The 57671-nt window shown below is 68.1% G+C and carries 41 protein-coding genes (2 of these 41 running past the window's edge); 24 read left to right on the forward strand and 17 right to left on the reverse strand.

What is annotated here, in order from left to right:
• The 3 genes in view from QHF89_RS08580 to QHF89_RS08590 are tightly spaced (at most 18 nt apart) and all read right to left on the reverse strand, a layout consistent with a single transcriptional unit that may run on beyond the window.
• Positions 1–211, reverse strand: partial view of a PAAR domain-containing protein gene (locus QHF89_RS08580; RefSeq protein ID WP_284720244.1) — the beginning only. Its footprint begins 866 nt before the window's first position; 211 of the gene's 1077 nt are visible here — the first part of the coding sequence; the start codon lies at positions 209–211; its stop codon lies beyond the left edge, outside the window.
• Positions 212–221: 10 nt separating this feature from the next.
• Positions 222–668: a DcrB-related protein gene (locus QHF89_RS08585; protein ID WP_136967622.1), complete on the reverse strand. Its 447-nt coding sequence runs from the start codon at positions 666–668 to the stop codon at positions 222–224.
• A gap of 18 nt (positions 669–686) precedes the next feature.
• Complete coding sequence (locus QHF89_RS08590) at positions 687–4565, reverse strand: type VI secretion system Vgr family protein (protein ID WP_284720245.1); 3879 nt, start codon at positions 4563–4565, stop codon at positions 687–689.
• 146 nt (positions 4566–4711) lie between these two features.
• Between QHF89_RS08590 and QHF89_RS08595 the strand changes: the two genes are divergently transcribed.
• Genes QHF89_RS08595 through QHF89_RS08605 form a run of 3 tightly spaced genes read left to right on the forward strand, consistent with a single transcriptional unit; the run spans position 4712 to position 7328 of the window.
• Positions 4712–6268: a hypothetical protein gene (locus tag QHF89_RS08595; protein ID WP_284720246.1), complete on the forward strand. Its 1557-nt coding sequence runs from the start codon at positions 4712–4714 to the stop codon at positions 6266–6268.
• 11 nt (positions 6269–6279) lie between these two features.
• Complete coding sequence (locus tag QHF89_RS08600) at positions 6280–6912, forward strand: glutathione S-transferase family protein (RefSeq protein WP_284720247.1); 633 nt, start codon at positions 6280–6282, stop codon at positions 6910–6912.
• Positions 6909–7328, forward strand: a complete 420-nt coding sequence (locus QHF89_RS08605) for a DUF1801 domain-containing protein (protein WP_136967625.1) — start codon at positions 6909–6911, stop codon at positions 7326–7328. The genes QHF89_RS08600 and QHF89_RS08605 overlap by 4 nt, the downstream gene beginning before the upstream one ends.
• A gap of 598 nt (positions 7329–7926) precedes the next feature.
• On the opposite strand, the gene QHF89_RS08610 is transcribed toward QHF89_RS08605, so the two are convergent.
• Positions 7927–10047: an RICIN domain-containing protein gene (locus tag QHF89_RS08610; protein WP_136967626.1), complete on the reverse strand. Its 2121-nt coding sequence runs from the start codon at positions 10045–10047 to the stop codon at positions 7927–7929.
• A 423-nt stretch (positions 10048–10470) separates the two neighbouring features.
• Here QHF89_RS08610 and QHF89_RS08615 point away from each other — a divergent pair, with 423 nt between their 5' ends.
• Positions 10471–11871 carry a sigma 54-interacting transcriptional regulator gene (locus QHF89_RS08615; RefSeq protein ID WP_136967627.1) on the forward strand — a complete coding sequence of 467 codons (1401 nt, stop codon included), beginning with the start codon at positions 10471–10473 and terminating at the stop codon, positions 11869–11871.
• Complete coding sequence (locus QHF89_RS08620) at positions 11868–13178, forward strand: PEGA domain-containing protein (RefSeq protein ID WP_136967628.1); 1311 nt, start codon at positions 11868–11870, stop codon at positions 13176–13178. The genes QHF89_RS08615 and QHF89_RS08620 overlap by 4 nt, the downstream gene beginning before the upstream one ends.
• Before the next feature lie 25 nt (positions 13179–13203).
• Here QHF89_RS08620 and QHF89_RS08625 read toward each other — a convergent pair whose 3' ends face one another.
• The gene (locus QHF89_RS08625) at positions 13204–16011 is read right to left on the reverse strand and encodes an nSTAND1 domain-containing NTPase (RefSeq protein WP_136967629.1); all 2808 of its coding nucleotides are present in this window, start codon (positions 16009–16011) and stop codon (positions 13204–13206) included.
• A 983-nt stretch (positions 16012–16994) separates the two neighbouring features.
• Here QHF89_RS08625 and QHF89_RS08630 point away from each other — a divergent pair.
• The 4 genes from QHF89_RS08630 to QHF89_RS08645 all read left to right on the forward strand — a co-directional run bounded on the left by QHF89_RS08630 (position 16995) and on the right by QHF89_RS08645 (position 23224).
• Positions 16995–17999: a hypothetical protein gene (locus QHF89_RS08630; protein WP_136967630.1), complete on the forward strand. Its 1005-nt coding sequence runs from the start codon at positions 16995–16997 to the stop codon at positions 17997–17999.
• A gap of 151 nt (positions 18000–18150) precedes the next feature.
• Positions 18151–18531: a hypothetical protein gene (locus tag QHF89_RS08635; RefSeq protein WP_284720248.1), complete on the forward strand. Its 381-nt coding sequence runs from the start codon at positions 18151–18153 to the stop codon at positions 18529–18531.
• Positions 18532–18808: 277 nt separating this feature from the next.
• A complete protein-coding gene (locus QHF89_RS08640) occupies positions 18809–20572 on the forward strand; it encodes an NHL repeat-containing protein (protein ID WP_136967631.1) in 1764 nt (587 codons plus the stop codon).
• A 117-nt stretch (positions 20573–20689) separates the two neighbouring features.
• Positions 20690–23224, forward strand: a complete 2535-nt coding sequence (locus QHF89_RS08645) for a DUF2169 family type VI secretion system accessory protein (protein ID WP_136967632.1) — start codon at positions 20690–20692, stop codon at positions 23222–23224.
• A gap of 99 nt (positions 23225–23323) precedes the next feature.
• On the opposite strand, the gene QHF89_RS08650 is transcribed toward QHF89_RS08645, so the two are convergent.
• Entirely contained in the window at positions 23324–23806 is a 483-nt protein-coding gene (locus QHF89_RS08650; protein WP_284720249.1) for a hypothetical protein, read from the reverse strand.
• A 340-nt stretch (positions 23807–24146) separates the two neighbouring features.
• On the opposite strand from QHF89_RS08650, the gene QHF89_RS08655 reads away from it, so the two are divergent.
• The 4 genes from QHF89_RS08655 to metG all read left to right on the forward strand — a co-directional run bounded on the left by QHF89_RS08655 (position 24147) and on the right by metG (position 29053).
• A complete protein-coding gene (locus QHF89_RS08655; protein WP_136967633.1) occupies positions 24147–24719 on the forward strand; it encodes a hypothetical protein in 573 nt (190 codons plus the stop codon).
• Between the two features lie 61 nt (positions 24720–24780).
• Positions 24781–25995 (forward strand): acetyltransferase domain-containing protein, encoded by a 1215-nt coding sequence (locus QHF89_RS08660; RefSeq protein ID WP_284720250.1) that lies wholly within the window; start codon positions 24781–24783, stop codon positions 25993–25995.
• A 21-nt stretch (positions 25996–26016) separates the two neighbouring features.
• Positions 26017–26853, forward strand: coding sequence for a lysophospholipid acyltransferase family protein (locus tag QHF89_RS08665; protein WP_136967634.1), 837 nt, complete (start codon positions 26017–26019; stop codon positions 26851–26853).
• A gap of 79 nt (positions 26854–26932) precedes the next feature.
• Entirely contained in the window at positions 26933–29053 is a 2121-nt protein-coding gene (metG, locus tag QHF89_RS08670; protein ID WP_136967635.1) for a methionine--tRNA ligase, read from the forward strand.
• Positions 29054–29090: 37 nt separating this feature from the next.
• Here the strand turns inward: metG and QHF89_RS08675 are convergent, their stop codons facing one another.
• From QHF89_RS08675 to QHF89_RS08700, 6 genes are all read right to left on the reverse strand, one after another.
• Positions 29091–29609 carry an HIT family protein gene (locus QHF89_RS08675; RefSeq protein WP_136967636.1) on the reverse strand — a complete coding sequence of 173 codons (519 nt, stop codon included), beginning with the start codon at positions 29607–29609 and terminating at the stop codon, positions 29091–29093.
• Positions 29610–29616: 7 nt separating this feature from the next.
• Positions 29617–30783, reverse strand: a complete 1167-nt coding sequence (locus tag QHF89_RS08680; RefSeq protein WP_284720251.1) for a hypothetical protein — start codon at positions 30781–30783, stop codon at positions 29617–29619.
• A gap of 101 nt (positions 30784–30884) precedes the next feature.
• Positions 30885–31796, reverse strand: coding sequence for a PAS domain S-box protein (locus QHF89_RS08685; RefSeq protein ID WP_136967637.1), 912 nt, complete (start codon positions 31794–31796; stop codon positions 30885–30887).
• Between the two features lie 520 nt (positions 31797–32316).
• The gene (locus QHF89_RS08690) at positions 32317–34131 is read right to left on the reverse strand and encodes an IgGFc-binding protein (RefSeq protein ID WP_136967638.1); all 1815 of its coding nucleotides are present in this window, start codon (positions 34129–34131) and stop codon (positions 32317–32319) included.
• 101 nt (positions 34132–34232) lie between these two features.
• Positions 34233–34868, reverse strand: a complete 636-nt coding sequence (locus tag QHF89_RS08695; RefSeq protein WP_136967639.1) for a YkgJ family cysteine cluster protein — start codon at positions 34866–34868, stop codon at positions 34233–34235.
• A 51-nt stretch (positions 34869–34919) separates the two neighbouring features.
• Positions 34920–37103 (reverse strand): M4 family metallopeptidase, encoded by a 2184-nt coding sequence (locus QHF89_RS08700; protein ID WP_136967640.1) that lies wholly within the window; start codon positions 37101–37103, stop codon positions 34920–34922.
• Between the two features lie 301 nt (positions 37104–37404).
• Between QHF89_RS08700 and QHF89_RS08705 the strand changes: the two genes are divergently transcribed.
• The 5 genes from QHF89_RS08705 (at position 37405) to QHF89_RS08725 (ending at position 43333) form a co-directional block, all read left to right on the forward strand.
• On the forward strand, positions 37405–38520 hold the full coding sequence (locus tag QHF89_RS08705; protein WP_284720252.1) for a hypothetical protein: 1116 nt from the start codon (positions 37405–37407) through the stop codon (positions 38518–38520).
• 45 nt (positions 38521–38565) lie between these two features.
• On the forward strand, positions 38566–41004 hold the full coding sequence (locus QHF89_RS08710; protein ID WP_136967641.1) for an FG-GAP repeat domain-containing protein: 2439 nt from the start codon (positions 38566–38568) through the stop codon (positions 41002–41004).
• A gap of 49 nt (positions 41005–41053) precedes the next feature.
• Positions 41054–41818, forward strand: coding sequence for a DUF6065 family protein (locus QHF89_RS08715; RefSeq protein WP_136936018.1), 765 nt, complete (start codon positions 41054–41056; stop codon positions 41816–41818).
• Positions 41815–42090 (forward strand): hypothetical protein, encoded by a 276-nt coding sequence (locus QHF89_RS08720; RefSeq protein WP_136967642.1) that lies wholly within the window; start codon positions 41815–41817, stop codon positions 42088–42090. Before QHF89_RS08715 ends, QHF89_RS08720 begins: the two co-directional genes overlap by 4 nt.
• A gap of 505 nt (positions 42091–42595) precedes the next feature.
• A complete protein-coding gene (locus QHF89_RS08725; protein ID WP_136967643.1) occupies positions 42596–43333 on the forward strand; it encodes a hypothetical protein in 738 nt (245 codons plus the stop codon).
• A gap of 28 nt (positions 43334–43361) precedes the next feature.
• On the opposite strand, the gene QHF89_RS08730 is transcribed toward QHF89_RS08725, so the two are convergent.
• On the reverse strand, positions 43362–44432 hold the full coding sequence (locus tag QHF89_RS08730) for a hypothetical protein (protein WP_136967644.1): 1071 nt from the start codon (positions 44430–44432) through the stop codon (positions 43362–43364).
• A 226-nt stretch (positions 44433–44658) separates the two neighbouring features.
• Positions 44659–45546, reverse strand: a complete 888-nt coding sequence (locus QHF89_RS08735) for a hypothetical protein (RefSeq protein ID WP_136967645.1) — start codon at positions 45544–45546, stop codon at positions 44659–44661.
• 444 nt (positions 45547–45990) lie between these two features.
• Here QHF89_RS08735 and QHF89_RS08740 point away from each other — a divergent pair, with 444 nt between their 5' ends.
• From QHF89_RS08740 to QHF89_RS08750, 3 genes are all read left to right on the forward strand, one after another.
• Entirely contained in the window at positions 45991–47331 is a 1341-nt protein-coding gene (locus QHF89_RS08740; RefSeq protein WP_136967646.1) for a hypothetical protein, read from the forward strand.
• Between the two features lie 27 nt (positions 47332–47358).
• Positions 47359–48264, forward strand: coding sequence for a hypothetical protein (locus QHF89_RS08745; protein WP_136967647.1), 906 nt, complete (start codon positions 47359–47361; stop codon positions 48262–48264).
• A gap of 68 nt (positions 48265–48332) precedes the next feature.
• Positions 48333–49436 (forward strand): sterol desaturase family protein, encoded by a 1104-nt coding sequence (locus QHF89_RS08750; RefSeq protein ID WP_136967648.1) that lies wholly within the window; start codon positions 48333–48335, stop codon positions 49434–49436.
• A 105-nt stretch (positions 49437–49541) separates the two neighbouring features.
• On the opposite strand, the gene QHF89_RS08755 is transcribed toward QHF89_RS08750, so the two are convergent.
• Positions 49542–49883: a hypothetical protein gene (locus QHF89_RS08755; RefSeq protein WP_136967649.1), complete on the reverse strand. Its 342-nt coding sequence runs from the start codon at positions 49881–49883 to the stop codon at positions 49542–49544.
• Positions 49884–50134: 251 nt separating this feature from the next.
• On the opposite strand from QHF89_RS08755, the gene QHF89_RS08760 reads away from it, so the two are divergent.
• The 3 genes from QHF89_RS08760 (at position 50135) to QHF89_RS08770 (ending at position 54988) form a co-directional block, all read left to right on the forward strand.
• On the forward strand, positions 50135–51880 hold the full coding sequence (locus QHF89_RS08760; RefSeq protein WP_136931044.1) for a serine/threonine protein kinase: 1746 nt from the start codon (positions 50135–50137) through the stop codon (positions 51878–51880).
• Between the two features lie 313 nt (positions 51881–52193).
• Positions 52194–54662 carry a sodium-translocating pyrophosphatase gene (locus QHF89_RS08765; protein ID WP_136967650.1) on the forward strand — a complete coding sequence of 823 codons (2469 nt, stop codon included), beginning with the start codon at positions 52194–52196 and terminating at the stop codon, positions 54660–54662.
• A 119-nt stretch (positions 54663–54781) separates the two neighbouring features.
• Positions 54782–54988, forward strand: a complete 207-nt coding sequence (locus tag QHF89_RS08770; RefSeq protein ID WP_136967651.1) for a hypothetical protein — start codon at positions 54782–54784, stop codon at positions 54986–54988.
• 113 nt (positions 54989–55101) lie between these two features.
• Here the strand turns inward: QHF89_RS08770 and QHF89_RS08775 are convergent, their stop codons facing one another.
• The gene (locus tag QHF89_RS08775) at positions 55102–55869 is read right to left on the reverse strand and encodes an AgmX/PglI C-terminal domain-containing protein (protein ID WP_136967652.1); all 768 of its coding nucleotides are present in this window, start codon (positions 55867–55869) and stop codon (positions 55102–55104) included.
• Positions 55870–55926: 57 nt separating this feature from the next.
• On the reverse strand, positions 55927–57671 hold the 3' portion of the coding sequence (locus QHF89_RS08780; protein WP_136967653.1) for an AMP-dependent synthetase/ligase. It continues 76 nt past the right edge of the window; only the last 1745 of its 1821 coding nucleotides appear in the window; its start codon lies off the right edge, out of view; it ends in the stop codon at positions 55927–55929.

Here is a 57671-nt window from a genome sequence, read left to right on the forward strand (position 1 = left end):
GGACCATGTCCACGATCGAGATCCTCGTCCCCGCCGGCGCCGCGCCGATGCCTGCGCCGAGGCTCGCCGCGCCCGCGCCGCCGAGCCCCGAGGGCCCCACGACCTCGCTGCCGAGCGTCGCCGCGACCATCGCCTGGCTCGGCGTCACGAGCGGCATGGCCGCGTGCGCGAGCCTCGAACCGACCTTCGCCGCGAGATGACCCGTGGTCATGGTGTCCTCCTCACGCCTCCTCCCCCGGGCGGGGGAAACGCACCGTCGACAGAATCCGATCGAAGAGCGGGTTCATCTGATCCGCGTCGACCTTGGCCGCGGTCGCATTGAAGCAAAAGACCGTGCGCCGCCGCCCGAGCGCCATGGCGAGCCGCTGTTCCAGCTCGCCCGATTGCGCCCGCCACGTGAAATGCAGCTCGATCCCCGGCTGACCCCCGAGCGTGCGCTCCTTCCGATCCACGAGCTCGAACCCGTCGAGGCGCTTGCCCAGCTCGGCGAGCTGCTTGTCCGCGTAGGACACGAGCGTCTCCTCGGGGGCGAGCACGTCGCGGGTCATGACGACATTCGGCGCCGTGGATTGTCCGGGCCGCGGCGTGGCGGCGAACGCCACCATCGTCCGGTCTTCCCAGTGGCGGGGTACGTCGAAGGAGACGTCTCGGCTCTCGTATCGCGACATTCGCTCTCTCTTCTCTCCTCAAATGACCGCGGCGCGCTTCACGAAGGCCTCGGCCAGCTCGCCCCAGGGCCGCTCGTAGACCACGTAGCCCTTCTTCGTCAGCGTGTGGACGAACGCGTCGCTCGACGAAAACCCGTTCATCTGCGCCTCGACGAGGTTCGCTTCGAGCTCGGCGCCCGAGACCGGCATCGCGCCTTGCGTCTTCATCACGAAGAGCTGCCCTTCGCCGGGGCTCTGCAGGATCGTCGCGCCCTTCGAACCGCCGTTGATCGCCGACGCGACGTCGTCGCCTGTGAACCCGCCGGCGCGCGAGAGGAGCTGCCCGAGCGATCCGCCGTCCGGCGTCGCGCCCTGGCCGAGGTGGATCTGCGGGCCCGAAAGCGCATTCGAGCCGCTGCCGCCGAACGCGTTTTGCAGCGCGCTCTTCGCGTCGCCGAGCGCGCCCTGGCCTTGCTCCTGGGCCGCGCCGAGCGCGTCCTTCGTGCCCTCGGCCGCGTCTTTGCCCTGCCCCTTGAGGTCACCCCAGAAGTCCTCGGCCTCGTTCTTGATATCGCCCCAGGCGTCCTTCGCGTCGCCCTTGATGTCCTTCCAGGCGTCCTTCGCGTCCTGCCCCGCCTGCTTGAACTCGTCCTTCGTCTGGTTCCAGGTCTCTTTCGCCTCGGTCTTCGTCTGCTTCCAGGCTTCCTTCGCGTCTTCGACCGTCTGCTTGGCGTCAGCTTTCGTCTGGTTCCAGGTCTCTTTCGCCTCGGCCTTGGTCTGGTTCCAGGTCTCCTTGGCCTCTTCCCAGGTCTCTTTCGCCTCGGCCTTGGTCTGGTTCCAGGTCTCCTTCGCGTCGGTCTTGATCTCGTTCCACGCGGCCTTCGTCTCGGCGACGAACTCCTGCGGGATCGCCTTCACGTCCGCGATCATCTCCTTCGCGTCCGCGATCGTCTGCTTGACCGTCTCCTTCGCGCTCTCGATCTGGCCCTTCACCTCGTCGACGACGGCCTTCGCCTGGCCCTTGATCTCCTCGACCTTGGCCTTCGCCTGGGCCTTCCACTCCTCGACCTTGCCCTTCCACTCCTGGACCTTCTGCTTGACCTCTTCCTTGGCGCCCTCGATCCGCGCCTTGAGCTCCTGCACGCGGGCCTTCGCGGCTTCGACCTGCGTCTTGGCCATCTCGATGATCTCGCCCGCCTGCTTCTTCATCTCCTGGAAGCGCTCGACGGCCTGATCCTTGAGCGCGATCACGCGCTCCTTGATCTCCTGCACCTTGGCCTTGGCCTGCTCCTTGAGGTCGTTGATGCGGCCCTTGATCTCCTCGATCTTGGCCTTGGCCTGCTCTTTCACGGCCTCGATGCGGCCCTTGATCTCGTCGATCTTCGCCGTCACCCGCGCCTTGGCCTCGGCGAACTTCTCCTTCACCTCGGTCACCTTGCCGAGCACCGCCGCCTTCGCCGCTTCGAGCTTGCCCTTGAACTCCTCGACGATCGCCACCGCGCGCGCCTTGGCCTCTTCGAGCTTGCCGCGCAGCTCCTGGATCTTGGCCTGCACCTGCGCCTTCGCGGCTTCGAGCTTGCCCTTGACCTCCTGGAACTTCGCGATGGCCATCTGCTTCGCGGCTTCGGCCCGCGCGCGCAGATCCTCGACCGCGCCGCGGATCTTCTCCTGCACGTCGCCCGCGATCTCGCCGGCCCGCGCGCGGATCTGATCGATGCGCTCCTGGAGTTTTTTCTGCTCCAGCGCCACGCGATCGAGGATGTCGTCCACGATCACGCCCGGCACGCCGAGCACCTTGTCGATCGCCGCCTGGAGCTGCTCGTTGATGGCCTCGGGCACCATCAAATACCCCGGCGCGTCCGCGATCGAGGCCGGCGGCTCTTCGAGCAGACGCCGCAACGCGCCCTCGACGGCTTGTTCGTCGAAGCCGCCCGGGATCTCGTCGAAGATCTTCGCCTGGAGCGCCTTCGCCGCGTTGTTCACGGCCTCGGGGAACGAGAGATCGGCGAGGTTGATCTCGGCCGCGCCGAGGGACATCGGCATGGGCGAGCTCGCGCCCGCCGTGTTGAGCAGGACGTTCGGCGCGCCGTCGATGTGCACCTCGCGCCCCGCGAGCCCCGCGAGCCCGCCGGCGCTCACCTTGATGCTGCCGCTCGCGTCGAGGAAAATGTCGCCGCCCGCGAGCGTGAGTGATGCCTTGCCCGTCGAGAGCACGACCCTGTCGTTCGACAGCGAAGCGCCCGTCTCGCCGACCTGGATATGGCACTCGCCCCCGACGACGAGCACGTCACTCTGCTCGACGCGCGTCGTGCGGCTTCCGACGACGTGCAGCGTCTGATCCTTGCCGACCTTCCGCGTCTCGCGCTCCCCGACCTGCACGTCGAGGTCCGTGCCGACCTGGAGCGTGTGTTTCTCCCGGACGACCTCCTCGCGGTCCTTTTGCGCGTGCATGAACACCTTCTCGCGCCCCTTGGCGTCCTCGAAGGTGATCTCGTTGAAGCCGCCGGATCCGGGCGAGCTGTCGCTCTTCCACGACGTCTTCGTCTTGTGATCGGGCAGCTTGTACGGGTGCGGCGACGTCCCGTTGAAGACGCGGCCGACGATGATCGGCTGGTCGGGATCGCCTTCGAGGAAATCGACGAGGACCTCCTGCCCGACCCGCGGAATCGCGACGTTTCCATAGCCGCGCCCGGCCCATACCTGGCTCACGCGGATCCAGCACGAGCTCTCGTCGGTGTACTTGCCTTCGCGATCCCAGTGGAACTGCACGCGCACGCGGCCGTACTCGTCGACGTGGATCTCCTCGCCGGCAGGGCCCACGACGACCGCGCTCTGCAAGCCGCCCATGCGCGGCTTCGGCGTGACGGGCACGGGCCTGTACGGATCGTCGGCGAACACGGCCGTGCCGGTGCTCGACCAATCACCCTCGCTCGTCCCTTCGAGCGTGCGTTGCACGAGCAGCAGGCGGTTCTCCTTGGCGAGATCGTCGCGCGGATGCGCCTCCATGCAGAACACGTCGCCGGGCGAGAGGCCGAGCGCGGTCGTCTGGAACAGGACCTTGCGGCGCCCTTGCCGCGCGCCGTCGAGCCTGCGCGCCGCGAGCGCCTTGGCCTCGCGCTCGTCGACGCGCCCCGGATCCACGACGAACGCGCCGGGCACGTAGCTGTAACTCTCGTATCGATCCTCTTGATCGAACGTCGACTTCGCCTCGGCGATGAGCTGGAAGTCGGGCCGCCTGCGGAAATCGTGATCCCGCAGCGTCATCCGGCCCTGCCGCACCTGGTGCGAGACCTTTACGTGCGTGATCGCGTCGCGGGACTTCGCGTGCTCCAGGTTGTTCACGTAGAGCAGCGGCGCGCCGGCCTCGCGCACCGTGGGATCGGTGACGAGGACGAGCAAGCTCTCCGTCTCGCTGCCCGGATCCGGCGGGCGGAAGTGGTAGCTGATGCCTGCTTCTTCGAGCAGCCGCGAGAGGAACGCGAAGTCGGTCTCGCCGTACTGCACGCGGTACTCGAGCTTGGGGAACGTGCCCGCGTCGAGCTCGAGCACGGGCTCGATTTCCCAATCCGCGAGCAGCTTCTTGGCGATGTCGGGGATCGAGAGGTGCTGGAAGATGCGCTGATTCCTGCGTTGCGAGATCCGCCAGAGCGCCGGCACGATCCGCAGGAAGTACGTCGAGAGCCCGTCCGGCTCGACCTCGATCTGCTCGGCGAACTGCACGACGCCGGTCCAGGCGAGGCCCCCCGCGACCTTGAACCCCGCGCCGTTGCCGACGAGGGCGTCGAGGTCGATGTCCTCATCCACCGAGCGCGCGACGAGCGAGACGTCGAAGAGCGTCGACATCTCCTCGACGACCGAAAAGCTCCGCACGGAGAGGTTGATGTCCTTCGCGGCGAAACGAAGCTCTAGGTTTTCCATGGGACAGCGTGCAAAAGGATACGCGAGCCCAAGGCAGGCGGGAAGACGGAAGCTTCGTGTAGGATGGCCCCGTGCGAAGGCCAGGACCCCCGTGGCTCCTCCCCCTCCTTTTCGCCGTGTGCAGCACGCGTTGCGGCGAAATACGCGTGCGTGGCCTCGCACCGGCGGGCCGGCTCTCGCTCGCCCCTTCACCTGCGCAAACCGTGCAGGCCCCATTGCAGGCGCCCGCGGGCCGTGACGGGGATGTCGGCTCGCCGGACCCGCTGATCCTCGAGGCGCATGATCCTGCGGGCCGGTGGGTGATCCTTTGCCAGCCGCGCGAGGACACGAATGGGGACGGCCAGATCGAGGCGCACCGGGGTAACCACGGCGGGCCGTCCGGCGACGACGTCGACCCCTATCTGATCCTCGGATCGGGCGCGGGACAGCCGATCGACCAGTACGTGGCGCATGCGGGCTCCCACGTCGCCGTGATTCGCGACGGCAAGCTCGTGGTCGTCGACGTCGAGGGGCGGACCGAGACCGTAGTGCCGCGCGCCGACGTGACCGACGACAACGACCCCTTCAGCCCGCACCGAACCGCCGTCTTCGACGCCGCGGGCAGGACGCTCGCCTACCTCGCGACGAAGGGCGAGCGCACGATTGCGATCGTGCGGGACCTCGCGTCCGGCGTGGAGACGGAGGTCGATCCCGGGCCCGGACGGCTGTGGCGCATCGAGCTCCCGGGCGACGACAGCTCGATCGCGATGCAGGTCGTCGTCGCCGATACGAACGGCGACGGGATCCTCGGCTGGCCGATTCCCGCGACCTCGCTCAGCCATCGCCGCTGCCGCACGCGCGCGTCGCACTGCATTTATTCAGGGAATATCGATACCGTGGCGACGCGGATCGTCTCGCTCGCGACGGGGCAGATGACGGTCGTGCCTCCGATCGTGGCGCCGCTCGGGGATCGATGGATCGTCCGGGAGGAGGCGCCCGAGGAGAGCCCGGCCGCGCTGTTTCTGGTGTCGGCGGAGGGAATCGCGCGGCCGTTCGTCTCCGCGGCGTGCGACGGAGATCCGTTTTACCTGGATCACGGGCGCAAGCTCGCGCTCGTGGTTTGCCGGAACGGTGCCGTGAGCTTCAGCCATGAGCCGGAGCGGATGCGCGTCGAGCTCCACGGCGAGGATGTTCATTGGCCGCTCGGCGTGTACGTCCAGGATCCGCGCTTTTATACGAAAAAGGTGGGGACGGGGAGCGTCGTGTTGCTCTGGACCGTGAACCCCGAGGAGGGCAACGCGGACCCGCCGGACGTGCTCGTCGACATGGAGCACCACGGCGTGCTCCACCCCTTTCCCGAGGGAGCGCGCGCGCTTTCGGCCTACGACAGGTATGCGCTGTACGTGTCTGCAGAGAACAAACTCATGCTGCGTGATAGGAGGCTCGGCGAAGATTTCGTCCTTCGTCCTTCCGAGCGCAACGTGCTCATGGATCAGGTCGGACGGTTTGCCCATTGGGGCTCCGAGGTCTTCGACCTCGAGCGCGGCGTCGTCGGCGAGGTGTCCCTCTTTTATGCGATGGTCCTGACGACGGACGGATGGGCCCTCGGCGTTCCGCACACGCCCGAGGACAAAGTCCCGGAGCGAAACGAGCTGTGGAGGGGGCCTTTGCGCTGGGCGAAGCCGAAGCCGGAACCGTATTACGGCCGCTTCGGTTCATGGTAACTTCCGCCTCGATGCTCCGCCTCCACACCTTTCCTCCGTCCCCCAACGCCCTCAAAGTTCGGTTTGCGCTCGCCGAGCTCGGCCTCGTGTACGAGCCCGTCGAGGTGAATCTGCTCCGCGGCGATCAACGCGACGCCACCTTCCTCGGCAAGAACCCCCACGGCAAGGTCCCGGTCCTCGAAGACGGAGCGCTCGTGCTCCGTGAATCCGACGCGATCGTGGCCTACCTCGGCGATACGTACGGAGCCGCGTCCTGGCCGAAGAGCCCGGCCGCGCGGGCCGAGGCGCTTCAATGGCTCTTCTTCGACGCGGCGAATTTCGGATATGCGGGGCGCCTCTGGTGGGCCGACGTGCTCACCCCGAAGACCGGGCGCACGGGGCCCGCCGCCGGGCCGGAGCTCGTGGGGCAGGTCGCCACCGACGTCGGCCGGGCCCTCGGCGTGCTGGAGACACACCTCGCGTCCCGCGACTATCTGCTCGGCGACTTCACGCTCGCCGATTGCAGCGTCGGCGTGATGGTGAACCTCCTCCGCGGCACGCGCCTCGATACGCCGGAGGCATTCCCTGCCGTGACCGCGTATCGTGATCGAATCCGTTCCCGCGCCGCGTGGACGGCGGCGGGCGGGAAGGCGATCGAGGTATGACGAAGGCCACGAGCAAAAAAACAACGAAACGTCCCGCGCCTGCGCCCGAGGACGTCGAGGCGTTCCTCGTCTCGCTCGCGCATCCCTTCGAGAAGGAGATTCGCGAGCTCCGGACGATGATCCTCGGCGCGGACCCGCGTATTGGCGAGGGCATCAAGTGGAACGCGCCGAGCTTTCGCACGACGGAGTTTTTCGCGACGTTCCATTTGCGCGCGAAGGACGGCGTGCAGATCATCCTGCACCTCGGCGCGAAGAAACGAGCGACGTCCCCCGACCTCGCCATCGCCGACCCGGAAGCGCTGCTCGAATGGCTCGGCAAGGACCGGGCGTCGGTGAAGTTCCGCGACGCGAAGGACATCCAGGCGAAGCGGGCTGCCTTCGTGGATGTCGTTCGCCAGTGGATCGAGCACGTGTAGCGGCGCGCGGAGGGGGCGAGAAGATGCGTCGGCCCAACGGCGGGCAACGCGCCCGATTTCACCCTGGATGCTGACAAATCACGGCCTGAAAGCAGGTTCGAGCCTTCCGACCCGCGCAAACCCCGCGACGGTCTCCCGGCGCCTCGTTCGGACATGCTCGAACGATGTACAGGAAGTGGTGCAGGCCACGTTTAGAAATGTCCGAACGATGCACAGGCGCCCCGGTGGGGCGTTCGGACGTGCGCGAAGGCTCACGCGACGCCCGGCGCGACGTTTGGGCGTCCCAGAATGTCGGGCCGGGCGTCTCGTGTGTCGTTTGGGGATGGCAGAATGCGTGGCTTTAGGGCTCCTGTGCATCGTTCGAGCATGCTCGAAGACGGGATCCCGATCTCGGGGCAGAATTTGCCAGCAACAAAAGCGGCATTTCGGCGTTCAGCCCTCGTCGCCCGCGTCGCCGCTCCCGCTTCTGCCCCTCTTGGCGCCACGTTCGTGTCGCAAGAAGAACGACTCGACGAGCTTGTGTTGCCCTGGGAACGCCACGCGGAGCATCCTTCTCTGCCATCTCGGCGGCGTCGAGCGCGTCGCGGATCACCAAGCTTCAGAGAGGAGTGACGGTGAAGTTGGTGCTGATCCCCTTCACCTGCGTGAACTTCCCGCTCGTCGTGGTGCTGATGCTGCCCCGGTTGAAGCGCATCACATCGCGCATCGCGGCGCCGTAGGTGATCGCGGCCCAGTCCCAGTCCCACGAGGAGCTGCCCGGAATCTGGCGGTGGTCGTACTGGTCGACGATGTCCTCGAACCCTGATTTACCGGCAGCTTTGTTACCGAACGTCACCGTGACGGTCGGCCGCCCGGTCGGGTGGTCGATGCGCGCGTTGTTGCTGGTGCGCAGGAAGCCTGTGAACGAGACAGTGAACGTGACGCCTGCGTACGCGGTGTAGCGGATCTGCGACGTGGTCCTGTTCACCTTCAAGGAGATCAACATCGTGGTATGCGGCGGGATCGGCCCCGTGTACGAATCGGTTTGCGTCACCGTCTCGGTAGTGGACGTCGCCTCGTTGTACGACTGGCTCGACTCGAAGCCGAATTCGGTCGTCACGGTGCTTTCGCCGAAGAACGGGATCTTGGCCTCGTTCTCGATTGCGAGAGAGAAGCTTTCGGTGAAGCTGACGTCCGCTGCGTGCGAGGTCGTCGTCGCCAGCGAGTATTCGAGTGCCTTGCTGAGGGTTGCCGTTTCACTGGACGAATTGACAACGGTCATGGTGCCGCCGGTGATGACATCCGTGCCCGTGATTTCGGGCGTCCCGTAGACGAAGGTCGCAGGGTCGAGGGTGGTCCCGAAGTCCGACAGCGTGATCTTGAGTCGCTCGTTCGACCTGTAGCCGCTGGCGTAGGGGTCGGACGGGTTGTAGCGAGCCTGAAGCACGTAGCCGTCGCCGGAGGGGCTCACGTCGAAGCCCTGCCCGACAGCGGTGCCCTGCGTCCCGCCGGCCCAGGCGAAGCCGAGCATGTGCGCCAGCATGGCGAGGTTGTAGGTGACGGTCGGATCGTGGGCGACGGCATGCTTGAGGGTTGCGAGATTGGAATACGCGAGCTCGCCGCCGAAGTAAGGCTCCTTGACCGGATACGTGGAGGGGGTTCCCTCCGGTGGCGCGAACAGGTCCAGCGTGAACTGCTGGTTGGTGCCGTAGTGACAGGTCGACTGCTTGATGGGCGCCGCGTTGGCGGTGCTCGCCTGCCAGACGTCGAGACACAGACCGCTATGCTTGGCCTTGAGGGCGTAGCGGCCGTTGGGGAGAGCGACGGCCTCGAATTTCTGGTTGTCGCCGGTCTCGCAGTTCCATTGCTGCACGTCGGCTCCGTTGGCGGTGGTCGCATAGGGGATGTCGAGGCATAGGCCGCTGTTCTTGTTGACGATGCGGTAATACCCGTTCGCCTGCTGATCGAGCTCGAAGCGCTGGTTGTCCCCGCCGTGACAGTTCCCCTGCATGAGCTTTGCGCCCATCGCCGTGCTCGCCCCGGAGATGTCGAAGCAGAGGCCGCTGTTGACGGGCTTGATGTTGTAGAACGTGCGGCCTTGCAGCTTGAACTTCTGGTGGCCGCCGTTATGGCAGGAGTATTGCTGGATCTCAGCGCCGTTCCCCATGCTCGCGTAGGCGACGTCCACGCACTTGCCGCTGTGCTTGGCCACGAGCCAGTGGAACCCGTCGTAGTTGTCCACGATGTGGAACTTCTGGTTGTCCGTGCCGACGCAGGTCCATTGCCGGAGCTGGGCGCCGTCCGCGGTGCTGAGGTCGGGCACCTCCAGGCACTTGTTGCTGTGCTCGAAGATCAGGTTGTAAGAAGAGTCGCCCGCCGGAACGAGCTTGAGCTTCTGGTTGGTGCCGCCGTTGCAGTTCCCCTGCTTGACCAGCGCGCCTTCCGCCGTGCTCCCGTTCCAGACGTCCAGGCACATGCCGCTGTGCTTGGCGGAGAACACTGTGCTCGTGCCCGTGCGGGCGTTTAGCTCCTGTTCCGTGGACTCGATATCTTCGTTTTCGCCGAGGTCGTGGTCGGACTCGACCACGCATCCCGTCAGCACGAAGGCGCTGGCGAGGGCCACCAAGCTGCCCAGCATTCTTTGCCGCGCCCTGCGCGGGAGAGCCATTTCGAGCGCAAGAGGCGCGCAGGCCTTGGCGGGAGCCGAGGAGGCGAGGATTGTCGAGGGAGAGAGCTTCATGGTGGATGTCTCGTGTGCGGGTAAGCCGAGGGTTGAACCAAGCGCGCCACCGTCGCTCCGCGACGGTGGCTGGCGAAGGGCGCTCTTCGAGCCGCGTCGGGGGCGAAGCTTCGCGCTTCGCGACGTGGCGTCGTGTGCTGCGAAGGCCCATTGCACGGCGTGGGCCAACGGTGGATCCCCGCGCTCGCCGCAGCGGGCCGGCCGTATCCAGGCGCAGGTGGACCGGCGGCGGGAGGCGCGGCAGCTTGACAAGTCGTCGTCCCTTACAGTTTGTAAAGGGACCTCCCCGGCAGATTGTAAACCCGAGCGTCTGGCCTTGGGTTTTCGTGTGTTACTTCACGCCCGCGCGTCGTTCTCTTGCTTTTTGAATCGACCAGGGCGGCCGCGAGGTGGGACGCGGCGCGGTCGGTGTAGCATCGCGCTGTGCAAGCAGACCCGAGCGCAGGAAAGGCGCCGCGCGGAGAGGCGCTCGAGCTCGTCATCTTCGCCGGCGACGCCGTTCTGGCCCACCCATTGCCCCCGAGCGGCCGGGTCACCATCGGTCGGGCCGAGGACAACGACGTTCGCATCGAGCATCCCTCCGTCTCGCGCCGGCACGCGGTCCTCCACCTCGACCCCGGGCTTTCGCTCGAGGATCTCGGCAGCGCCAACGGCACCAGTCTGCGCGACTCACGAAGGACGCCGGAGGACGGCTCGACCCAGGGGCTGATCCAGATCGCCGCGTGGAAGGTGGACGTCACCCCCGGCGACACCCTCACCTTCGGCTCCGTGATGACGGTGATTCGCCGCGCGGCCCCGCCGGACGAGCTGCTCCCGGCGGGCGACGGGCTCGCTCCCGGGGTCGTGGTTCACCACCCCGCGATGCGCGCGCTCTACGCGCAAGCCACGCTCGCCGCCCGAAGCTACCTCAGCGTGCTCGTCCTCGGGGAGACGGGCGTGGGGAAGGAGGTGCTCACCCGGGCCGTCCACCAGCGCTCCCCGCGCGCGAAAAAGCCGTTCGTGGGGCTCAACTGCGCGGCGCTCTCGGAGTCGCTCCTCGAGAGCGAGCTCTTTGGTCACGAGAAGGGCGCGTTCACCGGCGCGCTCCAGGCGCAGCCAGGGCTGTTCGAGGCGGCCGACGGCGGTACCGTGTTCCTGGACGAAGTGGGCGAGCTGCCCATGACCATGCAGGTGAAGCTCCTCCGGGTCCTGGAGGAGCGGCAGGTGCTCCGCGTCGGCGGTCGCAACCCGCGCCCGGTCGACGTGCGCTTCATCGCGGCCACCAACCGCGATCTGGAGGCCGAGGCGGAGCGCGGGGCGTTTCGGCAGGATCTCTTCTTCCGGCTCAACGGGATCACGCTCACGATCCCGCCGCTCCGCGAGCGCGCCGAGGAGATCGCGGCGCTGGCGCGGACGTTCGTCGAGCGGGCGTGCGCGCAGCTCGATCGACCCCGGGTGCCGGCGCTGTCGGGCGAGGCGCTGGCGCAGCTCGAGCGCTACGCGTGGCCGGGGAACATCCGGGAGCTGCGCAACACGATCGAGCGCGCGGTGGTCCTTTGTGCGGGGGAGACGTTGCGGCCGGAGCACCTGCCCTCCCGGTTGCAAGCCAGTGGTGTCAAGGCGCCGCCGTCGAGCAGGAGCGATGCCGCGCCGCCGTCGAGCCTGCCCGCTCCTCCGTCGCGCCCCGCGGCGGCGCGAGCGGACGAGCGAGAGCGAATCATCGCGGCGCTGGAGGTCTGCGCGGGGAACCAGACGCAGGCGGCGGCGCGGCTCGGCATCTCGCGGCAGACGCTGATCGCGAAGATCGAGGCCTACGGGCTGCCGCGTCCACGGAAGCGGACATGAGGCGCTGTCGGAGATCGGCCGCGTTTTTCCTCGCCGCCTCGCTCACGACATTTGCTGCCCGCGCGTACGCCGCCGCGGATCCCCCGCGCGCCGGGGAGGAGGTGGAGGACGAGGCCCGCGCCCGGTTCGAGCAGGGCGTCGAGCTGCTCCAGAAGGGCGCGTGGTCGGATGCGCTCGTGGCCTTCTCGACCTCGGCGCGGCTCTACCCCACCCCGCAGGCGATCAACAACGCCGCCATCTGTCTGCGAAAGCTCGGGCGCTACGACGAGGCGCTGGATCAGGTCGGGGCGCTGCTCCTCGATTTTCCGGATCTGCCGGCCGAAAAAAGGCAGGCGGCGGAGCGCGAGGCGGCGGAGCTGGCAAAGTTGGTCGGGGCGATCTCCGTCGAGGGGGCCGAGCCAGGGGCGCAGATCACGATCGATGGGCGCGACCGGGGCATCTTCCCCGCTCCGCGTCCGTTCCGCGTGCTGACGGGCAGCCACCTGGTGCGCGTCCTCCAGGAGGGCTTTTTGCCGTTCGAGGCGCGCGTCGAAGTCGTCGCGGGGGAGACTTTGCGGATCACGGTTTCCAGGCAGCGTCGCGTGCCGGAGGCTCCCCCGCCGGCGCCCGGACCGGCCCCGCGCGCTGCCCCTCCGGCGCGACGCTTCGGCATCGAGCTCGCGGGGGCGATGATGATCTCGCCCTCGTTCGGCGGCGAGATCATGGAGACCTGCACAAAGCGCTGCGACGCCACCCCCGCGCTCGGCGGGTACGGCGTGCTACGCGGCAGCTACGCGATCGGGGCGTCGCTGGACCTTGGCATCTCCGCCGGGTTCCTCGCTGGGCGTAAAACGCTCACGGATCGACGCACCCCCCTCCATCCGCCCCCGAGCGTTCCCGTGGGGCCCGTGGACGACACCCTCACGCTCAGCGGCGGGCTCCTGGGGATCTGGGTGGGGACACGGCTCGGAAAGCAGCCTTTCCTCGATCTGCGCTTCGGCGCAGGGGCCATGCTCGGACGGATGAGCGACGTCCGGTCGTGGACCGACGCGGAGACCCACGCCGCGGGTCCGTTCGGCGCGACGAGCTTCGGCGGGTTCCTCTACCTCGATCCCGAGGTACGCGTGGGCGTGCGCGTGGGGGAGCACCTCTCGCTGGCGGTGGGCGTCGAGGCGATGATGCTGCTCGCCGTCGCTCCCCCGGCGTGGCCCGAAAATCGAGCGTTCTCCGATCCGAGGTACGGCATTTTCACCTTCAGGTCCGAGTCCCTGGCCGGCCCGGTGTTGTTCCTGGTGCTGCCGAGCGTTTCGGCTCGCTACACCTTCTGAGCGGAGAGCCTCGGCCCTCGATCGATCAGCGGCTCTTGCCCGCGCCCCACTCCGTCTCCACCGTGAGCCCCTGCCCCGCCCCGGTGGCCGCCGGCGCCGCGCTGGGCGGCGCGCTGCTCGCCGGCGCCGCGAAGGACGTCTCCGCGCTCGCGGCCGGCTTCGTTCTCCCCGCCGCGATCGGCTTCTCGCGTGGCTCCCCCAGCGCCTTGGCCTCCACCATCCGTTGCTCCAGCTCGCGCAGTTTGGCCAGGCTCGGCGCCTCCCGGAGCTCGCCCAAAAGCTTGTCGATCCGGTCCTGAGCCGCCCGCAGATCCCGCGTTTGCCGTTCGGCCAGCTCCCGGCTCCTCGTCTGCTCCGAAAGGGCCAGCTCCGTCGCCGCTTCCTTGGCGCGGACGGCGTGCACGTACGCCGCGCCCGCGCCCGCGCTCATCACCAGCGCCGCGAGGGCCGCGCCCGTGATCACGAGCCGTGATCGTCGTTCGGCCCGCCGCGCGGCAGCGAGGAAAGCCCGCGCGTCCGCCGAGGGACGCGCCGCCTCGCGCCGCACCACATCCTCCGCGAAGGCCAGGCGATGCCGGCTCCACAGCGGAACGAGCTCCGGGGTCTCCCGCCAGCGTGTCGCGTCCTGCTCGAGCTCCTCGGCGAGGAGCCGATCGTCCCGCGCCTCCTCGACCCAGCGCCGGAGTCGCCCCCACTGCACGAGAAGCGCCTCGTGCGCGAGCGTCAGCCCTTCGGCGCTGGCGACCACGAGCCGCGCCTGCTCGAAGGCGGCGATCACCTCCGTCGCCCCCGGGCCCACCGCCTGCTCGAGCTCGGGGCGACTCCGGTTCTCCCGTGTCCCCCGCGGCGTCGTCAGCGCGAGCAGAAGCGCCCGCGCGCCCGCCTCCGCCCCTCGAACCTCCGCGCCGAGATCCGCGAGCGTCGCCTCGGCGTGCCGCTCGAGCGCGCCTGCGACCCCGCCGATCGCCGCGACCCCCACCCGCGTGATTCGCATCGCCTCCCGATCCCGCCGATCCCAGAGCTCCGTGAGCGCGAACTGCACGAGCGGCATCGCGCTGCTCATCCGGCGGACGTCGGCGAGGATCTCCTCCCGGAGCGCCTCGTCCTCGAGCGCGTAGCCGTACGCTCCGAGCCCCTGATCGATCACCGCTCCCCAGGCGCTCTCCGTCATCGGCTCGAGCAGCACCGAGCCGCGGATCAGCGCCTTGCCGAGCCCCGCGAGCGCGAGGAGCGGATCGAGCAAATCGCGCCGCAGGGTGACGAGCACCCGCACCCCGGGCAGCGCCGGCTCGGCGAGCTGGCCGAGGAGCTCGATCGCCCACGCTCGGCTCGGGTCTCCGGCGAGCGTCACGAGCTCGTCGAGCTGATCGACGAGGAGCACGATGCCCCGCTCCGCCTCGCGCGCGCGTGCGACGAGCGCCCGCGAGAGCGCCTCGGGCGTGAGCGCGCCTGCGCATGGCACGAAACTGCTGAGCGCGGCGGCGATCGCCGCGCGCGGATCGTGGCCAGGCTCGGTGATCACGGTGTCCCATGCGCGCGGCCAGCCTCCGAGCGCGCCCTCGGCCACCCGGGGCAGCACCCCGGCCCGCGCAAGGCTGCTCTTCCCGCTGCCCGAGGGGCCCACGAGCGCGACGAGCCCGCGCGTGCGCACGGATTCGATCGTCGCGGCGATCTCACTCGATCGGCCGAAATAGACGTCGCGGTCTTTCTCTCCGAAGCGCCCGAGGCCGCGGAACGGGCCGATGTCCTCCGGGGGCAGCGCGCGCGAAGGGCCGGCGAGCTCGGCCTGGATCCGCAAAAGCTCGATCGCGGTCTGCTCGGCCGAGCGAGGCCGCGTCGCCCGCTCCGGGGCGAGCAGGTTGTCGACGAGGCGGGCGAGCGGCTCCGGTATCTCGGGCGCGAGCTCGCCGACGGGCGGCGCGGGGCGGCGGCCGTCGAGCACCACGTCCGAGAGGCCGTGGCCATCCGGTGATCGTGCCGGGAGGCGCCCGGTGAGGCACTCGAAGAGCGTCGCCCCGAGCGCGTACAGATCACTCGCGGCCGTCGCTCCGGCGCCGGTCGCGAAGACCACCGGATCGATGTACCCGAGCGTCCCGTACCGCTCGAGCGCGCCGAGGGTCGCGCCATCGCCGAGCTCGAGCGGGCGGGTGACGTCCTCTGCCGAGCCTGGAAGGCGCGTGGTCTCCAGCGGCAGTCCGGAGAGCTCTGCGGGACCCGCGCCTGATCGCGACCGCGGCGCGCTCCGCTCATCGGTCGCGGCGATCCCGAAATCGATGAGCTTGTGGACGCCCGCCGCTTCGATCACGTTCGCGGGCTTCACGTCGCGGTGGACCAGCCCGGCGCGGTGGACCGCGGCGAGGGCCGAGGCGAGCGCGATCCCGATGGCGATCACCTCCGGCATCGGCAGGCGCCCTTCGGCCGCGATCCGCTGCGCGAGAGGCGACCCTGCGACGTACTCCATCGCGAGGCCCATGACGCCGCGCTTTTCGTCGATGGGCAGCGAATAGAAGCGCACGACGCTCGGGTGCTCGACCTGGCAGAGGGAGCGTGCCTCCTCGAGGATCTGCTGGCGAAGCGCGGCCGCGGAGGCGCTCGCATCCGCGCGGGTGCCGAGCGCGAACAGCTTCACCGCGGCCGTGCGTAGCTCGGTCGCGCCGTAGATCTCCCGCGCCAGCCACACCGGCGCGAAGCCACCCCGCCCGAGCTGCTCGACGAGCAAGAAGGGCCCGAGGCGGCGCTCGGCATCGGGAAGGGCGAGGAGGTGCTGAATCGCGGGAGAGAGGTGCGCCATGACCACGGGTCTCGACGGGAGCGCGCTCGATGCATGGCGCATCGAGGCTATCTCGTCAATCTCGATGCGGGGGACCGCAGGCGCTGGAGGCGCATTCCTTCTCGAACCAAACGAACCAGGACGCGCGTCTCCTCACCGGATGAAACGTTCGCATACCTCTTCGGGCAGGAAGACATCGGTGTCGCAATCGCCGCACGTCACGATGCGTCGATCGCCGGGGCCGACCTTGAGCTTGGCGCCGCATTCGGGGCAACCCAGCGTGATGGGTCGGAGAGACGAGCATGGGTCTCATCTCGGGGCCGCCTCGCTGGGGCGTTGCCCCAGGCCCCACCCGGGGCTCTCCGCCCCGGGACCCGGACCAGCGCCCGCGCTGGACCGAGGGTCGATGAACTGCGCATCGCGCAGTTCATCGAACGGGCCGAGTCAAGACTCCGCCAGCCAAGACGGCAGCGCTGACGGTTCAGCCGGCAACGCGGTCCCAACGGCCTGTGGAAAGAACTGCGCGATGCGCAGTTCTTTCCCAAAGGGTCCAGGGCTGGCCCTGGTTCGGGTCGAGGGGCGAAGAGCCCCCGCGGGGCCCGGGGCAGCGCCCCGGCTCCCACGCCCCCGACGAGACCCATGCTCAGGCCGCGCGGAGAGGGGGAAGGGGGTGAGGTTCCGAGCTACCGCAGGCTGTGGAACACCCTCTCTCAACCGTGCGAACCGCTCCCGCACCTTTGCAACGAAGCTCGAGCCACCGGCGCGTGTAGAAAAAAAGCGAACCGGGTGCGCCTATGTCCACGAAGGTCCCCTCTCTTCCTTTCCGCCTCCCTCGCCGCTCTCCACCGTCGGTATTCGCGTCCGCATTCGCGTGGGCGCTCCTCGCGGGTCTGCCCCTCGCGACGGCGAGCTGCGGCGGGGGCGGGGGCGATCCGACCTCTTCGAGCAGCCAGGGTGGCGGGGGCGCGACGACCTCCTCGTCGAGTTCGAGCGGCGGAGGTGGGCAGGGTGGCGCCGCTCCGTTGGTGTATCGCCATGGCGACAGGGTGGACATCGAGGGCGACTTCGGCAGCAATGATGTCACGAAGACCTTCCTCGGCGGCGCCGACGGGAAGATCGAGTCGTTGTCGCCGGGCCAGACCATGATGAGCGGCGACGGCTGGTCGTTCAATGACCTGGGCGGCCCCACCACGGTGGAGATCGACGCGAAGCGGGGCAAGGTGCTGTTCACGCCCCAGGACAGCAGCCATTACAACGCCACCCGACGCTTCGATCCGGGCTTCGCCATCCAGGAGCACCGGTATTTCTACAAGGCCCACTACGTGCGCAACGTGATGCTGCTCGACGGGGCGCCGTACCCGAAGAGTTACCAGTGGAAGCACGAGCGGGTGAACTGGGAAAACTCGGTGGTCGACGGCGACTGCGAGATCAAGATGCATAGCTGGTTTGCCGGTGGCGGGGGCGTGATCACCTACGTCAACCGATCGGCGATGGACAAGTCCACCTATTACGGCGGAGAGGCCGCCGACAGCAATGGGGACTGGGCGCTCCTGGAGATGATGGTCTTCACCGGCACGCAAGGGCAGGAGGACGGCAAGCTAATCACGCGCGTCCACAAGAACGGCAAGACGCTGATCAGCCAGAACAAGCAAGCCGAGCGCATCTATGCCGATCCGAACCTGCGGCTGCGTCATTTCGTCGAGCAGAACTACTTCGGCAATTTCGGCCAGATCGAGGACGGCGTGGACAATCCGCTCCCGAAGCCGGACGTGCGCGAGCTCTCTTCGGACGACAGCCGCGTCCTCGTCGGCAACACGGCCGAGACGGGCTGGAGGCGCGTCGAGCTACGCGACAGCGTGGACCTCCAGAGCGCCACGCTGCGCGAGGTGCAGGACTGGGAGAGCTGGAACGGCGCCATCCGCCTGCGCCTGAACGCGGACGGTCTGCCGAAGGGGGAGCACGATCTGTTTCTGGTCGTCATCGACGGCGTCGACGCCGACGGCTGGGATGTCGTGACGCACTCCATGCCCCTGCGCGTCCGCGTCGATTGAGGAGCCCGTCCAGCGATTCGTGGACGGAGAGCAACCGCGCGAAGATGCGCGCATTTGCACCGGCCTGAGCGCCCTGCGGGCGCGCGTGGCCTCCCGCGAGGGCGGGAGCGTTTTCTGGAAGGCCAGGACTGTCTTCCGCAAAGGCGGCCAGGTGTTCCACGATGACGGGTCGGCGTTCCGCGACGGCGAGTCGACGTCCCGCGAGGGCGGGGTGGCGTTCCGCGAGGGCGAGTCGACGTCCCGCGAGGGCGGGGTGGCGTTCCGCGAGGGCGGGGTGGCGTCCCGCGAGGGCGGGGTGGCGTCCCGCGAGGGCGGGGTGGCGTCCCGCGAGGGCGGGGTGGCGTTCCGCGAGGGCGGGGTGGCGTTCCGCGAGGGCGGGGTGGCGTTCCGCGACGGCGAGTCGACGTCCCGCGAGGGCGGGGCGCTGTTCCGCGAGGGCGGGTCGACATTCCGCGACGGCGCCCCAAATGTCCGGGGCAAGCACGCGCCGAAACCCAGCTCCGCCGCCGTGCGTGCAGCACGACGGTCGTGATTGAGCATGTCGCTGGGGTCTCGTCGAGCGTGATAGCACAAGCGTCGACCACGCGACGCGAAGCGCCTCCGATCGTCGCGTGCCCTCACGAGGGTGGAACCCGTAAAAGACTCGGAAGCGCCGAGGAACCTGGGCGCAAGCCATTGCTTTCATGCGTGCGGGCAGCGGTCGGATCCTGTATCGTTCGCGAGGACGCTTTGTCGCCGCGTCACGCGGCTCCCGCGGCGTCTGATGAGGTCGATAGATGCTTCCGCCCCAGCGCCGTCAGGCACTTTTCATGCAATCCGTATTCATCCAAGCCATCTTCGCCGCGGCGCTTTGCGGCAGCTTTGCGGCTTGTGGCGGGGGCGACCCAACGCCCCAAGGCGCCTCCTCCTCGCAGGGCAGCGGCGGAAGCGCCTCGAGCGCGGGGACAGGCGCGACCGGGGGGGGCGGCGCAGGCGGCATCGGCGGCGCAGGCGGCATCGGCGGTGCGGGCGGTGCGGGCGGCATCGGCGGCGTGGGCGGCGTGGGCGGCGTGGGCGGCGTGGGCGGCGCAGGCGGCGAAGGCGGCGTGTGTGTGCCCGGATCTACGCAGACGTGTTATGGCGGTCCCGCGTCGACGAACGGCGTGGGCGTCTGTAAGGCGGGCACGAAGACGTGCAACGCAGATGGCATGGGGTACGGCGATTGCTTCGGCGAGGTCCAGCCCACGATGGAAGACTGCCAGACGCCCGAAGACGAAGACTGCAATGGCAGCTCGATGTGCCCCATAGGAACGGGGCCGTGGAGCAAACGCTTCGGCGATGGGGCCGACCAATCGGGTCAAGGAATTGCAATCGACGGGACAGGGCACGTCCTTTTGGCAGGGACATTTGCAGGCGCCCTCGATATGGGGGGAGGGCCGCTCTCCAGCGCCGGCGGCGACGACATTTTCGTCGCGAAGTTCAGCCCCGACGGGGAGCACATCTGGAGCAAGCGCATTGGCGGAATGCACAATCAAGGTGTCGGCGACATCGCCGTGGACGCTGCCGGCAACATTTGGCTTATCGGCTCGTGTAACGGCACGATCGATCTCGGCGCCGGGGCCATGAGCTGCGAAGGCACGCTGAACGTGTTCGTGGCCAAGCTTGATCCAGGCGGAGCGCCTCTCTTCGGCAAGCTCTTCGGGAGCGCGGCTGGCCAATACAGCCAGGGCTCGGACATTGCCGTGGACGGCGCGGGGAACGTCGTCGTTACGGGGTACTTTGCGGGCAAAATTGACTTTGGAGGAGGCCCTCTTTCGTCGCAGGGGGCCGGCTGGGACGTCTTCGTCGCCAAGCTGAGCTCCACGGGCCAGCACCTCTTCAGCTCGCGCTTCGGTGACGGGGACGATCAAATGGGGTTCGCTGTCGCGTTCTCTCCGAGCGGTGACGTCATCGTCGGGGGGCACATGAAAGGCGCTCCGGATTTTGGTGGAGGCGCCCTGGCGAGCGCCGGAGGGGACGACATCTTCGTGGCGAGGCTCAGCCCGGATGGAGCGCATCTCGCGAGCAAGCGGTTCGGCGGCACCGGGAACGACGGGCTCTTCGATCTCGCGACCGATGCTGCCGGTCATGTCGTGACGACAGGATTCTACCGCGACATGGTCGATTTCGGCGGCGGCGCCTTGGTCGGCGGAATCTCGCCCAGGATCTTCGTCACGAAGCTCGATCCGAGCTTCGCGCACATTTCGAGCAAGGGCTTCGGGAATCAAAGCGGCTACGGCAACAAGGTCATGGTCGACAGCGCAGGCAACACCGTCGTCTCAGGGACGTTCCAGGGATCGATCGATTTTGGCGGCGGCGTGCTGACCAGCGCAGGGGGAAACGACATCTTTGTCGCCACACTGAGCCCTGCGGGAGCACACCTCTCCAGCGCGCGGTTCGGCGACGCGAGTGGTCAATATGGGGCTCCCCTCGCGAGGGATGCCGCGGACCATATCTTCATGACCGGGGGCTTCGTCGGCGGCATCAACCTCGGCACAGGACCCCTGACCAGCGCGGGCGGCCTTGATGTCTTTGTCGGGCGCCTATCGCCCTGAGGACCTCCGCGCGGCGAGCCGTGCACACGCCCCCGCATTTGTGCTCGCGCTCCCGCTCGCGCCCCCGCCCCCGCTCCCGCTTCCGCCCCTTCCCTCCGTTGTGGTAGCGTCCCGCCGATGGAGGTCGTCGCGCTCGGCCCCTTCTACGTGGCCTCTCTCCCTTGGCAAAGGCAGAGCCGCGAGTGGGTGCTCACCGTCGTCTGCAAAGCCACATTCGATCTCGCCCCGGGAGAGCTCCGCCTCTCCTCGGGCCAGGAGCCCATCAACGACGCCGACAACCACTGGGACGACGATCCCCGGCGCAGCGTCTACTCCCCGAGCGACCTCGTCCCCTTCCGCAAAGGTGCGGACGTCACCCTCGTCGGACACGCGTTCGCTGCGCACCACCAGCCTTGCCGCTCCCTCCTCGCGCGTTTGGTCGTCGGCTCCCTCGACAAGGCCATCGAGGTCCACGCCGACCGCACATGGTCCGGCGAGGCGCAGATCACCGACGGCCCTGCCTTCACCCACATGCCCTTGCGCTACGAACGCGCGCAGGGCGGGGCCGGCACCATGAACCCGGTCGGGATCCCCGTCGCCCCCGGCCCCTTGCCGAACCTCCACCCCGCGCGCCGACAACACACGTTGAAGGATGATGGGTCCCCCGTCGGCTTCGGCCCGATCGCCGCGGGCTGGCCCCAGCGCGAGACCCGCCTCCGGCGCCATCGCGGGAGTTTTTCCCACGCGGAATGGCACACGCGGCCCCTGCCCGACGACATCGAGATCGAGTACTTCAACGCCGCGCCGGCCGATCAGCGCCTCCCCGAGATCACGCCTGATCTCGAGATCGTCCTCGAACACCTCCACCCCGATCATCCCCGCCTCACGACGCGCTTGCCGGGCCTCCGCCCGCAGGCGTTTGTCGAGCGCCCGCGCGGCGGCGCGCAGGAGCTCAACCTCGTCGGGGATGCCCTCTGGATCGACACGGATCGGGCGATCTGCACCGTCACGTGGCGTGGCCAGATGCCGCTGCTCTCGCGCGACGAGCGCGGGCGTGTCCTCGTCGCGATGGGCGCGGCCCGCCAGAAGCTCGGCTGGGACGACGTGCAGATGCTGATCCGCGCGCTCGCCCCGCAAAAATCGTCCACGCCCGCGCAGCCCGCGCAGCCCGCCGCGCCGGCCCCCGCGCCCGCGGCCCCCGCGCCCGCCGCGCCCGCCGCCGCGAAGACCGCGCCGCCTGTCCCGCCGAAGCCCGCTCGTCCCGCCGAACAACACATCTTCGAGGAGGAGTCGGTCGAGACGGAGATCATCTCCACCGAGGAGCTCGCGCGCGCCGAGGGCGTGAATTTGCCGGCGTGGCTCGCGCAAGGCAGAGCCCGCGGGGGGGCGTCCGCGCGTCCCCCGGCGGCTGCGCCCGCGCCCGCACCCGCGCCCGCTCCCACGTCCGCCGCTGCGCCCGTCCCGCCTCCTGTTGCCGCGACCAACCCCGTCACGGCGCCCCGCACCCCGACGCAGCCTCCCCGCACGCCGCTGCCTTTCCCGGCTGTGCAGCCGCCTGCGCCCGCGCAGGTCGTCCCTCCGATGCCGCCCGTGCCTGCGATCTCCGCGGCGCCCGCGGTTCCTCCCGCTCCCGCCATCCCCGTCGCGCCGCCTTTCACGCCCCCGCAAGCGACGCCCGTTCCTCCCGCCGAGGTCCCTCGCCGCGAACCTCTCGACGTGACGCCTGCGCCTGCCTCGCCGCGCGAGACCAGCCCCTGGGCGGCCGGCGCGTCGGCGAACGTCATCGGCGCGCCCACGCATACACCCGTCGCGGCGCCCGTCGCGACCACGCCCGCCGCCCAGGACGACATGCGCCCGCGCGTCCCGCCGGCGCGCCCCTCGCGCCGGCTCGGCCCCGAGGTCGTGGATCTCCTCTGGTTCGATCCGCAGGGCGTCGCTCGTGTTCGCGCCGCGTTCCCCGCCATCGTGGACGAGCTTGAATTCGAACCGCTCGATCCCAAGCACGACCTGCCCACCGACGATCCGAATGCCTCGCGGGATCGGCACGACACCTTCGGCGTCCTCACGCGCGCCACGCCCACGGACGGACGGGGCATTCAGCGGGCGATGCTCGAATCGATCAGCGAGACGGGCCGCTTCACGCCGCCCGTCGTCATGCTCACGGGCGAGCTCCGTTTTCCCTTCGACGAGGTCGAGCACCTCCAGGCCGCCGTCGCGGCGGTCACGCCCCTCGTGACCGAGGACAACAAGAAACTCAAGGATGCCCTCGAAGCGGCGAACGAGGTGTTGAAGACGCCGCTTCTCCAGGCGCCTTCCAATGTCGAGGCCGTCACGAGCGAGCTGCGCGACGCGGTCCGCCAATCGAAGCGCAGCGTCACGGTGACCCAGCTCGACGCCCACATCGAGCGCGTGCTCCTGGATCAACGCAAATACCAGAAGCGCATCGTGTTCGGCGACGAGCAGATTCGCGCCCTCTGCGTCCCCGCGGGCGAGAATACGACGGTTCCCGTCTACCTGCCGCAGATCCTGGCGATGAAGCTGCCGCTCATGCTCAAGATGAAGGCGCGCCTGCTCGCCGAGGCCCACGCCCAGCAGGATCAATACGAGTCCCACCCGAATGCGCTGCGCGTCCTCGCGCTCGGGCGCGTGGTATCCATCGACGGCTGGCGATAGGCGCGGTTTGCCCACCGCGTACAAAAAGGGAACCCGACCGGCTCCCGGGTGCCGGTCGGGTTCGGATTCATTGTCGATTCGTGGGCGAATCGCCCCGGATCACCAGAACCGGCCGGCCCCGCAGAGGCCGCCAGCGAAGCCGCCGCAAGCCCCGTAGTACGGGCCGCGGAGGAAGCGGCGCCCGCCGATCGCGCAGTCGAAGCCGCGCCCGTAGCCGCAGCCGATGCCGCCGATGCCGCCGATGCCGCCGATGCCGCCGATGCCGCCGATCCCGCCGATCCCGCCGACGCCGCCGACGAAGCCTCCGCCGACGACGGCCCCGCCGACGAAGCCTCCGCCGACGAAGCCCCCGCCGCCGCCGCAGGCACCCCAGGCGCAAGCGCCCGTGCTCGAGAGCGCGTCTTCGCTCTCCGCCGTCGTCTCGTCTTCCGCGCTCACAGCGAGCTCTGCGCTGTCATCCGCCTCGTCCGCGAGGGCCAGCTCGGACTCGGGATCCTCGACCTCGGCCGCGCAACCGGTGCCGACGAGCGCCACGGACGCGGACAGACCGAGCAGCGCGAAAAACTTCGAGAACTGATTCATGGTTGGCCTCCCCAATTGTTTCCGTTCGTGGGTGGTCGTCTCCGCCACGGCAATCACGGCGAGCCGCGCTCACCGGAGCACATCTGACCACCGCGCTGTCTCTTTGGCCTGGGCGAGCCCTCGTCGAGCGGGGCGGCCACGCGCTCGCCGATAAACTTTGGAAGTTCTCACGAGGACGGGAGGAACCGGCCTGCACGGCGAACATCCGTGCCGGGCGGCGCTTCCGGTCGTGCGCGGGCGGTCTCATGGGAAGGGGGCGACGAAGAGGGCGGGGCCTGCCTTCGTTCGTCGAGAGCAGATTCGCCGCGCGCGTGCCGCGCGTGCAAAGGAGGAATGCGCCATGGGACGAACGATTCGCCTCGTCATGCTTGCCGCGCTCGCGGCCGCGCCGCTCCTCGCGGCATCCCCCGCAGAGGCGCAGCGCCGGGAGCGAAATCCCGTGTTCAGGAACCTGAGCGTCGACATCACGCGCGGGGGGGACCTCGACGTCGATTTTCGTGAGTATGGCCTGGCACGAGGGGCGAACGTCGAGCTTCGCCTCCGCGCCGAGGTCCGCGCCGTGTACCGCTGCGCGACCCGGGCCGGCGTCGTCACGGGGGGCCAGGGCGACCGGCGGATCGTCCGGCAGTACGTCTCCGAGCGGAGCACGCTCCGCGCCGATCGCGAGGGCCGCATCGTCGGCTCGTTCACTCTCGAAGCTCCGCCGGCGGCCACCTTCTGCAGCCGCGATCGCCGCCCGGTCCTCGTCCGCGTCACGTTCGACGACGTCACGCTCCGCGACGTGACGAACAACGTGGCGGTCCGGCTCGAGGGTCGCTACAGCGAGCGCCTCGGCAATCGATACAACCCGTTCGTCGTGTTCGACCGGCGCGACGACGACGGCGACCACGGCGATCGATTCCGCATCGAGTGAGCATCTGCTTCGAGCACGAGCGAGGTTCGAAACGCCGAACGCTCCTGGTAAGCTCGCGCCGGTGACGTCTCCGTCTCTCGAAGTAAGCGGCGCGGCTCAGGCCGCGAGCCCCGCGAAACCTGCCGAACATGCGCGCCTCGACGCGGTCGACGTCCTCCGGGGCCTCGTCATGATCCTGATGGCGATCGACCACGTGCGGGACTTCGTGGGCCCGCCGGTCGACTTTCGCCTCGACGTCACGAAGACCAGCGCGGCGCTGTTCTTCACCCGGTGGATCACGCATTTTTGCGCGCCCGTTTTTGTCCTTTTGGCGGGCACGAGCGCCTACCTCCAGGCCGCGCGGGGCAAGAGCCGGGGCGAGCTCTCGCGCTTCCTCCTCACCCGGGGCGCCTGGCTCGTGCTCCTGGAGATCACGGTGATCCGGCTCGGGTGGACCTTCGATCCGGGCTACCACATCACGCCGCTCCAGGTGATCTGGGCCATCGGCTGGAGCATGATCGCGCTCGCGGGCCTCGTGCACCTGCCCGTGCGCGTGGTGGCGGCGATCGGCGTCGTCATGATCGCCGGGCACAACCTGTTCGACGGCGTCTCGTTCACGGGAGGGAGCGCGCTCGACGTCGTCGGCTCGATCCTCCACGCGTCGCGGCCTTTCGAGCCCGCGCCGGGCCACTACGTGTTCGTCGCGTATCCGCTCGTGCCGTGGATCGGCGTCATGGCCGCTGGATATGGCCTCGGCGCGCTCCTCGAAGCGGCGCCGGGGGAGCGCCGCGCGCGGCTCTACAAGCTCGGCGCGGCGCTCACGCTGGCCTTCGTGATCGTCCGGGGAGCGAACGTGTACGGCGATCCTTCGCCCTGGACCTCGCAGGGCAGCGCCCTCTCCACGGCGCTCTCGTTCCTCAATTGCCGCAAGTACCCGCCGTCGCTCTCGTACCTGCTCATGACGCTCGGGCCCGCGCTCCTCGCGCTCGGCGCGCTCGAGGGGCGCGAATTCCCCGGCAAGAAGGTGCTGCTCGTGTTCGGCCGGGCGCCGCTCTTTTATTACATCCTCCACCTCTACCTGATCCATGCCTCCGCGGCCGTCGTGCACTACGCGATCCACGGCCCGAAGGTGTTCGACTGGCACGACCCCATGGGGTTGCCCGCGGAGGCCCAGCATGGTCTGCCCTTCGTCTACGGATACACGCTCGCCGTCGTGGCGGCGCTCTACCCGCTCTGCCGCTGGTTCGCGGAGCTCAAGCGAAGGCGGCGGGATCTCGTTTTCCTCAGTTATCTTTGACGTCAAAAGGTGATACGCACGATGCGCTCGCTGGATGGCCTGTTCGAGGCGCTGGATCGACAGATTCCCCGGGAACTCGCGGAGATCGTGGACACGGTCTCGCCCTCCGTGAACAAGCTCGGGTTCGACAAATGGGGCTTCTCCACGGCGACGGCGAAGCGCACGCTTTACGTCGCGGCCTGGTTTTACCGGCACTATTTCCGGGTCGAGGTGCACGGGATCGATCGCGTGCCGCAAGGGAGGGGCCTGCTCATCGGCAACCACTCGTCGCAGCTCGCCTACGACGGCATGATGGTGGCGACGGCGATGATGCTCGACGCGCATCCGCCGCGGGCGGTGAAGGCGATGATCGAGAAGGTCTTCCAGCGCCTGCCGCTCGTGAACGTGTGGCTGACGCGGTCCGGCCAGGTCACGGGCCTGCCCGAGAACTGCGAGCGCCTGCTCGCGGACGACGAGCTCATCATGGTCTTCCCGGAGGGCGCGCGTGGCAGCGGCAAGCTCTGGAAGGATCGGTACAAGCTGCTCGACTTCGGGACGGGCTTCGTGCGCCTCGCGATGAAGACACGCTCTCCCATCACGCCCTTCGCGTTCGTCGGCGGCGAGGAGGCGTGCCCGGCGTTTTTCGACATCAAGCCGCTCGCCCGCGCGTTCAACATCCCGTACTTCCCGATCACGCCGACGGTCCTGCCTTTGCCGCTGCCGGCCCGCTGCTCGATCTGGTTCGGCGAGCCGATGTGGTTCGAGGGCACGGGCAACGAGGAAGACGCCGAGGTGCAGCCCAAGGTGGATGCGGTGAAGGCGCGGATCGCCGAGCTACTCGACGAGGGGCGCGCCGCGCGCAAGAGCCTCTACCTCTGACGCGGACGGACCGACGAGCTGCGCGGTTGCAGGTCGGGGCTTGGCATTTGTCCGCGCGATGGTGCACATTGCGCCCGCCATGAAGCCTTTGAACGATGGGGGCTCCGCTCCGACAAGCGGAGCTACGCCCCCAAACCCCCTGCTGATCACCAGCGCGCTCCCTTACGCCAACGGCCACATTCACCTTGGCCACATGCTCGAGTACACGCAGACGGACATCTTCGCGCGGTACCAGCGCATGACCGGGCGCCGCTGCGTCTACATCTGCGCGGACGACACGCACGGCACGTCGATCATGATCCGCGCGCGCAAGGAGGGGCGCTCGGAGGAGGCGGTGATCGCGGACATGAGCGTCGCGCACCAGCGCGACTTCGCCGACTTCATGATCCAGTTCGATCACTACGGCAGCACGAATTCGGCCGCGACGCGCGAGGTCTGCCACGAGATCTGGGCCTCGCTCCGGAAGAACGGGCGGGTCGCGAAGCGCGACGTCACGCAGCTCTTCGACCCGCAGGCGGGCACGTTCCTCGCCGACCGCTTCGTCAAGGGCACCTGCCCGCGCTGTGGCGCGCCCGATCAGTACGGCGACAACTGCGACAAGTGCGGCTCGACGTACAGCGCGACCGAGCTCGTCGACCCGAAGAGCGTGCACACCGGCGCGCGGCCGGAGCTCAAGAGCGCCGAGCACCTGTTCGTCGCGATCGAGCCCGATCACGCCTTCCTGACGGAATGGACGGCGGCCGAGGGCCGTATGCCGAAGGAGATCGCAAACTACCTCGCGGGGCATTTCCTCGCCGAGCCGCTGCGCGACTGGGACGTCTCGCGCCCCGCGCCCTACTTCGGCTTCGAGATCCCGGACGCGCCGGGGCATTACTGGTACGTCTGGTTCGACGCGCCGATCGGATACATCGGCACGACGCGCGAGTGGTGCGACAAGAACGGCGAGCGCCTGGACGATTGGTGGCGCTCGGACAAGACCGAGATCGTGCACGTCATCGGCAAGGACATCGTTTATTTCCACACGCTGTTCTGGCCCTCGATGCTGAAGAGCGCGGGGTATTCGTTGCCCTCCCGCGTGCAGGTGCACGGCTTCTTGACGGTGAACGGCGAGAAGATGTCGAAGACGAAGGGCACGTTCGTCATGGCACGAACGTACCTCGACCACCTCGACCCCTCGTACCTCCGTTATTACTACGCGAGCAAGCTCGGCGCGCGCGTGGAGGATTTCGATCTCAACGTCGACGAGTTCGTCCAGAAGGTGAACGCGGAGCTCGTGAACAAGATCGTGAACCTCGCGAGCCGCTCGTCCCGCTTCGTGGCGAAGACGGGTCTGTCCGCGAGTTACCCGGACGACGGCGGGCTCTTCGAGGCGGCGGCGAAGGCGGGCGCGGAGATCGGCGAGGCGTACGCGGCGTTCGATTTCGCGCGGGCGATCCGGCTCCTCGTGGGCCTCGCGGACCGGGCGAACGAATACGTGGATCGGGTGGCGCCGTGGGCGCTCGCCAAGCAGGCGGGCAAAGAGCAGGACGTGCAGAATGCGTGCACGGTGGCGCTGAACCTGTACCGGCAGATCGTGCTGTACCTGGCGCCGGTGCTGCCGAAGCTCGCGGCGGAGTCGGGCGTGCTCCTGAATTGCCCGATGGATCGGTTCGACCTCGCGCAGAAGCCGCTCGTGGGCACGCCCGTGGCGCCGTACCAGCATTTGATGAAGCGAATGGAAGTGGAGGCCGTGCACAAGATGATCGAAGCGAGCCGCGCGGGGGACCCGGGCGAGGCGCCGAAGGCCGCAGCGGCCCCGGAGGCGGGCGCGGCGGAGGCGGCCCCGGCGAAGTACGAGGATGCGGGCGACGCGCTCGCGAAGGAGCCGCTCGCGCCGCAGTGTTCGATCGACGATTTCACGAAGGTCGACATGCGCGTGGCGCGGATCATCGCGGCCGAGGGCGTGCCGGGGGCGAAGAAGCTGCTCAAGCTCACGGTCTCGCTCGGCGGCGACACGACGCGGCAGGTGTTCGCGGGGATCAAGGCGTATTACGATCCGAAGGACCTCGTCGGCCGGCTCGTGATCGTGTGCGCGAACCTGGCGCCGCGGCAGATGAAGTTCGGGATGAGCGAGGGAATGGTGCTCGCGGCGGGCGACGGGGAGAGCGTGTTCGTCCTGTCGGCCGATAGCGGGGCGAAACCCGGGATGCGGGTGCATTGAGGGGCCCTGGGGGCGGCGCGGAGACGCGCTGGCCCCCTCATTCCCTCGCCGGCCAGCTCCCCCTGAGCGCCTCTCCGAGCGCCTTCGCCTCACCCTCCTCGTATACGTAAACGCCGAGCTCCCACGTGAGCACCTGCGCGGGCCGGTCCTGCGTATCGCCCGCTTCGATCGGGATCACGTGCACGTGGTGGTGCGGGAACGAATTGACCCGCGTCGTCGCCGCGCCGAGGGCCGCCACGAAGGTCCGACGCGGCGCGAGGACGTGTTCGAGCGCGCGCGTCGCCTCCCACGCGAGCTTTTGCACCTCTGCATATTCGTCCCACGACAAAGCCGCGATCGACTCCACGTGACGCCGCAGCACCACGAGCACGTGTCCGCGCCGCGCCGCGAATCGATCGAGCACGGCCAAGGCGCGTGGGCTCTCGGCGAGCCGCTCCGTGTCTGCGGGAAAACCGCGGGCGAGCGCGCACATCACGCAGCCCTCGAACGACGCGGGCAACCGGTGCCGCTCTGCCTCGACGCGCGCGAGGGCCTCGGTTTTTTCGATCCGGGGCATGGCCGCTTCAATACGTCCCGTACCGCCGGACGATCCGCGGCGGCGGCGACGGCTTCCGCGCCGAGGGGGGCGGGAACGTTGCGGTGGGCGTGTGCATGAGGGGCGGGCCTTTTTGCGATTCCTCGTATTCCTCGACCCGGGTGGCGACCGTGTTCAGCCGATCGGCCTCCGGCTCGTACACGCCAAAAGGAAAGGCGAGTGATGCTTCATAGGCGCCGAGCAGCGTCGGCACCGGCGCGGCGAGCGGAAACGTCTCTGTCACCACGTGCACGTTCCACCGGGTGCCTGTGAACCGCCGCTCCGGCGGGTGCAAAAAGAGGTGCCGGGCGAGCGCGCGGAGCGCCGCCGCGCTGTCGAGCAGCTCCTTCCGGATCTCGGGCGTCCGGAGCGACCACGATTCGATCATCGATTCGTTGCAGAGCACGTACTCGCGATACCCGACGCGCTCCTCCGGGCCTGCGAGCGACGCGGCATACCCCGTCTTGGGCGTGTCGTGCACGAAATACACGGCCGCGATGCGCTCGGGGTGGGCGAGCGCGTCGGCGATCGGCACCGGTTTGCCCGCGAGATCCCGTACGTCGAGGGCCTTCTTCGAGGTCATGAGCACGGCGATCCACGCCTCGGGCTTCAGCGTGACACGCAGGAGCTGGTCGCCGTAGGACTCGCCGCCGAGGCCGTACGTCGTGGCCCAGGGCGCGGTCCAGGCGTACCGCGCGCGGGCAAACGGCGTCGTGCGGAGCATTTGCGCGAGCGGATCCTTGGCGAGGGCGCGGGCGTGGAGCAGTTGATCGAAATACGACGCGCCGTGCTCCGGGGATTCGGCGCGCGTGAGGAGCACGGGGGCTTTTTCGAGCGCAGCGATCTGCTCGCGCGTGGTCCACGTAAAGAGCACCCGGCGCGCGATCGAGCCGTCCGTGACCGCGTACGGCATGAATTTCTGGAGGATCTCCTCTTCGCCCTGGTTCAGGCCGGTCGACGCCGCGACGGACGGCGCGGGGGCGGCCGTGGGCGACGCCGGCGCGACGGTCTCCGTGGGCGTGGACGAGGCGGGCGGCGTGGGCGCGGGCGCGGGGCTGCAGGCGAGCTCGGAGAGCGCGATCGAGAGCCACGCGCCCTTTTCCAGTGTGGCCTTGGCCCTCCGGCGGTACCCCACGCGCCCGTCGTGTCGTCCCATGGCAGGCGAAGATATCAGGTTCGAACGTGCTTCGCGCCCCTTCCGTGAGGCCGCGCCTTTGCCCGTCGAGGTGCACGCGCGGGGCCCCTGGAAGAGGGCCGCTATCGCTTCAGCCGCCCCAGGGCGTACGAAATGCCCTCTCGGACGGTGCTGAGCGTCATGACGGTGCTCAGATCGGCCTGCAGGTCCACGAGCGTCTTGGCGATGCCCGGCTGGATCCCCGTCAGGATCGCCTGCGCGCCCAGCAAACTGACGGCGCGGGCGGCCTGAATGATCGCATTCGTGACCTCGTTATCCATCACCTGCACGCCGGTGATGTCGAGGATGGTCATCCTCGCCTGATACTTCGTGACGCCATCGAGCAAGGCCTCGAGCACCGCCTGGGCGCGGACATTGTCGATCGTGCCCACGAGCGGCATCACGAGGACGTGCTTGGCGACCGGGATGAGCGGGGTCGACAGCTCGCGCAGCGCCCTCTTTTGCGCGTCGATGATCTCCTGCTTGAGCGCCAGCCGCTCCCGCTCGCTCTCCCAGCGTTCGGTGATGTCGTGCAAGAAGCCGAAGAGATGGTCGAACGAACCGTCGGGGCGATACACACCTTGAATGAGAATGTTCCCATACATGGTGCTGCCGTCCTTGCGCACGAAGCGCTTGTCGAGGCTATATCGTTGAATCTCGCCCCGGACGAGCTTGTTGAACAGATCCATGTCGAGCGAGACGTCCTCGGGGTGCGTGAGGGCGACCCAATTCGTGGCCGTCATCTCCTCGGGTGAATAGCCGAGCTGTTCGCACAACCGCTGATTGAACTCGACCCAACCGGTCTCGAGGGACGTCACGGTCATGCCGATCTGCGCAAAGTCGAAATAACGGCGATACCGCAGCGCGTCCGCTCGGGCCGATTTGATTTCCTGGGCCTGAACCTCGACCTGCTTCTCTAAATCTGCAATGCGTAGACGCAACAGATCGACATCCTCGTCGAGGGGAACCGATTGTTGGGCGGGTTGCAATTCCATGCGTACGATTCTGCCTTCCTTCGCGCGACGAGCAGCAGGATGAGCTGGGGGCGGGGAGCTGGATGCAGAGAGGAAATGTCGCCTGAGACGCAAGAGCACGTCAAGCGTCGCCGCATGAGATTTTGGTTCTTATGCCCTGACGTCCGCAGCGCAGAGGCAGTCTGATACGCGGAGATACCAGAAGTGGGGGTCACTACCGATAGCAACCGTCCTCATGGTTTTGGTCGAGAGCCTGAGCGACCTCCGCCGCTACGAGCCCATCGCAGCAAGCACGCGGACCAACCCGCAGCACGAAATGCTTGGCGTGCACCCACGAGGGGACGCGCGAGTATCGTCGTCCCCGGGGTCTTTCACGGCGACGACGTGACCGTCATGAAAATGGCGTGTGCGAGGCCACGGCCTGTCGTAGCGCGTGGCCATCGTCGTCTCGGGGGGGCGTGAGGTTCGTGGCGGGGCGTGAGGGGGGAGGAAATGGCTCCACCCCTCGAATCCCATGGCGGCCGGCGAGGCAGGCGAGCGTCTACTTGAGCGGAGGCGGCTCGTACACGCGTTTCACGTCCGCGCCGCCCGCGAACGCGTACGATCCCGCGCTCCCGTATCCGTACGCAATGATGCCGAACGGTTTGTCCCCGGAGAGGCGGTGCACGCCGGGCTGCAACGGGCATTTGCGGGAATGGTACGTCTTGCCCTCGACCATGCCCGCGGGCTCGATCTGGCAAAGGTTCGTCGTGGCGCCATCGAGCATGATCTCCGAGCCGACCTCGGCCGCGACCACGACCCAGTTCTGCGTCCACGAAGACGGCGTCGGAATCACGTATTCGGTGCGGAACTGCTCGATCGGCGGGAAGACGGTGAGCGAAGGGTCGCCGATCGCCGGGCCGTCGACGTATCCATTCGAAACCTGAATCTGCCCCACCATGACCGGCTTCGTCGCGCCGACCACGAAATTGTCCTGGGCCCAGGTCGTCTTCACCTCGCCTGCCTGGAGCACGAATGAATCGAAGGGCGGGGGCAGGTTCGTCGTGACCGTCGCGTCCTCGGCGACGCCGAGGAATCGAATGACGTCGGGCTCACGAAAGCCTGACGTGGAGCGCACGGGGCTCCTCGTGATCACGTACCGCGAGCCGATCGATTCCACGGGGAACATCTGCTCTTCGAGGTGATCGAGGCAGCAGGTATTGTCGCTCGTCCAGCCGCCGTAGGTCGGGACCTCGAGGACGCCGCCGGGCGCGCTCGTGGTCTCGACACCCGAAAAGACCGCGACCGGGAGCGTGGACGTGACGATGGTGGACGAGAGATCGGCCGCCGTCTTGGGGTCGTCCTGGAACGTGGCGTCGTCGGTCTCCAGGTTCAAGACGTCGAAGGGATTCAGCGTGACCTTGATCTCGCCGCCGGGCTGCGTCGCGGCGATGGGCGGGTTGCCCTTGATGCGCCAGCTCGGCTTGACCGTGACCAGGGTGTTCGGCTTGGTGCCGACCACGGTCACGTACGAGCGATCGATGATCTTCCCGATGCCCGGGAAATCAAGCGGGATCGGGTGCCCGGCGGGCCAATTGATGATGCGGTAGATCTTGCCGAGCCCGGGCGTGGGCAGGAGGAGCGAAGCGTCATTCGAGTAGGCATTCTCGAAGACGTTGAACTGATACACGACGATCGGCGTGGACGAGGTGATGCGGAACGCGTTCGAGGACAAACACGTCCCGGGGGAGAGGTAATCGTTTGGCTTGACCCCGCAATCGAGCTCGCGCGTGGGCAGCTTCGCCGTGAAGAGCGCGCCGGGCTGCACGTCGACCGCGAGCACGAGCTTCGGCGTCGCGGGCATTCCGAGCGGCGCGTCGTTCAGCTCGATCACGACCTTCGCCACGGCTTCGCCCGTATTCGAAAGGACGACGCCCCAGGGCGCGCTCGCCGGATCGTTCAAGCCGTCCTGTTGATCGAGATCCACGGCCCAGAACTCGCAGCCCACGTTGGAGGGCTGATCCGCGGCGACGTCGCAGGCGCCGGTGCACGCCCCATTGGAGCAGCCGAACCCCGCGGTGGCGTCGCAGACCTCGACGACCTCCGTCGCCGTCTGGCCGTCCTCCGCGCAGCGGCGGACCTCGTTCCCGACGCACGTGAGGGCGCCGGGCTGGCATTCGACGCAGCCCACCTTCGGCGCGCACACGCCGCTCGGACACGTGACCGGCGTGCCGGGCGTACCGTCGGGATTGCAGGGCGTGAAGACAGCGCCGAAGCATTGGCCGCAGCCTTCGCCGCCGCCGCCGGCCCCGGCGGTGCCGCCGCCGCTGCTCGTGGACGTGTGATCACCGCTGGCCGAGCAAGCGAAGGGGATCACGAAACATGGGAGGAGAAAGAGAGATAGCAGAGTGCGCATGCGCCGGAGAATGCCACGGTTTTGCGCGGTTGCGATCGCCCTCTCGCGCGCCTGCCGTGGAATTACGGCGCCGTACGTTCGAGCGCGCGGAGGAGCCCGATCTCCAGCCGATGGCCCGATGCGTCGATCCCCGCGGCGAGGAGCGCATGATCGTAGCCCGCCTCGACCGCGTCCGCGGCGCGCGTGAGGAGCGCCGCGCGCGGGGGCAGGGCGTCGGCGCGGCCCTCGAACGCATCGCGGCAATCGTCGGCCGAGCACGAATGAAAGGCCCGGCAGCGCAGCGGACGCGCCTCGTGGACGGAGCAGTACCCACGTTCGTCGAGCAGCGCGCACGGGATCCGCGCGGCCCAGCGCTCCTCGTCGGAGAGCGGCTCGACGCGCGCCACGTGCCGGGCGAGCCGCTCCTTCAGGGCTTCGAGCGCCTCCGGGGCGAGCGAGCGGCGGAGCCACGCGGCGACGGCGAGGATCTCGGGCAGGGTCGCGTGCGCGTGCACGTGGCAGCAATACGAGCAGCCGGCCGAGCAGGCTGGGGCGCGTGCGGCCGCGCCGCGGGCGCGTGTGGTCTCCCGCTCCATCGCCGCGTGGGCCGCGAGGGCCAGCGATTCGAGGCTGCCCTCGCCGAGGAGGCTCTCGACGTCCCGCGCGACGCGCGCGCGGATCGCCTCGTCTCTTTGCTGGAGGACACGGAGGGCACGCACGGCCCGAGGATTACGCCTCGGGCCGCGCGGGTCAACCGCGCATCGCTTGCTTCACTTCACTTCGGCGGTATCGACCCGGAACGTCGTGATCGCCGAGCTATCGTTCGTCGTGCGGAACTGGACGCGGACGGTCTGGCCGCCGTAGCCCGCGAGCGAGAGGCTCTTCTGCGCGTAGGCGCCGGCCGTCCCCTTGTTCAGATTGCTGTAGGTCGCGAGCGTCTTCAGCAGCGTGCCGGAGGTGCTCCGGAGCTCGACGAAGAGCTGATCGTATTGCGTCGTCGTCGTGGTCTCGGCCGTCGTCACGTTCAGGTAGAACGTGAGCGTCGGCGAGGCGCCCGTAGGAATCGTGATCGGCTGGTGCATCGAGCCCGAGACGCTGACGGCATTGCCGAAGTACGGGTACCCGGTGCCCGATTGCGGGTAATTGCCGTTGTTCGTGTACAGCGCGCCCGTCCCGCTCAGCACCCAGGGGCTCACGCTGCTCTCGAACGTGCCGTTCGTGAGCAGGTTCGTCCCGCTGCCGCCGCCGCCGCCGCTGCTCGTGCCGGGGCATTCGCCGACGCCGACCGCGCACCAGGCCGATTGCGTCGACGTATATTGCGCGCTCGATCCGCCGAAGAGCGCGCTCGCCGCGCTCAGGGTGGCCTGGCGGGCGCCTGCGAAGTTCGTGCTCGCGGTCATGTAATCGGCGAGGGCCTTGTACCAGATCTTGCCCGCGTCGTCGGCGCCGATGCCCGTGACCGCGACGCCGCTCAGGTGGTGCGTGCCGCCCTTCGCGAGCAGGTAAAATGCGTGGTTCGGGATGCCCGAGTTGATGTGGACGCCGCCATTGTCGCTCGTGCCCGTGTACCGCTCGCTGTAATGGTCGGGGTCGTCGTTCGATGTGTAGCCGCCATTGCTTGCGTCGTGGGGGTCATCCATGTAGCGGAGCGCGTCGCCCGAGGTGCCCGGCGTGTAGCAATCCTCGCCGATCTTCCAGGTGTCCGTGCTCTCGCCGTAGACGTACCGCTCGACGAGCGCGCCGAAGACGTCCGACCAGGACTCGTTCAGCGCGCCGGATTCGTTCTGGTAGGTGAGGTTTGCCTCGTACTGGGTCACGCCGTGCGTCATTTCGTGCGCGGCGATGTCGAGCGAGACGAGTGGCGCGAACGTGGAGCCGTCCCCGTCGCCGTACGTCATCTTGGTCCCGTCCCAGAATGCGTTGTTGTAGGCCGTGCTGTACCGGACGATGGAGCTGATGAGCCCGGCGCCGCCGTTCGCCGCGGCGTACGCCGTCGGGCCGCCCGCGCCGTCGATTCCATTGCGGCCGTGGACGGTCTTGAAGTAGTCGTAGACCATCGACGCGCCAAAATGGGCGTCGACCACGACCCGCTGATCGCTGCCGTTCCAGACGTCGTCCGTGTCGGCGATACGATACACGGTGCTCGTGCCATTGGCGTAGGTGAACGTGCCGACCTTGCGGGTGAGGTCCTCGGGGTAATACTTGCTCGCCGAGACGCTCGTGCCGATGGTCACCGTGCCGCTGTAGAGCGAGGTGCCCTGCGCGGTCTGGAGGTTGTCGTAGCGGTGGATCTCCTCGCCGCTGTGCGCGTCGATGAAGATCACCGGCATCGCCGTGTCGCGGGTGCTATCGATGCGGCGCAGCTTTACGCGATAAGCGAGGTGATCCTCTCCCGCGTGGCGCATCACGAGCAGATCGACCTCGGGCGCCGCGGTGATGCACGATTCGCAGACGTATCGATCGAGCGCGGCGCGGATCGCCTGCTTTTCGCTCAACGTGGGCGTCGCCGAGAGCCCGCGGCGGATGTGCTTGACGAAGCCATCCGTGACGTCGCTCAGATTCCCATGGCGATCGAGGTGCACGATCGCCTCGCCCTCGAAGACGGGCACGCCCTTGAATTTTTGCTGCATTCGCGTGTGGGCGAGCGAGAGCTCGTCGATCCGCACGCGCTTGACGACGATGTCTTCCACGCTCTCGAGGCCGAGCGCCTCCACGTTGACCGCAATGTGCGCGCGGCTGATGGCCTCGGCCAGCGTGCGTTGATCGGCGTCGCCGGCCGGCGTGAAGACGGGTTTGCCGCCTTGCGCCGCGGCCTCCTCCATACCCTCGGCGGGGAGGTTCTCCTCCGGCATCTCGGAGACCGCGCAACCGGCAGCCAGCACGAGCGAGAGGCCCCCCAGGGTTTTCCCGAAACGACGAACGCCAAGCACGGAGATCGGTTGCTTCTTCGACATGACCCTTCTTTCGCAAACAGGTGGAGGTTTTCCGTAAGCCGAAAGTATGGAGAAGCGATGCATGGGAAATCCAACCCTCTCCCTGTCAAGCGACAAGCAGCAGGCGATTCCACGCCAAGGGAGCCTCGCTTCCAGTGACCCAAGAAACTTTCAGCAGTCTGCGAACGTAGGATGCACGAGGGGGATGACGCGTGGCGACATCCACAAGGAGTGCTTTCCACGTTGTCGCGGGTCGTTGTAAGATTTTTTGATCGGACATCGGGAGCGTGACGTGAACAAGCGATCCTTCACCTGTCTGTTGATGCTTCTCTCTTCTCTCGCCGCATGCGGGAGCGAGCCAAATCCTTCTCCCGGCGCGGGCGGCGCCGGGGGCGCGGGGGGCGCCGGCGGGGCCGGCGGAATGGGCGGTGCCGGGGGCACCGGTGGAATGGGCGGTACCGGAGGTACGGGCGGCGCGGGCGGAATGGGTGGGAGTGGCGGCGGCGCGGGCGGAATGGGCGGCGCCGGGGGCATGGGCGGTGCCGGCGGAATGGGGGGCGGCGGCGGAATGGGGGGCGGCGGCGGAATGGGGGGCGGCGGGAGCGATGCGAAGGTGGTCGTCGGCGTGATCAATGCGCCCAACGAGCTTTTCGTGCAGGCGGCGTCGGTGCACGTCGTGGCGAAGGTGGATGGCGCCGTGGTCCGGGACGAGATGTGGGGCACGGGCGTGCCGGCGCCGCTTGTCTTGCCCAAGGAGCTCCCGATCGAGGGCCTCGCGGACGACGCGCTCGTCGAGGTCTCGCTGGAGACCGACGTCGACGGCACCGGAATGAACGTGCGACAGCGCCTCGCCAGCACGCGCGCCCGGGCGGGCAAGACGCCTTTGCTCCGCGTCACGCTGAGCGGAAACAATTGCGGCGGCGGGTGTGGTCTGGGCCTGACGTGCAACTGGGGCCGTTGCCTCGACCCCTATCTCGCGCCGGAGGTGCTCGAGGCCTACACGTCCGATTGGGCGAAATATAGCTGGTGCAAGCCGAAGGGGGCGGGCGCGCCGACGCTGACGCTCGGGCAGGGCGACGAAACCTTCAGCCCGCTCGCGGATCAGGACACCTTGCAGGTCTGGTCCGGCGAGCAAGGGGGGCACCACATCTTCGCGTCGCTCCGCACGCGAGGTTTGAAGCAAACCGCGATCGTGAAGCTCACGGCGACGCTCACCGACACGGGCGAGGTCCTCGGGCCCTCGCAATCGGTGCGTGTGTTTCCGGACAGGCCGGCGCAGGGGTTCTGCGAGGCGAAGGGGATCCTCTTCCAGATCGATACGAAGCTCGACATCGAGGTGCTGATCAACCGGCAGGTGAACCTGAAAGCCGAGGTCTCGGACGCCGATGGGGCGGCCGTCACGGAGCAGAAAACGGTGGTGATTGGTTCGCCCCGATGAACGGGCAGGGGATACGTTTTCAGCGGAGGAGCGGAGGACTTGGTGATGAAGCGGAGCAAGCTTGCGATTTTGGCGGCCCTTGGGCTCGTGCTCACGGGGTGTGACGATGGGGGCTCGGGCACCACGTCGGGAACGGGCGGATCCGCCGGGACCGGCGGAATGGGCGGGGCCGGCGGAATGGGTGGGGACGGAGGGACGGGCGGCATCGGGGGGCAAGGCGGCGCTGGGGGAATGGGCGGCGCTGGGGGAATGGGCGGCGCAGGCGGCGCCGGGGGCATGGGCGGCGCTGGAGGCATGGGAGGCGCGGGCGGCGCCGGAGGCATGGGCGGGGCTGGGGGAATGGGCGGCGCGGGTGGGCAAGGCGGCGCGGGGGGTCAAGGCGGCGCGGGCGGCGCGGGCGGCGGGGGCTCGATGGGCCTGCAATTCGTCTTCGACAGCTCGTATCCCGCGGCGGTCGGCGCGGGCAATACGGCTGTCCGTGCGGGCGACATGAACGGCGACGGAAAGCTCGACCTCGTCGTCGCGAATCCCGCCGGTGGCTTCCTCGGCGTCCTGCGCGGCGCAGGCGACGGCTCGTTTCAGGAGGTGCACCGGACGCCGTTTGCCGCCATCGGGGCGAACCACGCGCTCGCCGACATGAACGGCGACATGAAGCTCGACGTCGTCGTCACGGTCAGCGGCCAGGGCTCCTCCACGGGGGTCTTCGTCCTTTTGAACCAGGGCGATGGTTCGCTCCTCGCGCCCCAGCAATACACGGGCAGCACCTCGACGATGGGCGTCTTCGCCGCGAAGGACCTCGATTCGGACGGCGACGTGGATCTCGTCGTTTCGCGCGGGACCAACGGCATCGACGTCTTCACGAATGCGGGCGACGGCACGATCTCGCTTTCGGCGACGTACACGGTGAGCGGCTCCCATTCCATGTTCGGCCTCGCTCTGGGAGACATCGACGGCGACGGCGTCGACGACGTGGTGACGACCAGCACGGCGAGCGCGAACGTGATCTGGGTCTTCAAGGGAATCGCCGGCGGCACGTTCGCGGCCGGGGCGACACGCCCGGCGCAGAGGTCGGATTCGATCGCGCTCGCGGACGTCTCCGGTGACGGGAAGCTCGACGTGGTGGTGGGCCCGCGGCAATCCTCCGGCCCCGGATATGGCGTCCTCGTGAACAACGGCGACGGGACGTTCGCGCCCCTCGTGAAATCCGCGGCGTCGGAATTTGCCGACATCGCAGGGGTCCTGGACATCGACGGTGACGGGAAGCTCGACCTGCTCACGACGTACCGCTTCGGAGGAGCGTATTCCCTGAAGAACCTGGGCGCGGGGGCCTTCGACGAGCCGGTTGAGCTCGAAGCGGGGCGCAAACCGCGGGCGCTCACCACGGGGGACGTCGATGGGGACGGGCATACGGACCTCGTCACCGGGAACGACGGCCCTGGAATCTCGACCGTGCGGCGCGACGGAATGGGCGGCTTGCTCCCCCCGATCGGTGCGTCCTACGGCGTCGGCGCGCGCAGATCGGTCGCCGCCGATTTCGACGGCGACGGGCACAAGGACATCGTGTTCAGCCATGCCGCGGCGGTCGACACGATACTACGAGGAAAGCCCGGCGGCGGGTTCGAATTCGCCGGCTCGCACGACCTCCTCGAGATGCCGATCGGGCTCTTCGCGTTCCCGGCGGACGCGAATCCGAGCCTGGACCTCGTCGCCGTGCTGCCGGGCGTGACCGACGAGGGCTACGTGGTCCAGGCCTTCCCGAATACGGGCGGCGTTTCGTTTGGCCCGACCATCCCTTCCTTCGCCGGGTACTTCGGCGCCGGGAGCACGGACGTCGGCGACACGGACGGCGACGGGGATCTCGACGTCCTCGTGGTGGCCGACACGAACAACGGCGGCGTCTCGCTCCTGAACAACGGCGATGGCACGTTCTCGGACGCGGAGTTTCTCTACACCGACGGCGTGGCGATCGCCGATTACGACGAAGATGGGAAGCTCGATTTTGCTGGCGCGGGCGAATTCGTGGTCTTCGTGCAGTCCGGCAACGGGGATGGGACGTTCGCGAATGCCAAGGAGTACCTGCTCGTCGACGACATCATCAACGACATGGCGGCGGGCGACGTGAACGGCGACGGGCACGCGGATTTCGTGGCGACGTTCGCGCAAGGGGACGGCGTCGTGCTGATGCTCGGCGTCGGCGACGGCACGTTCATCGGCTCGACGTTCATGCTGGGCCTCGGGATCGCGTATAACCCGGTGCTCGACGATCTCGACGGGGACGGCGACGAGGATCTCGTGCTCCTCGCGGGCGGACGGGTGAACGTGCTCCTCTGGGACGGCGATTACTTCACCGCCGGGCCGACGATCGACGCCGTTTCGCGCCCGACGTCCGTCTCGGTGTCGGACGTGACGGAGGATGGCCGGCCCGACCTGCTCGTCACGTCGAATGCCACGAACTCGCTCGTGATCCTTCGGAACACGAACTGAATTTTCGTCCCCACCGGGCCCGGGAGCTTTGCTAGGATCGTCCCGGCCGATGTCCGCGAAGTCTGAAAAGCTCCCCTTCCTCGCCTACCACACCAGCACCGGAGAGCCGCCCGAGCTCGTCCCGGGGCCCATCCAGCGCGAATGGATGAACGACACGCGGGACGCGTTCGCGAACCGCTGCCTGCCGCTCCTCATCGCGAACCAGGCCGGCTGGCTCGTCCTCTCGCCGCACACGGTGCGGGCCATATGGGACGGGACGGCCTCCCTGAAGAGCGTGTGCATCGAGAACATCGAGGGCCCCGAGCCGTACCTGGCCATGAGCCATTTCGGGCACGGGATCCTCACGTTCTCCATTCCGTTCTTGTTCCGCACGCCGCCCGGGTACAACCTGCTCGTCCGGGGGCCGGCGAACATGCCGAAGGACGGCGCGGCTCCGCTCGACGGGATCGTCGAGACGGACTGGAGCACGGCGACGTTCACGATGAACTGGCAGCTCACGCGGGCGCAACACCCGGTGACCTGGAAGCGAGGCGAGCCGATTGCGATGATCGTGCCGATGCGCCGGGGCGAGCTCGAATCCTTCGAGCCGGAGCTGCGCGGCCTCTACGACGATCCGGAGGTCGCGAAGGCGTACCTCGAATGGCGGAACAGCCGCACGCAATTCATCAAGGAGCTTCCCGTCGAGGGCTCGAGCGCAAACCAGGCGGCCTGGCAAAAAGACTACGTGCACGGCCGCGCGCCGGACGGGACCGTGGCGAAGGACCACCAGCGCAAGCTCGCGCTGAAGGCGTGGCGGAAGGGGAAGAAGCCGTGATCAAGCGGCTCGCGGACGCGATCGTGCGCGGCTTCGGGTTCCGCGCGGGCGCGGCGCTGTTCGAGGAGGCCGTGGAGAAGGTCGAAGAAGCGACGCGGGAGCCGACGGCGAAGGAGCGCGAGGCCGCGGCGAAGGAAGCGCAAAAGCGCGCGCTCGCCGAGGAGAAGGCGCGCGCGGCCGCAGCGAAGCAGGCCGAGAAGGACCGGAAGAAGGCCGCGGCGGAGATCGACGCGGAGCTCGCGGCGCTGAAGAAGAAGGTCGGGAAGACGTAGCGGGCGGGGCAGGAGGCAGGAGGCGGGAAGCCAAAGCGGCATGCTTCTATCGGTCCAAGGCCGATGAGGTCGTCCGCGTTCGCCGCTCGTGCGGGTCTCCTCACCCTCCTCGTCGTCGTGGGCTCGATGCTGGCGGCATGTGCCGCTGCGCCGCCGCCGGAGCCGGAGAACTCGCGGCGTGATCGCGTTTTCGGTCGTCGAGCCGCGCGCGCCGATGATTGCGCGGGCGATCGAGCGGAAGTCCACGAGTGGCCGTGCGCGAACAATGGAAGCTCCGCGAAGGAGGGGGTTTGTCCGTCGAGATCGGGGCGTCCTGTCGTGACGGGAGCCTCTTGCTCGTCGAAGCGCGGAGGCCGGGGGCGTGGAAGGTCGTGATGCGCTCTTGCTCCGGGATCGCCGATATCGGAAGAGCCTTGGGCCCATTGTTTCGAAAAGCGCTCGTTGCGTTGACGAGGCAGGCAAAAATTGCAGCGGCGCGGAGCGAATGGGTGTACCAGGAACATCCATGTCCTCCTCCTATGTGCAGCGCCTCGTGGGTGTATCGATTTCAGTCGCGACGTTCTCGTCCGGGTTCTCCTCGGCAAACGCCGAGGCTCCGGCTTCACCAGCGCCCGCGCCGGTCGCACAAACCGCGCCCGCGCCTCCACCGCAGGACGCATCGAGCGAGTCTATGGACGTCCCGGCGGAGAGCCGCCTGTTCACGAACTTCTTCATCGGAGGGGGCGCTGGCGCGTCGTACGGCGTGGGCCCTGGTTTGACCGGGATGACTGCAATCTCGGGGGGCATTCGGCGATCGCCGTTTGTCTTCGTGTTCGAGACGCAGATCCTTTGGGGTGGATGGCGGAAGCCCGCGGAGGTCACGCAGGTTGAGTGGAACGGCCTGATCGTACCATTCGCGCTTTGCTACGAGCGCAGCGGGTGGATGGGCTGCGGCGTGTACGCTTCCGCGCGGCTCAAAGCGAAGGGTTTTCGAGGGGATCGGGAGGCCACGAGCACGCTGACCTACCCAGCCGAGAACCAGAGCTGGTTTTCGACCGCCGGGGTACGTGCTGGCTACGAGCTACGGCTGACCACGAGCATCTACGTGCGCGCGTACGTCGACGTGCTGAAGACGCTCTCCATGCCAAACTTGCACGGGGGCGGCGCGCCCCTCTGGCAGGTGAGCCCACTCGTCGGGAGCGTGGGTCTCCACCTATTCTACACGCTCGGCTACGACCACGGACGCAAGCCGATCTTCAATTGACCGGGAGGCGCGTGCCTCGGCGCGCGCCTCAGCTCGTGGCCAGGGCACAGCAAACCGTGGCGGGTTTGTCAAGGGACAAGGTGCCCACGACATCACCGCCGCTTGGAGCGCAGGTGCCCTTTGTGTAGGCGACGAGCTCCGCCGACTTTCCGGCGAGCGCGACGCCCGGCATGTAGTCGTTGCAGGGGGGGATCATCCCGGCGTAGATGTCGAGCTCCGCGTTTTGAGCGGTGCACGCAGCGCCGGCAAACGTGTGCCACTTGACTTGACAAACCCCTCCCGTCGGCGGATCGCACGTGCAGGCGGAGCACGTCCGGTCATCGTTGATGACAGCATAAAGGAGGTGTCGATCCTCCCAGCCCTCGGGGCAGAGGTGCTCGCCCTCGCGGAAGATGCACGCGGCGTAACCTTCGGCGAGAGGTCCACAGACCTTCCCGGGCTGCGTCACGCAGGTCGGCCACGGCTGGTCACTCTTGCAGACGCGGCCGAGGGGCGTCTCTGGCCCACCGGGCCAATACTTGGGGGGCGGGGGCAGGGGATCCCCACTCGTGTGGGGCTCGCACGGCTGCTCCTCGATCACGGGGGGGTCGAGCGTCATCGAACGGACGCAGGGAGAACCACCACAAAGCACATCGAGGGGAAAAGATTTGTCCTGGTTGCAGGAGCCATCCCAGTTTGTCGGCGGATCGAAGTTTGTCTTGACACCGCCCCCAGGATCGGAGCAGGGCGCGGAGCTGATCGTCCACGTCGCCGGAGGCTTGCACGTCCCCTCGGGCGTGTCGCACGAGCATGCGCCGCACGTGGGCGGCGGCGGCGCGGGCGTGCCCTCGAACGCGAGGATCGGCGTGTCCGGGGGACAATCAGGCGGGTCGCTCCAGTCCGAGAAGAAGGCGACGGACATCCAGTCGTCGTCCGGCGGCTTCGAGACGCATGCGCCGCCGTCGCAGAGGGACGACATGCCGCCGCCGCCATCCGTACCGCCATCCGGAGCGGGCGCGTTCGGGCAACCCGCAGGGATGGGCTTGGGGCCGTTGGGACAATCCTCCGGCAAAGGACAGGGGCAGCAGGCGGGATCGAGAACCTGCTTCCCGTCGTGCATGCAGTTGCTACCGATGAAAATGTCACCTCCCTGGCACCCTCCGATCGCGGCCGCGAGGATGAATGGGGCAGAAACGAGACAAACAAAATATTTACCGAGACGAACCATGTCCCGACCTTAGAGGTTGTCGTGACGGAACGCAAGTCCGTCGACAAACCACGAGCGTACGTGGACAAACACGCGCCGGGACGGAGGGGAGGAAGCGGGCGTGTCGCAGAGGGCGCGTTCAGCTCGCGCCCATCTCCGCCTTGATCCGCGCGATCTCCTGCGCCGCCTCGGCGGCTCGTCTCTCGGCGGCCGCGAGGTTGGCTTGTTTGTCGGCGAGTTCCGCCTCTTGCTTGGCCAAGAGCCGCTTCGCCTCCTTCTCCTTCATCGCTTCGAGCAGGGCCTTCTGCCGCTCCAGTTTTGCTTCGAGGCGGGTGATGGACTGGGAAAGCTCCGTGATCGTCGGGGTCCTCGAGCCGCCGCTCGACAGGAAGAACCGGTCGGCGAAGTCGCTCGGCACCTTGCCTTCGAGGTTCCCGTGCACGTGCTCGCCGATCTTGCCGCCGGTCAGCTTGCGGAGCGCATTGATGTCGTTGACCAGCGCCGTGCGGGAGCCGGCGACAAAAACGTCCATTTGCTGCTCGGCGACAGACGTCTTGGTGATCGCCTCATCGGCCCTGGAAATGGCGGGGGCGAGCTTACTGGCAAGGGTCGCGAGCGCGGGCACCCCGGCGGCGCCGAGGGGGCCCACCCAGGCGCGCATCGTTTCGAGCTGGGCGCCGAGCAGCGGGCGTTTGAGCTCGCTCGGGCTCTGTCCCGCGAAGAGCTGGCGATAAAGCGGCGCCGAGTAGTCTTGCCCGAACGCCGCGAGCACGGCCTTTTTCGTCTCGTCGACGAGGAGGTTGAGCCCATCGTCGGCCGCCACGACGAGCGCCTTGGCGCGGGCGATCTGGTCGCGCAGGGCGTCTTCCTCGGCCTTGCGTTGCCGCAGCGCGGCCCGGAGCGCCGCGAACGGGCCGGCCAGGGGCGCGGTGTCGGGGTACGCTTGGAGGTTGGTTTCCGTGTGGCGCAGCTCGTCGTCGATGTCTTCGAAGGACTCGTCAATCGCGATGGTTCGGGGTTCTGCCATGGGAGAGGACGCTACAGGTCGGCCGGGGAGGGTGTAAAGGGTACATGTGGGAAAGCGGACTGGGGGTGGGATGGGTCGGGGAGCAGCATCGGGCCACGCAGACGAGCAAGGGGAGGGGTCGCGGCGAGGTTCAGGGCTGGGCATGGGCGGCGCGGAGGGGTCGCGGCGGGATTTCGCGTCGCAGAGGCGTCGGGGGAGGGGGGCTCGCACGGAGATTTCGCGGGAGAGACGACGGGGGGGAGGGGTCGCGGCGGAGAAACGCGGCGCGGATGTTTGGCGGGGAGGGGTCGCGGCGGAGGACCCGGGCGGCAGCTCTTCGGTGACGAGGTTTCCCCGAGAAGCGCTCCGGCGGCTCGACCTCCCTGGGGGCTGCGGGGCTTTCGCGCTTGTGAAGAAGCCTCCGGCCGGGTGGGGGGCGCTGGTACCGTCTGCGTGGGAGGTCCCATGCGACGTTGTGCGTTCACCTCGTTCGTACTGCCCTTGGCCCTTCTTTTCTGCGCCTCGGCCGTGCATGCGGTGGAGTTCCGCGTCTGCGTCAAGCCGCCGGACGTCCCGCCCGGCCTGACCCAGTGGGCCTATGAGCAGGGATCGGCGACGGTGTGGACCACGCGCAGCCGGGTGGAGTTCGCGCGGAAGGTCGAGGGGCGCGCCACCTTTATCTACGACCCCTATGCCCCGCCCGAGAGCGTGCGCATTTTGCCCATCCCGTACAACACGCTGAAATGCCCGCCGCCGCCGCCGAAACCGGCGCCGGTGAAGGAGCCGCCGAAGGAGGAGAAAAAAGCGGAGGACGGGAGCACGAGCAAAACGCCCGGCAAGCGCGGCGGGGACAAGGAACACAAAGGCGGCGGCGAGGAGGGCAGCGTCGAGAAGCGCGTCGAGAAGCATCGCGTGCCCAAGCCAAAGGAGGCCCCGCCGCCTCCGCGTGTTTCGGCTCCGGCGCGGCAACAAGATCCTGTTTTGCCGCGACAAGGTGTTTTGTCGAATGAGCCCATCCTCACGCAGCGGGACGTGAAGTGGGAGGACAAGGAGCACGGGCTCGTGGATCGAGGCGGCGCGCTCCCCCAGCTCGTGGACACGGCGGACCACAAGCCGTTGAACGTCACGTCATGCGAGCAGACGAAGGAGGGCTGCCCGGCGCGGAAGCAGAAGACGCGGGCCGGGGTGATCCTGGAGCAGGTGGTGATCGCGGGGGCGATCTTCAACCTGCAAATGAACGAGGACCTGCATCGGCCCGACGGGAAGGAATACGGGATCGTCGGTGGGATGAACGCCGATGGGCCGAACGACCCGCGGCTCCAGGCGGCGGCCGCGGCCGTGATGTTCTCGCCGGTCGCGATGGCGCTCGGGAACAGGTTCATGAAGGCGGCGGCCGAGGCGAGCAAGGCAGGGGAGAAGCTCGTCCTCAAGGATGTGAGTGAGCTGTCGGAGGATGCGGCGGAGTACCTGGCGAAGGAGTATGGAGAGGAGCTGACGCAGGCGCTCGCGGAGGCGGGCGTGGTCGGGCCGTTCCGGGTGATGCAGAAGTTCACGCTGGGGTATGAACGAAAGTGGCAAGCGCACCATATCTACGAAACGGCAAGGATGATCGAGGCCGGCCTCGATGCCCTGGATGGACCGGCGGTGATCCTGTCGAAGGAGGCGCACACGGTGATGACGAACAAGCTGCGCGACGCTACGACGGGCATCGGTCGCGACCAGCTACCGAGGCTCTGGAACGCATACAAGAAAGTCTACGCTGATTGTCCCCATTGGCTCAAGACGATCAAGCATTACTTCGATTGACGGGTTGGGTGAGCCGGACATCGAGCGATGAAAACCAAGGTAAAAATATCTTTCCATGGTCACCATGTCCCTGGGGGAGAGCAGGCTATCCTCGTTCCGGCGGGCTGCGGGACGGATGTCGTCACGGTGCACGATTACAAGGCTCTACGGCAGGTTCTCGTCGACGTCACCATGGCCGTTGACGACCCTCGTCTGCCTCTCCTTCTCCAGCTCCTCCTCGCCTACAAGGTCGAATGGTTCGAGGATCGCTGGGACGAGTACACGGACGACGACTTCGAGTCCGCGCATTTGATCCTCGTGACCGATACCTTCGAAATTTGCGTCCTCGGAGGCCCGCGGTTCGGCACGGATTACGACCTGTCGAATGCATGCCCCGCGTGCGGGGCGGGGATGCGGCAGACCTCGGCGTACGTGCTCGATGGTGCCGACGCCGAGAGCATGGGAAAGCTCGGAACGTTTCGCGCCGTGGATAGCTACAGCGACATTTTGGTCGACCATCGGCTGGCAGAGACCCTCGAAGGCGCAGGCCTCTCGGGGCTCTCCTTCCAGAGCGTTTACGCCCGGCAGGAAGACATGCGTCAGATCAAGCTGCCCTGGCGGCAGATGTGGGCATCCCACACGCTGCCCCCCATGTCCCGGCGGTCGACGGGGGTCTCCTGGGACCGCGTGTGCAAGTCTTGCGGGCACAGCAAGGTGGAGATGACGCACCCTGGGCCTCTGCGCGTCGCCTACCGCGCCCAGGATCTCATCGGGGCAAAGGACGTGAACCGGATGTGGGAGCACTTCGGTCTTGCGCGGTGGAACGGCGACCTGAAGACAGCCGTACTCTCGCAACCCAAATTCCTCGTCACCCCCAAGGTCTGGCGCATCTTCCGCGATGCAGGCGTGACCGGCTTCCAATGGCTCCCCATCCGCGTCGTCGAGGAGGAATGACGGGACAGCCCGGACGCCCCGCGCTCTCCCGTGACGCCGCCCTCCCACCCCGCTACCATCTCCCCGCCGTGAACGTCGTCACCCTCTCGATCCCAGCCTTCTTCCTCCTCATGGGCCTCGAATGGACCGTGGGGCGCTTCAAGAAGCGGCGCCTCTACCGCGGCCCGGACGTGCTCGCGGATCTGCTCCTCGGCTCGGCGCAGACGCTCTTTGGGGTCGTCGCGGCGGGCGTGCTCCTCGGCGGGTACCTCTTGCTCTACGAGCGGCGCTTCTTCGACGTCTCGCCAAGCTCGGCGCTCGCATGGGTCGGTTTGCTCGTCGGCCTCGACTTTCTTTATTACTGGTTTCACCGCGCCTCGCACCGCATGAACCTCGCCTGGGCCGCGCACGCCCCGCATCACCAGAGCGAGGATTTCAATTTCGCCGTCGCCCTCCGCCAGGGGCCCGTCCAGCCGCTCGTCTCGCGCTTCTTTTACCTCCCGCTCGCCCTCTTCGGATTCCCGCCCGCCATGTTCGCGACGGCCCTCGGAATCAACACCGTCTACCAGTTCTGGATTCACACCGAGCTCGTCGGCAAACTCGGCCCGCTCGAATGGGTGCTGAATACGCCCTCCCACCACCGCGTGCATCACGGTTGCAATGGGCGGTATCTCGATCGCAACCACGCCGGCATGCTGATCATCTGGGATCGGCTCTTCGGGACGTTCGAGCCCGAAGCGGAGAAGCCGGTCTACGGGACCGTCAAGCCCGTCGCCTCGTGGAACCCGCTCGTCTGCGCGTGGGCGCCCTTCGGCGACATCGTGGAGACCGCCGCGCGCGCCCCACGCTTCCTCGACAAACTCAAGGTCTGGTTCATGCCACCCGAGTGGCGGCCGCAGGGGTTGGAGCCGGCCGCGCTCGACATCACGCCGGATCGGCCGAAGTACGACGCGCGCCCGACGCGCGGCGCGGGGATCTACGCGGCCGTGATGCTCGTCCTCACGCTCGCCGTCACGGTGTACTTCCTCGTGAAGGGCGCGTCCGCGCCGCTCGGCACGCAGCTCGTGTTCTCGGCCTGGTTCGTGGCGGCGCTCGGCGGGCTCGGGGGCGTGCTCGAAGGGCGCGCGTGGGCGAAGCCGCTCGAAGCCGCGCGTCTCGTCGCCACGCCCTTCGTGCTCTGGATGCTCGTCTGACGATCCCGCACCGAGCGTTTGCCGAGGAACCAACGGCCTGGCGCGCCGAACCCGCGCGCCTCTCGCGCGTCGTGTTCGTGCTCCGTTCGTCCCGCGAGGTGTTGGTCAGCCGACGCGGACCTTGGCGTCGCCGCGATGCCGGCCGGTACGGGAGCGGATCTCGATCCTGTACACGCCGAGGGCCGACACGACGAACTCGATCGGCGGAGGGCTCTGCGGCGCGCCGGTCGGCGGATCGCGCACGAGGGAGTCGACGATGTTCGTGCCCGACGGCGAAAAGACCTTCAGGGAGTAAGGCGGGTCCGCCGTCTCGCCGGGGACGAAGACGAGCGAGAGCCGTTCCCCCTGCGGGATCTTCTCGAAAAACGGCACAGTGCCGCGGTTCGAGGAGCGGGCCGGGTGGCAGTAGATCTCGATGTCGCCTGAGCTCTCGATCGGTCCTGACATTGTTGGCGGTGTCGCCCTCCGTGGCGGCTGTGAGGCCAGGGGCGAGGAGAGGACGCTAGCAGCCTTGGGGCTGCGCCATCAAGCCCCGTCGACGTGGCGCGCGCTCCCCTGGTAGTATCCGCGATGATGCCGAAAGGCCTCGCCTCCGCGAGCGCAAGACACCACGTCGGGCGCATCCGCGGCAGATCGAGCGGGCGGCGCGTGGATCGTCACGCGAGCCAGCCCCGTACCCGAGGAGAACACGAAGGAACATGGATCAGCGCGCTCTCCAGCGATCATCGTTAGGCCCGAAGACCGCGAGCGCCGACCCGATGATCGGCAAGGTCGTCGCAGGTCGTTACCGCCTCGAGACCCGGATCGGCGAAGGCGGTATGGGCGTGGTGTACCGCGCCCGCCACGTGCTCATCGATCGGGTCGTCGCGCTCAAGCTCATCCGGCCCGATCTCCGCGGCGAAACGCACCTCCGCGCATGGATGCTCCGCGAGGCACGCGCCGCGAACCGGGTGGATCACGCCCACATCATCGACATCCACGACATCGGCGAGACCGAGGAAGGCGAGCTCTATCTCGTGATGGAGTACCTCGTCGGCACGCCGCTCAGCGCCGAGCTCGCGCGTGGGCCCATGCCGATCGCGCGTGGCGTCGACATCCTCGAGCAGATGTGCGCCGCCCTCGCGCGCGCCCACGACCTCGGCGTCGTGCACCGCGATCTGAAGAGCGACAACATCCTCCTCACGCAGCGCGGCGGTCGAAAGGACTTCGTCAAGATCCTCGACTTCGGCCTCGCTGCCATCGCGCGCGACCCGCGCCTCGCGCCGAAGGGCGCGGTCTTCGGGACCCCGGAGTACATGTCGCCCGAGCAGGCCCGCGGCGAGGAGGCCACGCCGCACGCGGACCTCTACGCGCTCGGCGTGCTCTTCTACGAGATGCTGACGGGGCAACTTCCTTTCCGTGCAAACGATCGCGAGACGTTGCTCGAGATGCAGCGGACGGCGATCCCCCGTCGCCCGCGCACGGTGCGCCCCGACGCGCACCCGCAAGGCGAGACGATCGCGATGCGGCTGCTCGAAAAGGACATCCGCAAGCGCTACCGCGACGCCCACCATCTCCAGGAAGAGCTGAAGGCCCTGCAGCGCAGCCTGCCGAGCACGCCCTGGGAGATGGAGACGGGCGAGGCCCTGCCCGCGCCGCCGCCGCCGCCGCCGCCGCAGTCGGCCGGCGTGACGGAGTGGGCGAACCGGACGGCGCTCTTCGCCCGCATGGCGGCGCGCGCGTACCCGGCGGGCAACGCGCCGCCCGACATCCAGACCGCACTCGCGCAGCTCTGGGAGCTCGCGGCGAAGGCGAACCGGCTGGAAGGCGAGGTCGCGAGCCACACGCGCAAGCTCGACGCCCTGGAGCGGCGCGGGCGCGCGCTCCGCGCCGAGATCGGCCGCAAGGTCGAGGAGCTCGCGCACGAGGAGTCGCGCGTGATGCGCGAGGCCGGGGCCGACGGCGAGGACGTGGACAAGGTGCGCGGCGAGCTCGCGCAAGCCGAGAAGCTCGCGACGGAGGCGAAGCTGCTCGCCGACGGAGCCGCGCGGCAAGGCGCGTTCGATCGGACGGTGTTCGAACGCGCGGGCGCGACGGGCGCGACGGTGCAGGCGAAGCGCGAGCAGCTCGCGCGTTACGAGGCGAAGAAGAACACGCGCGAGACGACGGCGCGGGATCTGCGGCGCCAGATCGACGAGCTCCGCGGGCAACTGACGCGGTACGCAGAGGCGCTCGAAGAGGATCTCGGGCAGGGCCGCGAGAAGGTCGCGCAGCGGACGCGCGAGGGCCTCAGCTTCGAAAAGTCGTTCAGCGACGCGTCGAACCTCCTGCTCGCCCACCTGCGCAACAAGCCCGAATGCCGGGATCTCGTGGCGGAGCTGCTCACGGCGAACAAGGACGCGAACCCCGCGTCGAGCGAGAGCGGTGAGCCCAAAGCCACGCTCGACAAGCGTCCGGGGAACTGACCTCCCAGATCCCGCCAGGGGGCCGGCCTCGGCCGGCCCCATCTCCAACAAAAGATGGATGACGGCGAAGGCGTGCTGTGGTAGTCAGCGCGCGCCTCGGCGGGGAAAACCGTCGAGGGCGAGGCTGTGCTGAAGCGTCGGCGTCAGGGCTAGCGGGTCGATTTCGACGGAGCCTGCGCCGCGGGGGCGAACCCCGTCGGTGCCCGCTCATCCGCGTCTCACGCAGGCGGCCAACCCCTCGGAACCTGGGAGATCGCCGCGGCGGCGGAAGCCGGACGTCGGCAGTCTCCTCGTTTGAAGGAGGCACACCGTCATGAACGTAGAGGGTTCTTCGCGCCCGAGCTGGGCGCGAGCGTGGCCCGCGCGCGCCTTGGCCGTCGTAGGCGCGCTGTTTGCTATCGCCCTGGCTCGTCCCGCGCACGCGGACGAGGCTTCGCTGAAGCTTCCCGATCTGGGCTCCGTTTCCTTCATGGGAAACACGGACGGGCGCACCCTGCTCCTCGCGGGCATGGGCGTCTGCGCGCTCGGGTTGATCTTCGGGATGACGATCTACCTGCAGCTCAAGAAGATGGCCGTGCATCGCTCGATGCTCGAGATCTCGGAGCTCATCTACGCGACCTGCAAGACGTACCTGATCACGCAGATCAAGTTCATCATCCTGCTCGAGGTCCTCATCGGGGCCGTCATCGCCGTCTACTACGGCTATTTCAAGCACTTCGACGTCGGTCGTGTCGCGCTCATCCTGTTCTGCAGCCTCGTCGGCATCGCGGGCAGCACGGGCGTCGCCTGGTTCGGCATCCGCATCAACACGTTCGCGAACAGCCGCACGGCCTTCGCGTCCCTCCGCGGCAAGCCTTTCCCGACCTACGCGATCCCGCTCAAGGCAGGCATGAGCATCGGCACGGTGCTGATCAGCGTCGAGCTGCTCGTCATGCTGATCATCCTGCTCTTCGTGCCCGGCGAGTACGCGGGTCCGTGCTTCATCGGCTTCGCGATCGGCGAGTCGCTCGGCGCCTCGGCGCTGCGCATCGCCGGCGGCATCTTCACGAAGATCGCCGACATCGGCTCCGATCTCATGAAGATCGTCTTCAACATCAAGGAAGACGACGCGCGTAACCCCGGCGTCATCGCCGACTGCACCGGCGACAACGCAGGCGACTCGGTCGGCCCGAGCGCCGACGGCTTCGAGACCTACGGCGTCACCGGCGTCGCGCTCATCTCGTTCATCCTGCTCGCGGTCGCGGACGTCAAGACGCAGGTCCAGCTCCTCGTCTGGATCTTCGTGATGCGCATCATGATGGTCGTGGCGAGCGTCTTCAGCTACCTCGTCAACGAGGCGATCGCGAAGGCCCGCTTCGGCACCGTCGACAAGATGAACTTCGAGGCGCCGCTCACCTGGCTCGTGTGGCTCACCTCGTTCGTGTCGCTCGGCCTCACGTTCGTCGTGTCGTACCTGCTCATCCCGAACCTCGGCGACGGGACGCTCTGGTGGAAGCTCTCGCTGATCATTAGCTGCGGCACGCTCGCCGGCGCGATCATCCCCGAGGCGGTCAAGATCTTCACCTCGACCGAGAGCAGCCACGTGCGCGAGGTCGTGACCTCATCGCGCGAGGGCGGGCCTTCGCTGAACGTCCTCTCCGGCATGGTGGCCGGTAACTTCAGCGCCTACTGGCTCGGCATGGTCATCGCGGGCCTCATGGGCGCTGCGTACCTGGTCGCGCTCCAGGGCCTCGCGACGATCTTCACGTCGACGATGGCGGCGCCGGTCTTCGCCTTCGGCCTTGTGGCCTTCGGCTTCCTCGGCATGGGCCCGGTGACCATCGCGGTCGACTCCTACGGCCCGGTGACCGACAACGCGCAGAGCGTCTTCGAGCTCAGCGTGATCGAGTCGCTCCCCGGCATCAAGGAGGAGATCAAGAAGGAACACGGCTTCGACGTCGACTTCGAGAAGGCCAAGCACTACCTCGAGGAGAACGACGGCGCGGGCAACACGTTCAAGGCGACGGCGAAGCCGGTGCTCATCGGCACCGCGGTCGTCGGCGCCACGACCCTGATCTTCTCGATCATCCTGGAGCTGCAGGCGGAGTTCGGCGTGGTGCAAGCGATCGAGCGCCTCTCGCTCATCAACGCGCCCTTCCTCCTCGGCCTCATCGTCGGCGGCGCGGTGATCTACTGGTTCAGCGGCGCCTCCTGCCAGGCCGTCGTGACCGGCGCCTACCGCGCCGTCGAGTTCATCAAGGCGAACATCAAGCTCGAAGGCGCCGAGAAGGCGAGCATCGAGGACAGCAAGAAGGTCGTCGAGATCTGCACGCAGTACGCGCAGCGCGGGATGATCAACATCTTCCTCGCGGTCTTCCTCGGCACGCTCGCCTTCGCGTTCCTCGATCCGTTCTTCTTCATCGGCTACCTGATCTCGATCGCGCTCTTCGGTCTGTATCAAGCGCTCTTCATGGCAAACGCCGGCGGCGCCTGGGACAACGCGAAGAAGCTCGTCGAGGTCGAGCTGAAGGAGAAGGGCACCCCGCTCCACGCAGCGACGGTCGTCGGCGACACCGTCGGTGATCCCTTCAAGGACACCTCGTCGGTCGCCATGAACCCCATCATCAAGTTCACCACGCTCTTCGGCCTCCTCGCCGTCGAGCTCGCGATCAAGATCCCGCACCAGACGAGCATCGTGCTCGCGGGCATCTTCTTCGTCGCGTCGACGATCTTCGTGTGGCGTTCGTTCTACGGCATGCGGATCAAGACGGACGTGAAGGCAGCGGCGCCCGCGGCGCACTGATCACGTCCCACACAGCGGACCCACGATAAGGTCCTGGTCGAGCGCCCTCGTTCCTCACGGAGCGAGGGCGCTTCGCTTTTTCGAAGCGAGCGTTACGCCTTCGAACTATAAATCAGGCCATGCGTGTTCTCTGTCCGTCGTGCGGTTTCCACCACGAGGTTGTCCGCGTGCTCGAAGACGGTCACGGAGAAAGCCGCAAAGACGTCTACCAAGTCGCCCCGCTGGCCGAGTGCGAGCGCACATGGATCAGCGACCAAGAGCTGCTCGAAGCACGCGCCCGCTTCGGCACCGAAGCCATCGTGCAGGACGACGAGTACGACGTGTAGCCGGCTGCCGGGGTTTCACCCCGGGCCCCACCAGGGGCTGTCCGCCCCTGGACCCGGACCAGGGCACGGCCCTGGACCGAGGCTGCATCGACCGCGATGCGGTCGATGCAAGGTCAGAAGACGACGGGGACGAGGACTTTGACCTGTTGCGCAGGCGCAGGGAAGCGGAACGTGCCCACGACCTGCGCAACGCAGCTCGCGAGCTCGCGCTGCCAGAAGGTCGACTCGGGGACCCACACCTCGTCCACGCGGCCCGCGCCGTCGATCGTGAACGACAAGGTCATGCGGCCCCGGACGCGGTTGCCACGCTTGGCTTCGAGCAAGTAGCAGTCCTGCACGTCCTCGCGGTGATCCGCGAGGATGCGCTGCACGACGTCGTCCGTGAGCGGCCCCGTGATCGTGGCAGCCTCGATGCGCGCCTTCACGCGCTCCCCCGGGCGACTCGAACCGTAGCCGTAGCCATGCCCGACGGTGCCGATCGAGCCGAGGCCAAGGACCCCCTCGCCCGTCCCACCACCGCCGATGCCGATCCCACTCAGGCCGATGCCGCCGGTGCCAAAGACCTTGCTCGGGCCGCCGAGGACGCCGCCACCGGCGACGCCACCAAAGACCCCGCCTTCCACGCCGCCGATGAGCTCCCCCGGGCCTCCTTGAAGCACGCCGACCATCCCGTACTCGGCGGCCTCTTCGAGCGCCTTCCTGCGCGCGTCATTCGGATCGTTCGTGGCGGCCGTGCCGGGTTTGTCCGCCGCCTTGGCCTTGACCCCGTCGCCGACCATCACGACGGGCTCGGGCCCCGCGGAGCGCGCGGCGCCGCTCGCGCAGCCACCCACGAGCCACGCCGCCGTCGCGAGTGCCGCCACGCGAGCCTGATTGTGCATGAAGCGAGACTAGAAGGGGGGACGCAGGGCGTCAACGAACGCCGCTGGCGGGAGGCTTCACGCGGCGCTCGCCGCGCTGTCGTTCTTGGACTTGCCCTCGGCGTAGAGCGCCTCGATCTGCTGGCCATAGCGCTGCCACACGACGCGGCGCTTCACCTTGAGCGAAGGCGTGAGCAAGCCGTTCTGCGTGGTGAAGTCCTCGCTCGTGAGCGTGACCTTCTGGATCTTCTCGAAGCCCTTCCACTCAGCCGAGTACGTCTGGATCTCGTCCATCACGAGCTGCTTGACGCGCGCGTTCTCGCACATCGCCGCGTCGCTCTCGAACGAGAGGCCCTGCCCTTGCGCCCACGCCTTCACGGCCTCGACGTCGATCGCCACGAGCGCGACGTTGTAGAGGCGGTTGTCGCCGTAGACCATCGCGTTGAGGATGTAGGCCGAGAGCTTGAGCTGCTCCTCGAGCGGAGCCGGCGAGACGTACTTGCCGTTCTCGAGCTTGTACTGCTCCTTGATGCGGCCCGTGATGTAGAGGTAGCCCTCGTCGTCGAGGTAGCCGAGGTCGCCCGTGCGGAAGCCACGATCCTCGGTGAAGACCGCTTTGTTCTCCTCGTCGCGGTTGTGGTAGCCCTGCATGATGTTCGGGCCGTGAATCACGATCTCGCCGTGCTTCGGGTCGCCCGAGGCTTCCTTGTCGATGACGATCTTCACGTGCGGGATCGCCTTGCCGACGCTGCCGATGCGTTGCGCGCCGGGGCGGTTCGCCGTCGCGATCGGGCTCGTCTCCGTGAGGCCGTACCCCTCGTAGACCGTGATGCCGAGCGCGTCGATGAACTCGGCGACCTCGCGCGAGAGGGCCGCGCCGCCGCTGAACGCGTACTTCATGCGGCCGCCGAACTTGGCGCGGATCTTCGAGAAGACGAGCTTGTCGGCGAGCGCGAGCTTGATCTTCTCGCCGAGCGAGAGCGAGCCCTCGCCCTCCTTGCGCTTCTTCGTGGCCGCGCGGATGCCAGCCTTGAAGAGCGCCTGGATGGGCTTCGGCTTGCCGGCCATCTGCTTGTTCACGCCGTCGTAGATGCGGTTGAAGATGCGCGGGACGCTGCAGAGCATCGTCGGGTGCACCTCCGCGAGGTTCGCGATGATCTTGTCGACGCCCTCGGCGAGGGCCATCGCGCCGCCGAGCGAGAGCAGCGCGTGGAGCTCACACGTGTGCCCGAACGAGTGCGCCCAGGGCAAGAACGAGAGGCTCCGGTCGTCGGTGACGAGCGGCAGGATCTCGTGCACGGCGTTGATGTTCGAGGCGACGTTGCCGTGCGAGAGGATCACGCCCTTCGGGTTGCCCGTCGTACCCGAGGTGTAGATGAGGCACGCCGTGTCAGCAGGCGTGGGCTTGATGGCCGGGACCGGGCTCTTCGCGCCGGCTTCGAGCAGCGCCGCGTAGGACGAGGGCTCGCTCTTCGGGCGCGTGAGGCCGATGATGTGCTTGAGCGAGGGCGCCTTCTCCGGGATCTCCTGGGCCGTCTGGTAGATCTCCTCGGTCGCCACGATGAGCGCGACGGCCTCGCAGTCGTTCACGATGAAGGCCCACTCCTTCGGGAGCTGCGCCTCGTACATCGGCACGAGCGCCGCCCCGAGCCCGTAACACGCGTAGGCCGCGACGGCCCACTCGATGCGGTTGTTCGAGATGATCGCGACGTTGTCGCCGCGCTTCACCCCGAGCGACGCGAGCCCTGCGCGGAAGTCGTCGACGAGCTTGCCGACCTCGCCGTAGGTGGTCCACACCCACGTGCCGTCCTTCTTCACGCCGA

It is taken from the genome of Polyangium sorediatum, from assembly GCF_029946465.1.
Classification (GTDB): domain Bacteria; phylum Myxococcota_A; class Polyangia; order Polyangiales; family Polyangiaceae; genus Polyangium; species Polyangium fumosum.

Bases quoted from the DNA above. Each gene is read 5' to 3' on its own strand.
- QHF89_RS08585 (WP_136967622.1), bottom strand. From the start codon at position 668: ATGTCGCGATACGAGAGCCGAGACGTCTCCTTCGACGTACCCCGCCAC.
- QHF89_RS08590 (WP_284720245.1), bottom strand. From the start codon at position 4,565: ATGGAAAACCTAGAGCTTCGTTTCGCCGCGAAGGACATCAACCTCTCC.
- QHF89_RS08600 (WP_284720247.1), top strand. From the start codon at position 6,280: ATGCTCCGCCTCCACACCTTTCCTCCGTCCCCCAACGCCCTCAAAGTT.
- QHF89_RS08605 (WP_136967625.1), top strand. From the start codon at position 6,909: ATGACGAAGGCCACGAGCAAAAAAACAACGAAACGTCCCGCGCCTGCG.
- QHF89_RS08610 (WP_136967626.1), bottom strand. From the start codon at position 10,047: ATGAAGCTCTCTCCCTCGACAATCCTCGCCTCCTCGGCTCCCGCCAAG.
- QHF89_RS08620 (WP_136967628.1), top strand. From the start codon at position 11,868: ATGAGGCGCTGTCGGAGATCGGCCGCGTTTTTCCTCGCCGCCTCGCTC.
- QHF89_RS08625 (WP_136967629.1), bottom strand. From the start codon at position 16,011: ATGCGCCATGCATCGAGCGCGCTCCCGTCGAGACCCGTGGTCATGGCG.
- QHF89_RS08640 (WP_136967631.1), top strand. From the start codon at position 18,809: ATGCAATCCGTATTCATCCAAGCCATCTTCGCCGCGGCGCTTTGCGGC.
- QHF89_RS08645 (WP_136967632.1), top strand. From the start codon at position 20,690: ATGGAGGTCGTCGCGCTCGGCCCCTTCTACGTGGCCTCTCTCCCTTGG.
- QHF89_RS08650 (WP_284720249.1), bottom strand. From the start codon at position 23,806: ATGAATCAGTTCTCGAAGTTTTTCGCGCTGCTCGGTCTGTCCGCGTCC.
- QHF89_RS08655 (WP_136967633.1), top strand. From the start codon at position 24,147: ATGGGACGAACGATTCGCCTCGTCATGCTTGCCGCGCTCGCGGCCGCG.
- QHF89_RS08665 (WP_136967634.1), top strand. From the start codon at position 26,017: ATGCGCTCGCTGGATGGCCTGTTCGAGGCGCTGGATCGACAGATTCCC.
- metG (WP_136967635.1), top strand. From the start codon at position 26,933: ATGAAGCCTTTGAACGATGGGGGCTCCGCTCCGACAAGCGGAGCTACG.
- QHF89_RS08675 (WP_136967636.1), bottom strand. From the start codon at position 29,609: ATGCCCCGGATCGAAAAAACCGAGGCCCTCGCGCGCGTCGAGGCAGAG.
- QHF89_RS08680 (WP_284720251.1), bottom strand. From the start codon at position 30,783: ATGGGACGACACGACGGGCGCGTGGGGTACCGCCGGAGGGCCAAGGCC.
- QHF89_RS08685 (WP_136967637.1), bottom strand. From the start codon at position 31,796: ATGGAATTGCAACCCGCCCAACAATCGGTTCCCCTCGACGAGGATGTC.
- QHF89_RS08700 (WP_136967640.1), bottom strand. From the start codon at position 37,103: ATGTCGAAGAAGCAACCGATCTCCGTGCTTGGCGTTCGTCGTTTCGGG.
- QHF89_RS08705 (WP_284720252.1), top strand. From the start codon at position 37,405: ATGCTTCTCTCTTCTCTCGCCGCATGCGGGAGCGAGCCAAATCCTTCT.
- QHF89_RS08710 (WP_136967641.1), top strand. From the start codon at position 38,566: ATGAAGCGGAGCAAGCTTGCGATTTTGGCGGCCCTTGGGCTCGTGCTC.
- QHF89_RS08715 (WP_136936018.1), top strand. From the start codon at position 41,054: ATGTCCGCGAAGTCTGAAAAGCTCCCCTTCCTCGCCTACCACACCAGC.
- QHF89_RS08725 (WP_136967643.1), top strand. From the start codon at position 42,596: ATGTCCTCCTCCTATGTGCAGCGCCTCGTGGGTGTATCGATTTCAGTC.
- QHF89_RS08730 (WP_136967644.1), bottom strand. From the start codon at position 44,432: ATGCACGACGGGAAGCAGGTTCTCGATCCCGCCTGCTGCCCCTGTCCT.
- QHF89_RS08735 (WP_136967645.1), bottom strand. From the start codon at position 45,546: ATGGCAGAACCCCGAACCATCGCGATTGACGAGTCCTTCGAAGACATC.
- QHF89_RS08740 (WP_136967646.1), top strand. From the start codon at position 45,991: ATGCGACGTTGTGCGTTCACCTCGTTCGTACTGCCCTTGGCCCTTCTT.
- QHF89_RS08745 (WP_136967647.1), top strand. From the start codon at position 47,359: ATGAAAACCAAGGTAAAAATATCTTTCCATGGTCACCATGTCCCTGGG.
- QHF89_RS08755 (WP_136967649.1), bottom strand. From the start codon at position 49,883: ATGTCAGGACCGATCGAGAGCTCAGGCGACATCGAGATCTACTGCCAC.
- QHF89_RS08760 (WP_136931044.1), top strand. From the start codon at position 50,135: ATGGATCAGCGCGCTCTCCAGCGATCATCGTTAGGCCCGAAGACCGCG.
- QHF89_RS08765 (WP_136967650.1), top strand. From the start codon at position 52,194: ATGAACGTAGAGGGTTCTTCGCGCCCGAGCTGGGCGCGAGCGTGGCCC.
- QHF89_RS08770 (WP_136967651.1), top strand. From the start codon at position 54,782: ATGCGTGTTCTCTGTCCGTCGTGCGGTTTCCACCACGAGGTTGTCCGC.
- QHF89_RS08775 (WP_136967652.1), bottom strand. From the start codon at position 55,869: ATGCACAATCAGGCTCGCGTGGCGGCACTCGCGACGGCGGCGTGGCTC.